The following is a 57,671-nucleotide window of genomic DNA, read 5'->3' on the forward strand; positions in this document are numbered from 1 at the left end:
GCCTTGTCCTTCATGAGTTTCCTCAACATCGCCGCAGCAAGGCTCTGGATTAGGTCTTTTGTCAACACGAGCTAGTCCCGGCCCGTATGCTCGTGAATGGCCGCAGCATTATTTACGATACCTCCATCACATCCTACGATTACTTCCATATCGAGACGGATGTGCATTCTGTCCTTATGTCTGACGGAATGCTGACCGAGAGCTATCTCAACACAGGCAACCGAGACGGCTTCACACAGGATGGCACTGTCGTCAGCCTGAGTAGCCCGGTCCGCACATGGGAAGCTGATGCTGCTGCACCGCTGACTGTCAGCCGCAACAAGGTTGAGCCTGTTCATCACGCTCTTGCCGAGCGCGCGATAAACCTTGGCTTTGATGACGTCCGTGACGCCAGAGCAGTGGTGACAGACCCGGACCTGCATTTGATCACACCAGCCGGTAAAGTGATCCGTCAGTCCCGTGAGAGCAATGGTCGCGCGATCTTCACGTTGCCATCAAACGTCCGCAGCGTGCGCCTTGTCTCAAGAGCAGCCAAACCATCCGACGCGATTGGCCCGTTTGTGGATGATCGTCGTGACCTGGGCGTGCTGGTTGGGAACATCACCCTGTATACTCCCGAGAGTACACGTACGATCACGTCTCATCTGGAAGAGACTGATCTCTCAGGTTGGGCTGACAAAGAGAACTCTGCCATTCGCTGGACACTTGGCGATGCCCAACTCGATCTTGGATCCAGTGCTGTAGAACACGGCATGTCTCTTCTTGCCGTAGAGATCGTTGCTGGCGGACCATACATCGGCCAACCGAACACCGAAGTCTCCGCTCTTCAGGCATAAAACTGAAAACGGCCACCCTACCCAGGGTGGCCGTGTGACGAAGACTCAAAAACAATCCGGCCGTGGAGCTTTCTGCTCTTGGCCGGATTTATATCATTCAGACAAAATGGAATGTGCGGCGGCGTCTGCTTCTGCAGCACAGTCAGCAGCATCTGGTGCAGGGGCCGTAGCCTTCATGGCGCGCAGTTCTTCCTGAGCGGCGGCAAGATCATCCTGCAATTCCGGAGCCGCAAGAAGCGCATCCATTTCAGACGATGCATTCAGGAAGCCAGCCTGCACGTCCGATTTCCAGTGCGCCCCACAGACAATCCGGCTCTCACCAAAAACACGCCCGCGCTGCAGAAGCATGGTGGCATGTTCAGGCATCAGATGAGCAAGCAGAAGAGCCATGCCATATCCTGCCGTCGTATGGCCTGATGGATATGAGGAATGCAGACCCAATCCCTCGGGAGAGGTGCAGATTGGCAGATTCGTGCCAACGAACGGCCGTGTCCGATGCCAGTAATGTTTGGCTTCTGACGTCCGATGAATGATGGGATTTTCCATGCGCTTCAGCACGATCGCCAGATGGGGCGCCTTGGCCAGATCCAGCGTATAGCCGACGGAGCAGGAGAAATCGCGCACAAGATGCGGCACTTCCAGATCTGCATCTTTCTGTGCAAGCGCCCAGCGTGGCGTATCTTTCAAGGCGCGTGTCTCACGGAAAATACGGTCATCATCCGCCTGCGCGGCACTCCCTGAGGCTGGAGGCTGCGGCAGAACCAGACGGGCATCCGGCACTGCGGATTCCGGCAATGGCTGCCGGGATGGTGTTTCACAGGCAGAAAGAAGAGTAGCGCACATCAGAAGTGCAACAGGCAGGCGGACAGACGACATCATGCGGCGCAGGGTCTCACGAAAGGGAATAAAGACGATCCACTTTCATAATGTTCTCTTCCTGTCGGGGGAAAGTGTTTCTTTATGACCGTTGCAAGTCGTGCCTAGAGACACATCTGAAAGATGGCAGAGTTGCCGTGCTGTGCAATGATGCTCCTCAACGCCTCACCCCAGGAGAAAAGACATGTCCTCCACAGCACCGCGCGTCTCAATCCGATATTGCACGCAATGCAACTGGCTTCTGCGGTCTGGGTGGATGGCGCAGGAACTGCTCTCCACGTTCGGGCAAGCTCTCGGGGAAGTTGCCCTGATCCCTGATACCGGTGGGCGCTTTGAAATTCATGTGGATGACGTGCTCGTCTGGGAACGCAAACGCGATGGGGGATTTCCTGGCCCGAAAGAGCTCAAACAGCGTGTCAGGGATATCATCGCACCTGAACAGGACCTTGGTCACACAGACCGCTGATACTCATCCCGGAGAAAGACTGTCAGGTCATTGGAAGGCCAGCTCTCCGGGATCTGCTTGAGCATGTCGCCTACAAATCCCCGGTGGTAAGTGGCGTGATTGACGACATGAAGAATGATCTGTTCACGGGTCATCACCCCAGGCTGGCCATCAACATATGTGAATGAAATCGGGCAGCTCAAATCATCCACGCTCCATTGCATGACGGCATTCAGATACCACTGATGCATGGATTGCGTGGCCTGCCAGAGCGCTTCGAGATCGGGCACCTCATCGGTCTGACGTGACCGATACCCATGATCCTGACCCTGAAGATGATGGCGGAAAATATCGTCGACGACATAGACATGGTTCAACGTGCCCAAAAGGGTACTGAACGTTGTCTGCCGCGGTTTCACAATCTCCGACTGCGGTAACTTGAGCAGAGCGTCGTATGTCAGCCTGTCAGCCCAGACGCGATATTCCAGGAACATGATAAGCGTCTGCAAATGAGGCGGAGAAGATAGTCTGGGAATAAGGCACCTCATTCCGATATCGTTCCATATGTGCCGTATTTAGCCAATCGAGGCAATTCAGTCAGCCTCTCGTATCTCATTATTAGAACGCTATAAGCATATTTATGCTATATCCGAGAACACCCTATCCATGAAATGATTTGCGAGATCCTTTTTCAGCCCGCGGGGACCCTTCCATGACCGCAGCCTGCGCCAGCCGCTCTCCTGCATCCGTTGACCTGCCACGGAACTGCACGTTCGAACCCGCAGACTGGCAGATTCTTGCCAAGTCCTGGTACCCGGTCGCCCTGTCCCGTGAACTCGGGAAGCGCCCGCTCGGGGCGGTGCTGCTGGATGCACCTCTCGTCATTTACCGCTCTGGAGATGATATCGTCGTTGCCGATGATCTGTGCCCTCATCGTGGTGTGCCATTGAGCATGGGGAATGGAAACGGCGAGACGATTGCCTGTGCCTATCATGGTTTCCGGTTTGGCCAGGATGGCCGTTGCGTGCGTGTCCCTGCGCATCCAGACAGCAAGATCCCGCCGAAGCTCCACCTGAAGACCTACCCCGTTGTAGAGCGGTTCGGCCTCATCTGGACATGCCTGCGCCCCGAAGGAGAAATCAATCTCCCACCGATGCCACACTGGGACGATCCAGCCTTCCAGCAGATCACTTGCCCGTCCATCGACATCAAGGGCTTCGCAGGACGTCAGGTCGAAGGCTTTATTGACGTGGCACATTTTGCCTTCGTCCACACCGAGACTTTTGCAGACCCTGAGAACCCGATCGTTCCCTCCTATTCACCCAAGCTGACGGAAACGGGTTTCGAGGCTGAATACCGCAGCAACGTTTCCAACTTTCCACATGGGCTTCTGGGCGTTGAAGAGTTTGCGGACTTCGAATGGCTCCGGCATTTCCGGGTTTTCCTGCCCTTCACGGCAACGCTGGAAATCCACTTCCCGAACGATGGCAGGCTCGTCATCATGAATGCAGCCTCGCCGGTTTCGGCCCGTGTGACACGCATGTTCGCGCCAATCTGCCGGAATTTCGATACGACCGGCTCCGTTGAGGATGTTTACGAATTCAATCGCCGTGTCTTTGAAGAAGACCGTCAGATTGTTGAGGCGCAGAAGCCGGAAAACCTGCCTCTTGACCCCAACCTTGAGGCGCATGTAATGGCAGATCGCAGTTCCATCGCCTATCGCCGGGGCCTGCGTGGGATGGGGCTGAGCCACTTTTTCACAGCCTGAACGCAAAAAAAGGAGGCCCGAAGGCCTCCTTTTCATGACGGTCTGAAGCGACACTCAGCTTGCTGCGGACAGATCCACAACACCAACTGTTCCATCTTCCGTTCCAAAGATGATAGCCCCGCCCTGCGGGGTAAAGGACACGGACGTCACCTTGCCACGGGCAGCTTTCTGGCCTGAGCAGAGAGGCAGCACACGCTGGTCCCCGCCCCCGATCTCAGCCAGAAGAACAGTCCCGTCTTCGTAGCCGGCCGCAATGATGTCTTCCTTCGGGTTGGGGCAAACAGCGCTGACAAACAGCCCCGGAAGACGGGCAAGCTCGGACGGTGCCTTGCCCATCGGGCCACCACCGAAGAACGGCCACAGCACAATGGCATCCGCCCCGGCCGTCGCCAGCCAACGGCCATTGCGCGTAAACGCCATGGACCGCACCTGCTTGGGATAGCCGCTCATGCGCATGTTGTGCCCATCTGCCAGACGCCAGCCATGCAGATCATTTTCCTGCATGGACGTCACGAGAGCTTCCCCACCCGGATGAATGGCAATGCCAATATGGCTGCCTTTCCATTCGAACGGGCGCACAGTATCGACCTTGGCCTGCACGAACCAGACAGACGCACCGTTGTAATGCGAGGCCGCAACGCGCTTGCCCTTGGCATCAAAAACAATGCCCGTCACAGATGACGGATGATCCAGCTTCTTGAGCGTTGTCGTGCCTTCAGCCGCCCGGACTTCAAGCTCCCGGCCAGCCGAAAAAGCGAAATGTGTGATGGATGACGCAATACAGTCCACCCACCGGCGTCCTTCGCTCAGAACCTCCGTCCGGCCATCAGCATATGTGCGGACAAGCTTTCCGTCCTCGCCGCCCGTCAGAAATGCATCCGGCAGGCTGTCCTGTGACAGGCACAACGCCCCCTCGTGAACCGAGAGAACCGTCCAGGCACCAAGCGTATTCATCTTGTCGCGCGGAATGAGAATGATCTCACCATCCGCCGTGGCAGCAGCCAAAGTCTTGCCATCACGTGACGACACAACGCCGATGATCGGGCTTTCGAAGCGACGTTCTGCGCCGCGATCTTCAATGATTTCCCGTGTCATTCCGCGATGCAGCTTTCAAAGCCGCGACGAAGCTGCGGACGGTTCAGATTACGGCCAATGAAAACCAGACGGGAATCCCGGCTTTCTCCCTCACGGTAGGGGCCGATGAAGTCACCATCTGCCATCATGTGCACGGCCTGAAACGCAAAACGCTGATCTTCACCCTTGAAGTGCAGAATGCCTTTGGACCGCAGGATATCACCACCCTGTTCCTGCAGGAGCGCGCCAATCCAGGCCTGGAAACGCCGCTGGTCAATCAGCTCCTTCACAGAGAGGGAAATGCTGACGATGCCCTCTTCATGGGAGTGATGATCGTTTTCCAGAAAATCCGGCATCGTGGACAGGGCGCGCTGAAGGTCAAAGCCACCACGGTCCAGAATGTCTGTCAGCTTCACGCCGCCATGCTGGGCTTCGTGAATTTCAGCCACGGCATTGATCTGGCGAATGCGGGCAACGATTTCCTTGCGGCGTTCTTCATCGGCAAGGTCGGTCTTGTTCAGAACGATCACATCCGCAAATGCGAGCTGACTGACGGCTTCCGGGCTTTCTTCCAGCGTCTGCATGATGTTGAAGGCATCAACAACTGTCACGACAGCATCAAGACGAGCCTTCTCGCGGATGTTCTCATCCACGAAAAACGTCTGGGCGACAGGCGCCGGATCGGCAAGACCTGTTGTCTCGACAATGATCCCGTCAAAACGGCCACGACGACGCAACAGGCCACCTAGAATGCGGATCAGATCGCCGCGCACAGTGCAGCAGATGCAGCCGTTGTTCATTTCGAACACTTCCTCGTCGGCATCCACCACGAGGTCATTGTCCACGCCAAGCTCACCAAACTCATTGACGACCACGGCATATTTGCGGCCGTGCTCAGCAGTCAGGATATGGTTAAGCAGGGTGGTTTTACCGGCGCCAAGAAAGCCGGTCAGAACAGTAACGGGAACGGTTCCGGCGCGTGCCGGATCACTGGTGCTGGACATGGGGGTGCCTCCGTAATCTGCTTACGATATAGGCCCGCGCGCCGTGTCTTGAAAGCCGTTGCGATAGGCCAACCCCAGACCGAGCATCAGAAATCCCCATCCACCCAACGGCAGATTCATGAAATCCGAAGAGGACGCGATGGGCCATTCCTGAATAAAGACCGCAGCAAAAAGACCGATTGCAATGGCTGAACCCTGCCGTCCCGGCCAGAGCGCCTTGAGCCAGCAGGCCACCATCAGCACAAACAGGATCAGGCCCGGAATGCCGGCATTCACCAGAGCCTGAAGATAATGATTGTGCGGATGCTGAACACAAAGATCGCGCCAGCCTTTTTCTGGCGTTGCCATGGAAAGCCACGACAGACCGCGGAACGTCGCCGGGTCATCACAGTGATGGCGATAGGCGTCATAGCCCTGCCCCAGCAAAGGATGTTCCTGCGCCATCACCACAGCATGCGTGTAAATCTCGCCGTAAGGAGACTGGCTGAAATGCGTCAACTGCTGCCGGGCAAGCACAACGAGATGCGAGAAGCTACCGGGCGACAGCGCACTTGCTGCAAAGATCAGAAGCGGCATCATTGCCGCCGCAACAAGCGCTGCCGGGCGCATCGGCCGATACAGAAGCGCGCAGATGCCAATTCCGAACAGCGACAGCGCGAACGGCATTCTCTGCCCCGCGAGGACCATGACGGCCACAGCAAGAACCGTTGCAGCACAGAGCCCCAGAGTGCGGGACCAACGACTTTTCCACCCCTCGATCAAAGTACAACCAAGCATCAGCATCGGCAGAATAAGGCGTGACAATGGGGCAGCGGCACGGGGATGCGTGTAAGGGCCTGTGAGAGTGCCATCATGGAAGCGCGGCACGCCGAACAGATTTCGCCCGAACGCCGCCTGAACCATAATCTGGAATGCAATGTAAAGCCCGCATCCACACGTGACCCAGAGCGCTCTTCTGCGCCAGACGTCATCGCGCAACAGCCAGCAGCCCAGCGCTGCGGCAGCCAGCGGAAAGCGGATGGCCGCCAGAGACTGGCCCAGTGCCCCATGCCCGGGCGAGACCCAGACTGTGCACAAAACCTGCCAGCCCCACCAACAGAAGGTCGCGATGACCCAGGGCTCTCTTGCCCAGTCCCATTGCCGCGTTCGTGCAGACTGCACCAACAGCAGAACGGCAAGAATATCGAGGTCTGCTTCCGCCAGCCCTCTGAGATGCGTGAGTGTCAGCGGCAGCAGAACAGCAAGCCACTGGCCGAGGCGGGTCAGGGAAAAAGAAGACAGGCGCATGGACATTGTGGATGGCGGGTTTCGACTTTCCATGCAACCACCTCCATCCGAATGCGCTTTTTTGAAACAGTCCCTTTCTTATGGAGACAGGCATGTCCTCAGACACCATTCTCATTCCCGGCATCGACACTCCGGTTTCCCGCGTGGCTCTCGGCACCTGGGCCATTGGCGGCTGGATGTGGGGCGGGCCGGACGATGAAAACGGCGTTCGCACCATCCATGCAGCTCTCGATGACGGCATCAATTTCATCGACACGGCACCCGTCTATGGCTTCGGGCACTCAGAAGAAGTTGTTGGCCGCGCACTGGCCGAAAAGCCCAACAAGGCTTTCGTCGCGACAAAGCTGGGCCTGAACTGGACGGATGATAAACCCGAAGACCGCAAGGTTTTCCGTGACTCCCGCCCTGCCCGCATCCGCAAGGAAGTGGAAGACTCCCTGCGCCGCCTGCGGGTCGAGACGATTGATCTCGAACAGATCCATTGGCCCGATGACAAGACGCCCATCGATGAAAGCGCACGCGAACTGCAGAAACTTCATCAGGAAGGCAAGATCCGGGCGCTCGGCGTTAGCAACTTCTCGCCGGAGCAGATGGATATTTTTCGCGAAGTTGCCCCACTCGCAACAATTCAGCCCCCGCTGAACCTGTTCGAACGCACCTGCGAAAAAGATATTCTCCCATACGCCAAGAAGAATAACGCCGTGGTGCTCGCTTACGGCGCGCTCTGCCGCGGACTGCTCTCCGGCAAGATGAACAAGGACACGAGCTTCCCAAAAGATGACCTGCGTTCAGGTGATCCGAAGTTCCAGAAGCCGAAATCCGAGAGCTATCTCGCTGCGGTCGAAGACTTCAAGGAGTTGGCCGCCAAGCGCGACAAGTCCGTTCTCGCCTTCGCTGTACGCTGGGTTCTGGATCAGGGGCCAGTCATCGCACTCTGGGGTGCACGCAAGCCTGAACAGGTCTCCGGCGTGAAGGATGTCTTCGGCTGGTCTCTGACCGACGAGGAAAAGAAGGCCGTAGACGAAATTCTGGCACGTCACGTCCCGGATGCGATCGACCCGACCTTCATGGGGCCGCCAAACCGCGACTGAAAGCAATGGCTGCCTGACGCAATGCGACAAGGCGCGCGCGGGCAGCCTCCAGACTGAACAGAGCAGCCCGCTCGCGGCCCTTACGGCCCAGCTCCGCTCTGAGTGCCGGGTTATCCATCAGTTGACCCAGCGCCGCCTCTAGCGCTCCGGAAGCATCCGGGGCCGCTAGCAGGGCCGCGTCCCCGACTACATCCGGTAGCGCGCCAAATGGCGAGACGATCACAGCCGCCCCGCACGCCATGGCTTCCAGCGCCGTCATGCCAAATGGCTCCGGCCAGCGGCTTGGCACAACAACAATGGCCGCTTCCGTCATGGCTTCCAGAACATCCGGATGGGACCGATAGCCCGTCATCAAAACATCAGCCTGTGCCGCCTGAGGGCGCAGCCGAGTCAAAAACGGTGTTTCCGGTGAATCCGGGCCAAATCTGTCAGCGCCCATAATGACAGCTGTCCAGTCCGGATACTGATGCCGAAGACTTGCCCAGGCCGAGACAAAAGCATCTACCCCCTTGTCTGCGACCACCCGTCCCGCGAACAGAACCTGTTTTTTCCGCGGGCGCTCAGCTGGCAATACGGACAGATCCACGCAGTTCGGCTGAATTTCGACGCGTGGCGGTATATCGCTGCCTTCTGCAAAACACGTCGCAACCCATCGGGACACAGCACACACCAGCACCTTCGCGGCGAGCCGGGACCTCTCTTTCGCAGTTTTGGCGCCCCTCATGGAGCGCGGATCATTGTGCAGAATCAGCCGGACGGGAGCGACACGAGACAGCGCCATGGCCAGATCGGGCCTGTTATGAACCTCGATCAGATCGGGCCGGAAGTGTCGGGCTGCGCGAACGCAGGACAGCGCATAGCTCAGGCGTTGAGGGAGTGGCCATATGCCACGCTTCAGGGGAACAAATTTGCCGCCCGGCAATGGCACGCCGGAGACAGCTCTGCCGATAACCCGATCATCACAGAGGGCCACGCGGCTGACGAGCAGGGAAATCGCGCCAGCGTGGCCCTCAGCATAAAGTTCACGCGGCGGCAGAACCGTCAGTACACGCAGAGACACTGCTCAGCCCTTTTCCAGATCCGGCCCGACAAACAAGGGGCCGAGCGAGGATGAGGCTTAACAGCCTGAGACAGAAGAGTGAAAGAGGCCTTCTCAGGAAGAGATCTGGCGCTTTTCCTGTTCTAGCTTCTGGCGGCGCACCACTTTACGATTCTCCCGTAGCAGACGGTATTTTTCCAGTGCCGTCATGTTGGCAGACCTGTTTTTCGTGGAAAGACGTGGCTGAGCGTCAGACGAGCGCACGGCTGTATTTCCGGGGTTCACGAGAGAGGCCATTATCTTTCCCTACAGCTAGAAAGAGAATCCAGACACGAAACGTAATACAATTCATACTACCGGTTTCTGAACACTCGCAAGGCAATATCCGCCCAACGCGCAATACGGCCCGGGGGTTTCCACTCTTGAGTTCGCGGAGTGTATCGCGCACATGCGCTATAAGACGTCTTTTCTGTTCCGCGCCCTGAATGCCGGAGCGTCTCCCAGGAGCATCCAATGAAGATCAATGGCATTGCCTATCGCAGCATCTGGCGCCCGTCTGACGACGCCAAAAGCATCCGCATTTTCGATCAGACCCGCTTTCCGTGGGAAGTGGAGGTGCTTGAACTCCGCGACGTCGGCGCTGTCGCGCATGCAATCCGCAGCATGCAGGTTCGGGGTGCTCCGCTGATTGGTGCCGTTGCGGCCTATGGTCTGGTTTTTGCCCTGCAGAACGACGCATCCGATGCGGCACTGGAAAAAGCGGCTGCCGATCTGATCGAGACACGCCCGACTGCCATCAACCTGCGCTGGGCCATTGAACGCATGGTGACGCGTCTGCGCGCGCTCACGCCAGCAGAGCGCGTTGAAGCCGGATATATGGAAGCAGATGCAATCTGTGATGAGGACGTGCAGGTCAATGAAGCCATCGGCCGCCATGGACTGGACCTGATCCGCGAAATCTGGGAGCGCAAGGGTAAGACAGGCCGCGTCAATCTTCTCACGCACTGCAATGCCGGCTGGATTGCCACGGTAGACTGGGGAACAGCACTGGCCCCCATTTACATGGCGCACGACGAAGGCATCCCGGTGCATGTCTGGGTGGATGAGACACGCCCCCGCAATCAGGGCAGCCTACTCACAGCCTGGGAACTCGGCAGCCATGGTGTCGCGCATACCGTCATCGCGGACAATGCTGGCGGCCATTACATGCAGGCTGGCGATGTGGACATGGTCATCGTTGGAACGGACCGCGTAACGGCGCAGGGCGATGTGGCCAACAAGATTGGCACCTACCTCAAGGCGCTCGCAGCCAAAGACAACAACATCCCGTTCTGGGTGGCACTCCCGTCTTCCACGATCGACTGGCGTGTTCGGGACGGCGTGAAGGAAATCCCGATTGAAGAGCGTAGCCAGACCGAAGTCCTGTTCATGACGGGTCTGACGGATAACGGCGCTCCGGGCCGCGTCCGTATTGCACCGGATAACAGCCCGGCCGCCAACCCGGCATTCGACGTCACACCTGCCCGTCTGGTCACAGGCCTGATTACGGAACGCGGCCGCTGTGATGCTTCGGAAGAAGGGCTGAAGGGGCTGTTCCCTGACGGGCAGTAAACCCGCCTCCTGACAGTCCTGTGAGGATAGGCCCCTGCCAGAAACAGGGGCCTGACTTGCCTTCAACATGAGGGTGTACGCTTCTGTCGATGCACCCGGGTTTGCACTCTGTCAGAGTTTCCTCATTAGGGTGCGCCTGATCAGTCCGCCCCGCTAAAACTCTACGCAAAATAACGGCATCGGTTGCGAGCAGTCACGCCATGCTCTGCCCCAACTCTTGACGCCCCATCGCACTTGCCGTTCAAGATGCAGGTTCATCGAGCCAGCATGAGGATGATTGTGTCAGACTCGCATATTTTCTGGCGAACAGCTGCTACGGCCGCCCTGTTCGCACTGACCGGCTGCGCCAGTCAGAACAGTGTCCGTCCGTATCCGGCCCAGACTCCCAACGCACAGTATGCGAACGGCACAACAGGTCCGGTGGGCTACAACAGCCACGTTCCGGACTTTGCGACCCGTAATTTCGAGCCGTTCAACCGTCAGGACGTTGCAGCCATTGCCCTGCGTGAATGGCGAATGTTCGGTGCCCCCGTGTCGGATGATGACCCGGAAGACCGACCGGAACCCACCGATCCTGCCCTGAAACCGGAACGCATTCCGGGATTGTGGCAGCGCATTGGTGAATATTGGTGGATCGGCCAGGACCCGTATGAAACGGAAGCTGGCTGGACGGGCAAAACCGATGCGAACGGCACACGCTTCGAAGCCGTACATGACGGGCGCTACGCCTGGTCGGCAGCATTCATTTCTTACGTCATGCGTGTCGCCGGCGCGAATGACCGCTTCCCGTATTCGCCTAACCACGCGACCTATATCAATGCGGCCGCCAGTGGGCAGTCCAGCGGTGTCAGCGCGCATGATCCGGGAAGCTACACTCCGAAGATCGGCGATCTGATCTGCGTAGGCCGTGGCCGTAGCAAGACCGTGACATTCTCGATGCTGCCTACGTCTTACGGTTTCCCGGCCCATTGCGGCATCGTCGCCGCCGTCAATCAGAATGACCAGCCTTTCGGTCATGAGCTGAGCATCGTTGGCGGCAATGTGGACGACGCCGTGTCCCTGACACATGTTCCCACGGATGCGAACGGCCGGATCGCTGATGGTTCAGGCCACAGCTACGACAGCCGCTATCCGTGGTGCGTCGTCCTTGAAGTCCGTTATGACGCCGATCAGGAACCTGACAGCGGCATGTGAACGAATGGCAGTCCCCCGGCGCGCCAGCCCGTGCCGGGGCCATGCTTGTCTTCGAAGCCATCGACAATATTGCTTACATCCGCATATCCGGCATGTTCAGCCAGAAGCGCTGCATTATGGGAGCGCATCCCCGACCGGCACAGAAACAGGACGCGACTGTTCTGATCAGGCACGGCATTCAGCAGTCCTTCCAGAAACATCTGTTCCAGACCCGGCTGCCACGTCAGACACACAACGGGCCTTGGCAGGGCAGAAGAATCGGGCAGGCCAATCTCCGCCCATTCCACAGGTGTCCGCACATCGACGAGGATGCTGTCGGCTTCATTTGCAAGCACGTCCCATGCCTGCTTTGCTGTCAGTACCTTCATGGCCTTCCTCATCCCTACAAAACGCGGTCTATAATTCCGTTAGCACAGGAGTGAACGTATGACTGACATCACCAGCCCACACCAGTCCGTTTCAGCAGGGTGGCAGAGCACCTCCTCCAGCATGACGGCCGCCATTGGCGGAACGCCGCTCATCCGTCTGAAGCGCGCCTCCGAAGAAACCGGCTGTGACATCTACGGCAAGGCGGAGTTCATGAACCCCGGCGGATCGGTCAAAGACCGTGCAGCACTTGCCATCATCGAAGATGCTTTCCGCACTGGCGCTCTCAAGCCCGGCGGAACCGTTGTCGAAGGAACGGCTGGGAATACTGGCATCGGACTGACGCTGGTGGCGCAGGCCATGGGCTGCAAGGCGATCATCGTCGTGCCGGAAACCCAGAGCCGCGAAAAGCTCGACTTTCTACGCATGATCGGCGCAGACCTGCGACTGGTCCCCGCCAAGCCCTTCCGTGACCCTGGCAACTACGTTCATGTGTCGCGTCGTCTGGCTGAGGAAACCGGTGCTTTCTGGGCTAACCAGTTCGACAATACCGCCAACCGCGAAGGCCATCGCACCACGACAGCCGTCGAAATCTGGAACCAGACGGGCGGAAAGATTGATGCCTTCACCTGCGCGTGCGGCACCGGCGGCACTCTGGCAGGCATCGGAATGGGCCTGCGGGAACAGGCTGCGGCAGCCGGCAAGACAGCCCCAAAGATCGTGCTGGCTGATCCGGAAGGTTCCGCACTCTATGGCTGGGTGAAATCCAACGATCTGACCATCAGCGGCGGTTCCATCACGGAAGGCATTGGCCAAGGACGTGTCACAGCCAACCTTGAGGGCTGCGCACCTGATGATGCAGAGCGAATTGCAGACCCGGAAGCGCTGGAGCAGATCTTTGCCCTGACCGCAGAAGAAGGCCTGTCCGTAGGTGGTTCGTCAGGCATCAATGTTGCAGCAGCTATCCGGACTGCAAGGAAGCTTGGTCCTGGACATACGATTGTTACAATCCTGTGCGATGGAGGGGCAAGGTATCAGTCCAAGCTGTTCAACCCTGAGTTCCTTCGTGCGAAAAACCTCCCGGTTCCCTCCTGGCTGGCGTAAGCACGAAAGTGGCGCGGCGGACCTGAACCGCGCCACAAGCCGATGGAAGGTAACATCATCATGGGTACAGAAACCCTTCCCCATCTTCTGGTCGTCGATGATGACCGTGAAATCCGGGAGCTTCTGAGCAAGTTCCTCGAACGGAACCACTTTCGCGTCACGGCTGCGCGCGATGGTCGTGAAGCCCGAAAAGCCTGGGCCAATGGTCATTACCAGCTTGTGGTTCTGGACCTGATGCTTCCGGGCGAAAGCGGCCTTGAAGTCGCACGCTGGCTGCGCACCCAGGATAATGTCCCCATCATCATGCTGACAGCCATGAGCGATGAAACCGACCGGATTATCGGGCTGGAATTCGGCGCAGATGATTACGTCGCCAAACCGTTCAATCCCCGCGAACTCCTCGCCCGCATTCGCGCTGTGCTGCGCCGGACGGTTGATGCATCCGAAAAGCGCCAGGCCACAGACACCCGCAAGATCATGTTTGCCGGCTGGTGCCTCGACCCGGTCCGCCGCCGTCTGCTCAACCCGGATGGAGCAGAAATCTCCCTGACGGGTGGCGAATATGACCTTTTGATCGCGCTGCTGGAACGCGCCAACCGCGTCCTGACCCGAGACATGCTGCTTGAGCTGCTTCGCGGCCGTCAGGCTGGACCGTTCGACCGCGCCATTGACGTCGCCATCAGCCGCCTGCGTCGCAAGCTGGAAGATGACGGCCGAAATGCACAGGTCATCAAAACCGTGCGTGGTGGTGGTTACGTCCTTGCAGCAGAAGTCGAACGCGTCTGACCGTGCGCTTTTTTCCCAGTTCCCTTGTCGCCCGCACCAGCCTGCTTCTGATTGTCGGGCTGGGCGTTATTGAACTTGCGGGACTGGGTATCCACGCGCTTGACCGCCTTGATCTGGCTGAACGCAGCCAGATGCATGACTATCAGATCCAGGTCTTTTCCATTTACCGCACGATTGCGGAAACAAAGGCGGAAGACCGGAAGAACGCCATAGACGACCTGCACATCCCGTCGAACACAACAGTTCTGCTGCTTCCGACGCCGGATCAGGAAATCCATAGCCATAAAATCCCGCTCCCCTTTTTCGCATCCGGGGGGCTCTCTCAGGGGCGATTTCATGCACCGCCGCCGGGCTTCGGTCCGGGCGGGGCTCCGTTTGGTCCAGGAGGGATGATTGAACCGGGCCTTCCGGGAGCAGCCCCGCCGGGTGAAGAACATCCATCTGGCGCTCCGGAACACGGCCCTTTCCCTGACGAACGGAACTTTGACCGCCCTCATGAAGGCGCCCCCGAAGGATGGTACGGCCCGGGACTGGGTGGCCGCGAAGGATATCGGGAAATCCCGCCTTTCATGCGCGGATCATTCCTGCCTTCATCCCTTTATCCACTTGAAGTCTGGGCCGGGCAGGAACTTCGTACACATTCCACGTCAATGCTGTTGCCGGATGGTCAGTGCTGGCTTGTCATCCGTTACGTCATGCCCTTGCCCAACCCTTTCGAAGCGCCGACATTCATCATTGCGTTCCTGATGATGTCCCTCTTCGGAGGGGCCTTGATCCTCTGGGCCACACGTCGTCTGATCGCCCCCGTCACAACACTGGCCACCGCTGCCGAAGCGCTTGGCCGGGACGTGAACAGCTCAACGGTTCTTCCGGAAAACGGCCCATCAGAGATCCGTCGCGCTGCTATTGCCTTTAACACGATGTCCATGCGGATTCGTCGTTTCGTCTCGGATCGAACGCTCATGCTCACGGCCATTGGGCACGATCTGCGCACACCCATCACACGACTGAAGCTGCGCGCCGAATTCATTGACGATGACGAACTCCGCAACAAAATTCTGGCGGACCTTGATGAAATGGAAGCCATGGTGGCCGCCACACTGGCTTTCGGTCGTGACAGCGCATCTAGTGAGCAGGTTGTCTTCCTTGATCTGCGCACCCTGCTGCAAACCATCATGGATGAAGCAGCCGAGAGCCATCCAGATCAGGCAGATACGCTTGTCTATGAGTTGCCGATGCAGCCAGTCCGCATTCAGGCACGGTCCGTGGCACTGAAGCGCGCACTGAACAATCTCATTCTCAATTCTTTGAAGTATGGTGGAAGTGCGCATGTCACGCTCATTCCACCGACAAAAAAGAAAGAAAAAGATCGCACTGCCCGCATCATCATTGAAGACAATGGCCCCGGCCTTCCCGAGAGCGAGCTTGAACGGGTTTTCGAACCTTTTGTGCGGATCGAAACCAGCCGCAATCGTGAAACAGGTGGCACCGGCCTGGGACTTTCCATCGCCCGGACAATTCTGCGGGCACAGGGCGGCGACGTGCGCCTTCAGAACCGTGGCGAAGGCGGCCTGCGGACGATCATCACACTGGCGGCTTAGCCCCCTCTCCTCATCACTTCTCTGCCATCCATAGCCTGAACCGCTCAAAGGCGGTTCCAATCTGTTCAGCATGTCTTTCTATGTCAGGGACGCCCCAACACAGGAGAGCCAAGGCATGAGTGACCAGAACTTTCGCAGCATTCTGACAGGATCATTTTCGACACCATGCGCAGACAATCCGACTGTCGCCATGATCGAAGCCGCATACATCCATGAAGGACTGAACGCGCGTTACATCAACTGTGACGTCAAGGCAGACAATCTCGCTGCCGCCGTCAAAGGTGCCAAGGCCATGGAATGGGTCGGGTTCAACTGCTCCCTGCCCCATAAGGTCGCAGTTCTGGAGCATCTCGATGCTTTGGATGAGTCAGCAAAACTGATCGGGGCAGTTAATTGCGTCGCCATCAAAGACGGGCGCCTGACGGGCCATAACACGGACGGCAAGGGGTTTCTGGCTTCTTTGAAGGAAATCACAGATCCAGCTGGAAAACGCGTTCTCCTTCTTGGTGCAGGTGGAGCTGCACGTGCGATTGCCGTTGAACTGGCACTGGCCGGCGTCGCCCATCTCACCATCGTCAATCGTGACGTCAAGAAAGCCGAGACCATTGCTACGCTCGTGCGTGACAACTCAAGCGCAGATGCCGAAGCCAAGCCCTGGGAAGGCGACGTTTCCGTTCCCGAAGGCACAGATATCGTCATCAATGCCACATCCATCGGCCTTGGTGATCCGGAGGCGATTCCTCCTGTGAACATCCAAAGCCTGACCAAAGGGCAGATTGTTGCGGACGTCATTCCCAACCCACCGCAAACACGCTTCCTTCAAGAAGCCCACGCGCAAGGCTGCACAACCCTTGATGGCTTGGGAATGCTGGTCAACCAAGGCCTGATTGGCGTTGAGATCTGGCTGGGCAAAACGCTCGATGGAGACGTGATGGCCCAGACACTGGAAGAAATTTTTGAATCATCCGGAGACTGAACTCCGAAGCCCCTCCGTCTGGAACACAGACGGAGGGTTTTACATTTTGCCTAGATAGGCTCTGCCCGGCGACGCAGCCAGACTGTCAGAACGAGGCAGACCGCCGCCAGCAACACACCCCACCAAAGTGACGGCATCGAAAACAGGGCTAAAAAGTCCAGATGTCCGGTTACGATCTTATCTGTTGGCGTATGCTGTACATCAAACCCATCAGACTGGGTGGCGATGATCTTCATCTGGGCATCGTGGAAACCGGTCCCGGGAAAATGCAAAAAGCGGTCCCATATGATGCCCGTAATATGGTTCGTACGCAGACCAATGGCTTCCACAATATAGAGACCCGCCAGTCCCCCTAAAACCCACACCGCAGGCACCGTTCTGACACTGGCTGAGACCAGGAACAAAACGGCATAAATCGGTAACCACCACAGAGTATTCAGCACGATATAGGCAATATCATCGATTATCAGATGACCTACACTGGCTTGTTCTGCCAGACCCACCGGAGAAATTCCGTATGCCTGTGCAGTCGCGACAATAAGAACGACCGTCGCTACCCAGCTTAAAAACAGCGATAAAAGAGGGCCGATCGCAAGCACAACACTCGCCTTGGCCGCTACGCTCAATCGGTCCGAGACAGGCAGAGACTTCCAGAAAAGCACCGACAGGTCCTTACGTTCATTATAGAACGTACCGAGCGCATAGATGCACCCCACCGTCAGGGCTGCGACATTGGCAATCCCAAACAGCATTTCCGCCGTGATCCTGAACATCAGGATTGGTGGAACACTTTCTGCCGTCCCTTTTATGACCTTGAGGTGGCTCGTGTGCAGCTGCAAGCAGAGAAGAACCAACGGCAGACAAACCATTACCAAGGGGCCGAGTATCAAAAACCGGTTTCCCCAAAGCTCTCGCCTGACAGACCAGACGTATTGCTTCAGCGGCCACGTCATTTTTCCATATTCGCTCATGCCCCTGCCCCTTTCCTGTTCCCACGGTTCTGTCCCATCAGCACCAGAAACAGATCGGCCAGTCGCGGCTGGCGTGTTTCGCCAAGGGTCGCCAGTTCACTGTGCGGCACACCATCGAAAAGCATGATCGGCTGCCCCATGATGAGCCTTTCACTGATCGGCCCCAGATGTCGGGCAGCGTCCGAGGTCTCCGCTCTGGGTTTCAGTTCCACGAAACGCTGCGCCAGATTTTCCATGCTGTCCTGCAACGTGATGCGACCATCCCCGATCAGGATCACATCCGTGAGGATATCCTCGATTTCCTCGACCTGATGGGTCGTCACCAGAATGGTGCGGTCATGGTCGAAATAATCATTAAGAAGCGTGATGTAGAATTCACGACGATACAGCAGGTCCAGCCCCAGCGTCGGCTCATCAAGCACCAGCAGCTTGGCATCAATCGCCATGACCAGCGCCAGATGAAGCTGCGCGACCATACCCTTGGACAAGTCCCGTACTCGGGAACGCTTCTGAATGTCAGTCCGGGAGAGAAAGTGCTCCGCCCGGCTCCGGTCAAACCGTGGGTGAACGCCTTCGACATAGTCCAGAACCTGCCAGACCTTCATCCAGCGCGGCAGCAAAGCCACATCGGCAATGAAGCAGACATCCTGCATCATCGCTTCGCGCTCACGCCAGGGATCACGCCCCAGAACCCTGAGGGAACCTTCATAGGGGACAAGGCCCAGAATGGCATTCAGAGCTGTCGTCTTGCCTGCACCATTTGGTCCGATCAGCCCGACAATCCGGCCTGATGGAATACTGAGGTCAATGCCCAGAACACCTTTGCCGCCGCGATGCACTTTTCGCAGACCCTGTGCTTCAATACAGATCATGCGACATCTCCCTCTTTGAGAAGATCATCCAGGCTGAGACCAAGACGACGGATTGTCCGTAGCGTTTCCGGCCATTGTTCCGTCAGGAATTTCTGACGTTCGCTCTCACCGAGACGCGCCAGCGCACCCTGCGCCACGAACAGTCCAAGACCACGGCGCTTCTCGACCAGCCCTTCATCAGAAAGCTGCTGATACGCCTTCATCACGGTCAAAGGATTCACCTGACATTCGGCTGCAACCTGTCGAACCGACGGGATCGCATCGCCCTCAGCGACAGCACCATCCAGCATCATGCCGACCACCCTGTCCCGGAGCTGCTGATAGATCGGCTGGCTCTCATTCCACGCACCATCCACAACACACCTCCTCAAATCTCTCTACCCGGGACTCCATTTCGTACGCCTCATTTTCGTTCTAGTGATTTAGATAACTATATCACCAAATCGGAAGCAAGGAGATTTCCGCACCAGCCTGCCAGCGACGTATCCAACCGCAGATCAGGTCCTTTCAGGTTTGGACAAAAATAAAGCGCCATCCCCCAAGAGATGACGCTCTAAAAAACCTCAGATCCAGCCATGCTGGCAGATCAGAACATCGCGCGATCTGGAATTGTATTTCCGTACGGTGAAATGTTCTCAATCGTCTGAGAAAATTTTTCATTATTTTTAGAAGAATCCGAGAATCCACCACCAGAACATGCAGACATCAATAGAAACAATGGAATAAATCCCAGAGCAAATACTGGTTTTACTGTCTTGTTTTTTTCGGACCATACTCCTTAAAAAAATTAGAATTAGATATTTTGGATCATGAAAACCTATTTATAAAAAATTTATAAAAGAACTTGGCGCTACAAAAGCGCATGTGCGTTGAAATTATTCTATTTGTTTTCATATCTTTAGAGGAAATATACACACTTTGATAAAGATCCAAAAGGCGCTCCATTTACGCATTTAGGTGCAATTTTGCGGCAAATACTCGCAGGTTGAGCGGGCAACCTTCGCAAGAAAGTATTTTGCACATTATTTCTAAAATATTGGTATTTTCGGAGCGAATGCAAAAAAAAAGCCTGCCTGAAAATCAAGCAGGCTTGTAAGTCTCAAACGCGGATTAATCTGGCGGCAAAGAAGCCGTCCATTCCGCCCCGATCCCACCAGAGACCGGGATGTGTTCGGAAGAATCCTTCCGGCGTCCGGGCAATCGCCATGTCCGCCAGTTCTTCATCCGTGAACGGCACATGCTTCCAGCCCCCGCGTTCAAGCGCGGCTGCGATGCGATCTGGACCCTCTTCATCCTGAAGAGAGCAGACGGCATACATCAGCATGCCACCCGGCTTCAGCATGTCACGCGCTGCGTCAATAAACGCGTCCTGACCTTCCGCCAATGCCGTGACATCACGCGGGCGTTTGATCCACAGCACATCCGGATGACGGCGGAACGTCCCTGTTGCTGAACACGGCGCATCCAGCAGAACCGCATCAACCGGTGCTTTCGGGCGCCATTTCAACCCATCTGCAACAATCGTCTCAGCAGTTGCGCGCATCCGGGTGATGTTCTCACGTAAGCGAACTGCGCGGGACTCTTCCTTTTCGATGGCCGTGACATCTGCGCCGGCAGCAGAAAGCTGAGCCGTCTTGCCTCCTGGGGCCGCACAAAGGTCAATCACCGTCTTCCCGGCGACATCCCCCATAAGCTTTACAGGCATGGCAGCAGCCACATCCTGTGCCCATAACTGCCCCTCTTCGAAGCCTTCCATTGTCGCGATCCGTGTCCCAGCCGGATAACGCACAGTTCCCGTTGGCAGGACATCGCCGCCTTCAGGCGCCGTTGCCCCAGGGCGCAGGCTCAGATCCAGCGGCGCCTCACGATGCAATCCCCGGGAAATGGACCGTGCGCGATGGCCCCACGCGCTCCACAACCACGCCGGAACATCCAGTCTGGCGTCATCGAGCCCTTCCAGAAGATCGCGCCCTTCACGCGCCACACGCCGAAGCACAGCATTCGCCAGCCCAGCGAAAGGCGCCAGACCGCGACGACGCAGCAGGTCAACAATCGTGCCTACCGCGGCATGCGGCGGCGTTTCCAGATGCAACAGCTGCGCCACACCCAGAAGCAACGCACACCGAACAGGCTCGGGTGGTTCACGGCGCAGCATCGGCTGAAGAATTTCAGTCATGCTCCCCATGTACCGCAGCGTTGTTGCCGCCAGACGATGCGCAGAAGCACGATCCCGCGGGTCCATCGGCCCGGCACGGTCCAGCGTCGTTTCGAGCATACGGCGATGTTCAACCACACCGCAGACAATGTCGAAGGCAAGATCACGTGTCGGATCCGGACTGGGGCGGCGCTCCTGTCCCGGCTTCGGACGGCGTCCTCCCTGGCGGGACGCGGACGGGTTCTTCGGACGGCCGGAGCCGCGAGGGGGCGTATTCTGTGTCATTATCGGGCGTTGATCTCTCGCATGCTGCCGAAATCGCATCTTGCGGCGCCGGACGCAATGGAGTCTTCTGCCGCAATGTCCGATCAGATTGCAGAAAATCTCTCCGCCATCCGTAGTCGCATCATTCAGGCATGCGAAACATCAGACCGCCCTGCCACGGATGTGGGCCTCGTTGCCGTTAGCAAATTTCATCCGCAGGATGCCGTGGAAGCGGCCTTGAAGGCCGGTCAGCGCGTCTTTGGTGAGAACCGCGTTCAGGAAGCGGCCTCCAAATTTCCAGCGCTTCGTGAGACCTGGCCAGACCTGCGCCTGCACATCATCGGTGGCCTCCAGACCAACAAGGCCGTAGATGTCTGTCGCATCGCAGATGTGATCGAGACTCTGGATCGTGCAGCCCTTTCTGATGCGCTGGAAAAGGCTGCAGAGAAGACAGGCCGCCTTCCGGAGTTGCTCATTCAGGTCAACACAGGAAACGAGCCACAGAAATCTGGCATCCCCCGCGATGAAGCGGACGCGTTCATCAAGGCCTCAATGCTGCGCTTTGGAGCGAAGGTGCGTGGGTTGATGTGTATCCCGCCAGAAGATGAAGATCCCGCTCCACATTTCCACTTCCTGACACAGCTTGCACAGCGCCACGGGCTCCCCGTGGTATCCATGGGCATGTCGGCCGATTTCGAGACAGCCATTGCCGAAGGCGCCACCCTTGTAAGGGTTGGAAGTGCCATTTTTGGCTCCCGCCCCATGACCGGATCCTAACGCGCACCTTGCATCCCTGTAAGAAATCTTGTCATGAGGGGGAATAGACCACGCTTCGACACATCCCTGTGAGGCGATGGTTTCCTGCGATGCCCGTAAATGGAACCACCGATGCCAGAACACGACGGCGATCACGCTTCCCCTCCTTACCCCGGCGCCGGGGTTCCGGTGGACAGCGGCGAAGTCCTTCAGACCATCGAACAGGCGCACAAAGACGGAAACACTTCTGAACTCGGTGACACAGAGGGCGCCGATGGCCACAAGAAGCCCGGCGGCTTTGGGGCGCTTCTGGCTGTTCTGGGTGTCGTGTATGGCGATATCGGAACGAGCCCGCTTTACGCCCTTCAGTCTTCCGTCGGCATTGTAGGATCTGCCAAGCATCCGGCAGCAGCCTGGGAAGTCATGGGACTGGCCAGCCTGACCTTCTGGGCACTCATGCTGATCGTGACGTTCAAGTACGTCATCCTCATCATGCGGGCAGACCATGACGGTGAAGGCGGCATCATTGCCCTGATGTCCCTCGCCCAGCGCGTCTGCAAATCCCAGAAATTCCGATGGCTATTCGGTCTCGTCGGCATTGCAGGCACCTGTCTTTTCTTCGGGGACAGCATCATTACGCCGGCCGTGTCGGTGCTTTCTGCCGTTGAAGGCATCGAAATCGCCGTTCCCTCTGCCAGCCATGTCATCATCCCGATCGCGATGGTGGTTCTCGTCGCACTCTTTGCGGCGCAGGCCCTCGGAACGGGCAAGATCGGCAAGGCGTTCGGGCCGATTATGGTGCTCTGGTTCACCGTTCTTGCCATTCTCGGTGTCCGCGGGATTCTGCTTTACCCGCACATCCTGCTGGCGCTGTCTCCCACCTTTGCCCTCGAATTCATTGTCCTGCACGGATACCTGTCGTTTATCGCGCTGGGATCTGTCGTGCTGTCCGTGACGGGTGCAGAAGCACTTTATGCTGACATGGGCCATTTTGGCCGGGCCCCGATCCGCAAGGCATGGCTGTTTTTCGTTCTGCCATCCCTCACCCTGAACTATTTCGGCCAGGCGGCTCTGCTGATCCATGATCCGGCAACACTGGCCAACCCGTTCTATCATCTCGGGCCACACTGGGCGCAGATCCCGCTTCTGATCCTTGCCACCTTCGCAACCGTCATTGCGTCTCAGGCAGGTATCTCGGGAAGCTTCTCGCTCTGCCGCCAGCTTATTCAGCTCGGCTACCTGCCCCGCACCCGCATTGTGCACACCAATGCCTCAGAAGAAGCACAGATTTACCTGCCGTCCCTGAACTGGATCCTCGGTTTCGGCGCACTGGTACTGGTTCTGTCTTTCCGGTCCTCCGCTGCACTGGCCGCCGCATACGGCATCGCCGTGACCGGTACGTTCCTGTGCACCTGCGTTCTGGCAATGGTCGTGTTCCGCCGCACCTTCAAGTGGAGTGCCGCTGCCGTCGGCGCCGTGTTCGGACTGTTCTTTGTCGTGGATGCGGTGTTCTTCTCCGCCAACGTCCTGAAGATCCCGGATGGCGGCTGGGTCCCACTCGCCATCGGTATTATCAGCACCATCGTCATGACCACCTGGAAGCGCGGACGTGGCCTGATTGCTGCCAAGCAGCAGGCGGACTCCATGCCCATGGCCTCGTTCCTGGCTCGCCTGCCGCAGTCCCGCACCATCCGCGTGCCAGGTCTTGCGGTCTTCCTGACAGCCAATCCGGACGTGGTCCCGAACTCGCTGCTGCATAATCTGAAGCACAACAAGGTGCTGCATGAGCACGTCATGTTCGTGACAGTGCAGAACCTTGATCAGCCAGAGGCTGAGCGTGGCCACCGCACGATCGTTCAGGAACTGGCCCCGAACATCAATCGCGTGATCGTCCGGTACGGCTTCATGGAAATGCCGAACCTGCCCCGTGCCCTGATGGAACTGAAAGCACTTGGTGTGGCGTTTGATGCCATTCAGGCCTCTTATTTTACGTCTCACGAGCTTGTGGTTCGCTCCCGCGTTCCCAAGATGCAGCTCTGGCGGATGTGGCTGTTCCTGCTTCTCCTGCGTAATGCTGCCTCGACCACGGAATTCTTCCGTATCCCGCCTGATCGCGTGGTGGAGTTTGGCGTCCGGATTGCAATTTGACCGAACCTCTTTCTCTCTACATTCACTGGCCATTCTGTCTGGCGAAGTGCCCTTACTGTGACTTCAACTCCCATGTCCGGGATGAAATTCCGCAGAAGCGCTTCGCCGCAGCCTTGCGTCGTGAACTGGCGCATGACGCGGCCCGTCTGGGCCGCCGTCCACTCCGCTCCATTTTCTTCGGTGGCGGCACACCGTCCCTGATGGCTCCGGAAACGGTCGCAGCTCTTATCGAAGATGCGCACCAGCTTTTTGATGCCGAGCCGGATCTGGAAATTACGCTCGAAGCAAATCCGACCAGCGTCGAAGCCGGAAAATTTGCGGCTTTCCGTCAAGCTGGCGTAAACCGCGTCTCGCTCGGCGTGCAAAGCCTTCGCGACGACGCCCTGAAGATGCTCGGTCGGGAACACTCTTCAGGACAGGCCATTCGTGCTCTCGAAATTGCGCGCACGCTGTTTCCGCGCATTTCGTTTGATCTGATCTACGCCCGCCCCGGCCAGAGCGATGCTGATTGGCAAAATGAACTGTCCACCGCGTTGGATCTGGTGGCGGATCATCTGTCGCTCTATCAGCTCACGATCGAACCCGGCACGAAGTTCGAAGCCCTGCACCGCCGAGGAGAACTGACACTCCCGGATGCCGAAGATGCTGCGCGCCTTTATGATCTCACAGGCGATACGGCCGCAAAGCATGGCCTCCTCCCCTATGAAGTTTCCAACTATGCGCGGCCCGGCGCGGAAAGCCGGCACAATCTGACCTACTGGCGCTACGCCGATTATATCGGCATCGGCCCCGGCGCACATGGTCGCCTGACTTTGGATGGAGAGCTTTACGCAACCCGTCGTCACCGTGCCCCCGAACCCTGGGCGGCCCGCGTTGAAAGAACGGGTTCTGGCAGTACGGACGAAACCCTTCTGTCTTCGGAAGAACGTGGCCGGGAAGCGCTTCTGATGGGACTGCGGTTGTCTGAAGGCATCAATGAAGCCAGATTTGCCGAACGCACGGGTAGACCGATGGAAGATTGCGTCGATCCGTTCATGCTTGAGGCTTGTCTGGAAGAAAACTACCTCACCCGTGACGGCGGAATTCTAAAGGCAACGGGCGAAGGAAGACTTCGTCTTGAAGCATTACTGGCAAGATTGGTCACATGAAGGCATGATCGGGCGTTAATTAACAGGACGAGACCATGCGCCGATCCATTCTCTCTGCCCTCCTTGCTGCCTGCGCTCTGACCGGCATTGCGTCCGCTGCCCCTGTGGCTCCGGGATATTACATTCAGGATAACGACTATCTCGGCCCGGGCGGCTCAGACATCCAGTCCGTCATCCCACTGCTCAACCGCGAAAACGTCAATCTTCTGGCTCTGACCGTGACGATCGGAGACGACTGGGAGAACGCTGAATCCGCACATCTCCGTCGTTTCCTGGAAATTGCAAAGCAGACCCAGATCCCCGTAGCGGATGGCGCTACCATGCCACTCGTCAACACCGTTGCGGCAACGAAGCTTCGTGAAAAGCAGTACGGCACCATTCCCTGGAAGGGCGCATGGGGTGGTCTGGGCTCCATTGACCACACTCCAGAGACACAGCCCGCACTCGGCAAGATGGCCGAAGGCACACCACACATGGCCGTCGATCCGCTCCCCGCGGCGATGGTGCTGATCAAGGCCGTCCATGATCACCCGCACCAGGTCACGATCATCGCGGCAGGTCCTTTGACCAACCTTGCTCTTGCCATCCGTCTGGACCCCACCTTTGCCGCTACGGCCAAGCAGCTTGTATTCATGGGTGGCCTGCTGGACTCCAGCATGATGTCCATCACAGGCAATGCGGACTTTGCCTCAGACTTCAACATGATCGGCGATCCGGAAGCAGCCCACATCACACTGACCGCGCCGTGGGCTGCCATCACATGCGTCGGCAATGTTTCCAACGACGTCATGATGACGCATGAGCTGATGAACCGCATCGCAGAGAAGAAAACGCCGGTCACTGAGTACCTTCAAAAGTTCTACGGCCCGCTTCCGCTATGGGATGAACTGACCTCTGCAATTGCTGTAGAGCCAGATCTGGTTACGAAGTCTGTCGATGCCTATATGGACATCAACACGGCACCCGGCATGGATTACGGACACGCGCATGTCTGGCCGGATGCGACTGCACCCAAGGGCATGGGCCTTCGCAAGGTAAAAATCGTCCAGTCGGTGGATACGAAGCGCTTTATCAACGAGTTCGTCGCCCAGGCTCAGAATGCCATGGGAACACATTGACACCAGACTTTCCGGAAGGGCACCCGACATGCTGAACATCATCAAGCTGGCCGTCGGTTGCCCGACCATCGAAGTGCTGCGTGAGCGCATGCAGCACCCGCGTGTGAACGGTCATGGCGCCGTCCCCACGCGAACAATGCCCAAGCGTGCAGCCGAAGTCCTGGACGGCGGCTCTCTTTATCGCGTGATGGACGGCATGATTCTATGCCGTCAGCCCATCATTGGGCTTGAGGCCTGCCGTCGCCCGGATGGGACGGAAGGAACGCTGATTGTAGTCTCAGACGACATCATCCCCGTTCAGCCCCGCACCATGCGTCCCTTTCAGGGATGGCGATATCTGGATCCGAAAGATGCGCCCCCTGATCTCGGCCAGTCGGCGGGCAGTGATGGGGTTGCTGATCTTCCCCCTCAACTCCGCAGAGAGCTGGCGGAACTCGCTTTAATCTGAAAACGCTCCCTCAAAAGGGCCGATATGGAACAATACAGTCATTCAAGCGTTCAGCCTGAACGCCGAGACTGCATTGCAGGCTCTCTCCTGCCCTGAAGGAGATTTTCCTTGCCTCCGTTCCATTCAATTTCTCGCAAAAGACTGCGTCACGCGTCCCTGTTGCTGGCCGGCAGTCTGTGCCTGGGTGCGGCTCCTGCGCTTCAGGCCGCTGATGCACCTGCGACCGCCAGTGCACCGTCAAAGGCGCAACTCCTGCCGGGCAAAATTGTCTATGCCCAACTCACAACGCCAGACCTCAAAAGCGCCAAGGCTTTCTACGGGTCGCTTCTGGGTTGGACCTTTCAGGACGTTCCCGTCTCAAAAGGACAGTATGCACAGGCGTTGGTTAACGGAGCGCCAGTCGCAGGGCTGGTCGAGCTTCCGCGCATGGCACATCATGGGGACCCGCTTTGGCTCCCGTTTATTTCCGTGTCAGACGTAAAAGCGGCCGCAGAAGCAACGAAAATCTGGGGCGGCCATATTCTCTTCAAACCTCAAATGGTTGAAGGACGGGGTCACGAGACTGTCCTGGCAGATCCGCAGGGTGGCCTGTTCGCCGCACTGCACTCCAGTGCAGGTGATGAACCGGATGTTGAGACGCCCCCCGCTCAGGGAACATGGATCTGGAGCGCCCTGCTGACGAACAATCCCTACGCAGCGGCTGGATTTTACCAGAAGCTGTTTGGATACACGGTCGAAGCAGTTCAGGACGCCAAGCGTGGCACGGCTTATTTGCTGGAATCCCAATCCTTCGCGCGCGCTACAATTAATCCGCTCCCCGCTCGCCTCCCGGAAGGGGCACACGCACGCTGGATGAACTTCGCGCAGGTGGACAGTGTGGATGCTGCGGCCCAGAAAGCCGTAACGCTTGGCGGGACAATTCTCGTACAGCCCCATCCAGACCGGCAGAACACCACCATTGCCATTATCGCCGACCCTGCAGGCGCGGCCTTCGGGCTGATGGAGTGGCATGACCCCAACGCATCGGGGGACGCAAAATGATCAGACGTTTATCTCGCACACTGGCCCTCATGGGCGCCTTTTTCCTCGTCCCGCTTTTGTCAGGCTGCGTTGGTTATGACGGCTACGACGGATATTATGGCGGGGGTGGCTACGGCGGCAGCTACTACAACACTGGCTGGGGCGGCGGTGGCTGGGGCGGCTGGGGACCGGGCTATGCTGTCGGACCGGCCGGAGGCGGCCGCTGGAGAGGTGGATACCGCGGTGGCGGCCGACCTGGGGGTGGCCCACCCCCAGGGAGACCCGGAGGAGGCGGTCGTCCGGGCGGAGGCTTCTCTGGTGGTGGCCGCCCCGGCGGCGGTGGCTTCCATGGCGGAGGCCCGGGCGGCGGAGGAGGCCCTGGAGGGGGCGGACATGGTGGCGGCGGTCACGGTGGCCCCGGTGGTGGTGGACGCCACTGACACCCTGCTCAGGGGCTGGAGAGAACCGGTCCCTGAGCTTCTTCACTGGCAGCGGGGCGATCAGAACGCTTCAGCGCCGCAATACTCGACATGATCTCACCACTCTCAAGCTGCCCCGCAATTTCCGCGAGGGGCTCTCGTGCTTCAAGAGCTTCGGCCTTTTCCTTCCAGAACTGGCCGGTCTGAGGATCAGGCGCACATAAACCGGCAGCCATATCAAACCGAAGCAGCGTGACTTCTCCGCTCAGGCTTCTGAGCGCGCGTAACAAGGCATGCATGCGCTCTGCCCCCGGCCCCACACCAGAAAGCCCACCAAGAAGCGGAAGCGAGCCACGGGCAAACTCCGCCCGTGTGGTGTCAATCCCTGCCTGACGCTGCGTCCGATCTGTAGAAACCGTATCATTGCCATTCAGCACGGCGGACAGATAACGGATGTTCCCCACAATCGCGGCGCGCAACAGACCGTCCATGTCCTGCGTCTGCCGTTGGGGGAAAAGTGCAAAAGCGCAGCCAAGGCCAATCAGGCTGCCAAGCGTATTATCCAGAATACGGAGCCAGGCGACACCATCAGACGGCATCGTCATTTCCGTGACGATAATGAAATGTGCGCTCAGGAACAGGACCAGAAGCGTATAGTTGACCGCGCGCATGGCAATCGCGCCAATCACGAACAACGCAAGCGCAACCATCATTTCGGACGGCCCCGGCAGGAACGGCGTTGCCAAAAGTGCCAGAACCCCCCCGCCGATTGTTCCCAGAACGCGCTCCAGAGCCCGCACCAGAGTTGTCTGGCCGGAGGGCTGGATAACAAGCAGTACGGCCACGAGAGCCCAGAAGCCATAGCTCAGACCAAGCCACTGCGTTGCCAGATAGGTCCCCAGAAGACCAACGACCATGCGGAGGGCATGACGCCAGATCACAGGCGTCAGCCGGGCAACGTGCTTGGGCGCATCCGCGTCAAAAGGGAGCCGGGCTTTCTCAGCCAGACCATCCGCGAGCGTGCCAAGCGTCCGTGCACTGGTCGCCACCAACTCTCCGATCGTGCCAGACCGCACACGAATACGATCAGCTAAACCGAGCGCCTCCCCGGAAAGGCGCTTCAGATCGGGATTCGGCGACAGAGCAGCCTCACTGGCATGCTGACAAAGCGCCGAAAATGCTGCGAGCGTTCCTCGTGCTTCGAAATCCAGTCCGCGCGTTTCAACAAGATGCTCAACAGCAAGCATCGCCGTGAAAAGACGTTCTGCGCCGGCAAGAGAGGCAATCAGGCGCCCACGCATACTGTAACTGGCATGGCCTGCATCAATCTGCAGGGCAACACCCCTCGCCCGCTCAATGGCCGTGCGGATCGTCTGGCGATGAACCGTCTCCTGAAGACGACCTGCGGCCAATTCTCCAGCCATAACGGCAAGAAGCTGATAGCAGCCGCCAACAGCCCGTCGTGCAGGCGCATAGGGATGCTGCGGCCACAGGATCAGGCACAGCACGATCGCCCATGTACCACCGCCACCAAAGGCGAGCGCAATCGTCAGAGCATCGTTGAATGAATGCGCCGGAAACCCGATCCCGGCGAGCATGACGCAGCCCAGCAATGCGCACAGGAGTGCCATACTGGGGACTAAGGCGCGCGCCAGCCCCGCGAACAGGCCCGTCACGATCAGCCAGGGAATGACACCCCAATATGGGAATGTCGCGATCAGGGACGTCACACCGCCCAGTACTGCACCCGCAACAGTAAAGATGCCGAGGATGCGCAACTGCTCCCGCGGTGTGCCACCGGGTTCAATCAGACAGCACCAGAATGCTGCAAAAGCAGCCCAGGCAAAAACAGCCTGATGAAAATAAAGAGCGGGAAGAAGGGCAACAACCGTTGCAAGGGCCGCCCGGACACCCTCAGCAGGAGCAAGTTGCTCCGGGCTGAGGGGAACGGAATGACGGGCCAGAAACTGTGACAGGAAAGTCAGATGACGGGTGCGGTTCAATGAAGCCTGTCGCGCCAGTGGATCACGCACCGTCATGTTATCGTCCTGTCAGAATACGCTCCACGAGCTGACCAACTGTAGGAACAAATCCATTCGCATAGAAAGGATCAGTTCCGAAGCGCCAGGCATTCGTGCCACCAAACATCAGGTTGTGGTCAACCACGTCATCCGCATGCTCATCATTCGGAGCATGCGCAATCGTCTGAAGCGTCTTCTGGATGCAGAAAGACCGCGGATCAGCCTTTTGACCGTTGGTGTAGGGCTCACGCTGCATCCAGTTGGAGAACTTGCATGCCGACAGGCAGCCCATGCAGTTCGTCTGGTCAGCCAGGATTTCACGGGCACTGTCAGGGGTGACAAAAACCAGCGTGTCATCAGGCGTGCGCAGCGCCTCGGTGAAGCCCGCGGCCTCCCAACCTGCGATATGCTGACGGTCGGTTGAGGACACAAACACTTCGCGCTTGCGTGCACCGACGCCGTAAGATGCATCCAGCTCTGCCGTGGCTTCCGGGCTGTACGCAACCTGACGCTCCGAGCGGCCTCGCAGATCATGCATGAAGCTGTTGTTGACAGCAGAGGAATAGAAGCCGGTCGGAGAGAAGCGGTTCAGATAAACATCCCCCTTCTTCAGCGTCAGAAGACGGCGCTTCCAGGCCTCCGGAATCGGGCTCTCCTTCGTCAGCAGAGGGCGCGTTCCGAACTGGAAGGCAATTGGCCCCAGATCCGGGTTACCAATCCAGTCCTGCCAATCTTCCAGAGCCCAGACGCCACCGGCCATGATGATAGGCGTTTCATCCAGACCATACTGACGCATGACCCGACGAAGCTCCAGCACGCGCGGGAACGGATCTTCCGGGTGTAATGGGTTTTCCGTGTTGGAGAGACCATTATGGCCGCCCGCGCGCCACGGATCTTCATACACCACGCCACCCAGCAGTTCCGGAGCCTTGCTGTACGCACGGCGCCAGAGCGCATTGAATGCACGCCCTGAAGATACGATCGGGTAATAGGGAATGCCGTACTTGATCGCGATATCAGACAGGCGATACGGCATGCCTGCACCACAGGTCAGGCCATTGATAACGCCCGGAGCGCCCTCAAGGATACCCTCGATGATTTCTTCGGCGCCGCCCATTTCCCAAAGGATATTGGCATGGAGGCGTCCTTTGCCACCTGAGATCTCACGGGCAATCTTCGCTTGGGCAATACCGCCATCGATGGCGTAGCGGATCAGTTCGCGCTGCCGTTCACGGCGGGTCCGTCCGTGGTAAATCTGGGGAACAGGACGCCCCTGCTCGTCGTAGCTGTCAGCGTTGACGGCGGAAATGGTTCCAATTCCGCCGGCAGCGGCCCAATGACCTGCCGAAGTACCGGTGGAGACAGAAACACCTTTGCCCCCCTCGACGAGAGGCAGAACATCCTGACCACCAAAACGAAGGGTGTCGATCAACTTCATGGGGACTCGATGTCTCCGATACTCACACAAAAAAGGCGGGGCCTTGCGAGCCCCGCCCGAGGACTCACTCGGCGTCGCGACGGGGCGGACGGCCGGCCTTGGCCCCCACGCTCTCCGTGATATCGGCACCAGTTTCCTGATCGACAACCCGCATGGACAGCTTCACCTTGCCGCGGTCATCAAAACCGATGACCTTGACCTTCACGGCGTCGCCCTGCTGGACAACGTCGGACGTCTTGGCAACGCGACCCTGCGTCAGCTCGGAGATGTGCACCAGGCCATCACGCGGCCCAAGGAAGTTCACGAACGCACCGAAGTCGGCCGTCTTCACAACCTTACCATCGTAGATACGGCCGATTTCCGGCTCAGCCACGATGCCTTCAATGCGGGCGATAGCCTTCTGGGCCTGCTCGTCATTGGAAGCAGCGATCGTGATCGTGCCGTCATCCCCGATGTCAACCTTGGCACCGGAATACTCGACGATCTCACGAATGACCTTGCCACCGGAACCGATCACATCGCGGATCTTTTCCTTCGGCACGGACATCGTCGTGATCTTCGGCGCATTGCCGGAGACATCCGTACGGCCTTCCGTCAGAGCCTTGGCCATTTCGCCGAGGATGTGGATACGACCGCCACGAGCCTGCTCCAGGGCAATCTCCATGATTTCCGGCGTGATGGACGTGATCTTGATGTCCATCTGAAGGGCCGTGATGCCCTGTTCCGTACCGGCAACCTTGAAGTCCATGTCACCCAGATGATCTTCATCACCCAGAATGTCGGACAGAACCGCAAAGCCACGATCTTCCTTGATCAGGCCCATTGCAATGCCAGCAACCGGACGCGGCAGCGGAACACCGGCATCCATCAGCGCCAGGGACGTACCGCAGACGGTTGCCATGGATGACGAGCCGTTGCTCTCCGTGATCTCGGAGACGACACGCATCGTGTACGGGAACTGCTCCTTGGACGGCAGCAGCGGATGCAGCGCGCGCCATGCCAGCTTGCCGTGACCAATCTCACGACGGCCCGGGGAACCCATACGACCACACTCGCCCACCGAGTACGGAGGGAAGTTGTAGTGCAGCAGGAAGTTCGAGCGGTACTCGCCTTCGAGCGCATCAATGATCTGCTCGTCCTGGCCCGTGCCAAGCGTTGCAACGACCAGAGCCTGCGTTTCACCACGGGTGAAAAGGGCAGAACCATGGGCACGCGGCAGGATACCGACTTCTGCAAGGATCGGGCGAACCGTCTTCAGGTCACGGCCGTCGATGCGGATACCGGTCTTGAGAATGGTGCCGCGAACGACCTGAGCTTCAAGCTCCTTGAGCATCGGCTTGGCCAGCTCAACGTCGAGACCTTCTTCAGCAAGGATCTCGTTGATGCGGTCCTTGGCTTCAGCAACCTTCTTGTAGCGTGCCTGCTTGACGCGCTCCTTGTAGGCATCGGCCATCAGCTTGTTGCCGACCTTCTCGACGCGCTTGCGAAGAGCAATCTCTTCCTTCGTCAGCGTCGGCAGATCCCACGGAGCCTTGGCTGCGTGTTCGGCCAGAGCGATGATGGCTTCAATCACAGGCTGGAAGGACGTGTGACCCAGGGTCACGGCTTCCAGCATGGTCTCTTCCGAAAGCTCGCTGGCTTCGGACTCAACCATCAGCACGCCTTCAGACGTACCGGCCACAACGAGATCCAGCGTGCTGTCCTTAACTTCGGACAGCGTCGGGTTCACGACGAGCTTGCCATCGATGCGACCAATACGGGCAGCAGCAACCGGACCGAAGAACGGAATACCAGACAGCGTCAAGGCAGCAGAGCAACCGATCAGGGAAACGATCGCCGGATCGTTTTCCATGTCATGGCTCAGAACCGTAGCTGTAACCTGAACTTCATTGCGGAAGTTGTCTGGGAACAGCGGACGGAGCGGACGATCGATCAGACGTGCATTCAGCACTTCTGCTTCAGACGGACGACCTTCGCGCTTGAAGAACCCACCTGGGATCTTGCCAGCGGCGTAAGCCTTTTCCTGATAGTTGACTGTCAGCGGGAAGAAGTCCTGTCCCGGCTTGACGCTCTTGGCACCAACAGCCGTACACAGAACGACCGTGTCACCATAGGTGATCATGACAGCGCCGTCAGCCTGACGGGCAATCTTGCCGGTCTCAAGAATAAGCGGGCGTCCGGCCCACTCGATTTCCTTACGGAAATAATCGAACATATCGTTCTCCTAGATTAGGAACGAGCCATCATCTGGACATCCGGCAGGTGACGGAGCAGCGTTTCGGACGGCATGGCGGTGGTGGCGGGAAGCCCCCGGCACGACACCATGTGGCCTGAAACGCCGGTCGCGCACCCCACCCCCGGAAAGACCGATGGCAGGGGTGTCCGGGGGCAAGCCCCCGGACGACGTATCAGCGACGCAGGCCGAGACGCTCGATCACGCTCTGGTAACGAGCCTGATCCTTGCGCTTCAGATAGTCCAGCATGCTACGACGCTGACCGACCATCATCAGAAGACCACGACGGGAGTGGAAGTCCTTCTTGTGGGTCTTCAGGTGCTCGGTCAGGTTAACAATGCGCTCGGTCAGGATCGCAACCTGAACTTCCGGCGAGCCCGTGTCGGTCTCGTTCTGGCGGTATTCAGCGATCAGAGCCGTGCGGCGTTCTGCAGTAATCGACATCGTGTTCTCCAAAAAACTCGTGGTTTTCCAGCATCCGTGCTGCCCTGAGCCGTCCATCGCGGATCTGACACAGGCCAATCACGTGCTCTCCGATCATCGCACGCCACAGATGGTCTCCCTCCTGTGACACGGCCGGCAGAGAATATGTGAGATCCGAGGGGTCAAGAGACTGGCCCCAGATCAATATTCTTCCCTCCGCTTCGGTAACGGCCAGCGCCGGGATGTCGACCAGCGCGGTCGCTACATCCAGCAGAGGAGCCGGAAGAGCATCGGCGTTGTCCACAGTTTGAGTCGATTTGTCCAGTGCTATCTCGTCAATCGTCATGGCATGGGACAGATCAAACGGCCCGCATTTCGTTCGACGCAGGACGGAAATATGCCCCACAGTTCCGCAGGCAAGAGCGATGTCTCGCGCCAGAGACCGCATATAAACGCCCTTGCCAGACTGTACTTCAAAAACCGCAGTATCTAGATCCGGGCGCTCTACCAGTGTTATCGAATCTATCTGGGCCGGGCGTGGCGGAAGCTCCGGCGGACGGCCCGCACGCGCAAGATCGTAAGCCCGTTTTCCACCAACTCTCAATGCAGAGAACACGGGGGGAATCTGCATTACATCGCCCGTCAAAGCAGGGAGACAGGCGCGTAGATCGTCATCTGTTGGACGATGAACCGACGTCGCAAGAACTTCTCCCTCGCGATCATCGGTTGTGCGGCTTTCCCCCAGAGAAAGGGTAAAGCGGTAACGCTTTGTCGCATCCATAATATAGGGGATTGTTCGCGTGGCCTTGCCAAATGCGATCGGCAGGACGCCCGAGGCCAAGGGGTCGAGCGTGCCGCCATGGCCCGCTTTTTTCGCGTCAAATTCCCAACGCAGTTTATTGACCATGTCCGTAGACGTTGGGCCAAGCGGCTTGTCGAGAATCAGCCATCCGTCAATCTCGCGTCCGCGTTTTCTTGCCACTGGTCCAGCATCCCTCACTCATGATCGGGCGCTGATAGACCAGTCTGACCTGTAAATGCAAAAACACCCCTGACCCGAAGGCCAGAGGTGTTGTGCAAAATCAGTCTTCCAGATCTCGGCTAACTTCCGGTGAACGAAAGAGCTGGTCCAGTTCCATCGCATTATCCAGCGCCGTATCTGGCTGGAAATGAATTTCCGGAACACTCCGCAGTCGAAGCACCTTGGCCAACCCGGAGCGAAGGAAGGGAGAAACCCGCTTTAAAGCGGGAAGAACTTCTTCCACATCACTTCGGCCCAGTCGGGTCACGAACACTGTTGCGTGACCAAAGTCCGGGGAAACCCGCACTTCCGTAACCGTGATGCGGACATCTAGCAGGTCAGGATCACGAAACTCCGTGCGGGCGAAGATGTCCGCCAGTGTCCGGCGAACCTCTTCTGCCACCCGAAGCTGGCGAGTGCTCGGCCCTTGGGCAACAACGCCGGCCGGGCCTTTCAGGTCATTTCTGGAACGTGAGCTCAAGCCGGGATCACTTCCATCTCGTAGCACTCGACGACATCGCCTTCGCGCAGATCATTGTAACCTGCGAAGGAAAGACCGCATTCATACCCACGAGCCACTTCCTTGACGTCATCCTTGAAGCGCTTGAGCTGGCTGAGTTCACCCTGATGGATGACCACGTTCTCACGCAGCAGACGCACGCCACAACCACGCTTGACGAGGCCTTCGGTGACATAGCAACCAGCGACCTTGCCGGTCTTCGTGATGTTGAAGACCTGACGGATCTCTGCATAGCCCAGGAACTTCTCGCGGTGCTTGGGCGCAACCTTGCCCTTCACGAGCTGCTCTACGTCGTCCGCCACCTGGTAGATGATGGAGTAGTAGCGGATATCCACACCTTCACGCTGCGCCAGTTCACGAGCCTGCGTCGTCGCACGAACGTTGAACGCCACGATGATGGCATCAGAAGCCTTGGCGAACTGGATATCGCTTTCCGTGATCTGACCGACGCTGGCGTTCAGGACGCGAATTGCAACTTCTTCATGAGCCAGCTTCTGGACGGTCGTGGAGATTGCTTCCGCAGAACCCTGAACGTCCGCCTTGATAAGAAGGGCAACTTCCTTCTGATCACCGGCCTGAATACGAGCCAGCATCTGGTCAAGTGTGCCACGGGCAGCAACCTGCGTCGCAGCCTGCTTTTCCTTGATGGTACGCTGACGGAATTCGCTGATCTCACGAGCGCGGACGTCGTTTTCAACAACAACGAACGGCTCACCTGCACCCGGAACGCCTGCGATGCCGAGAATTTCGACAGGCATGGATGGGCCAGCGTCCTTGAGCTGACGGCCACGATCATCGAGAACCGCACGAACACGTCCCCACTCTGCACCAGCGACAACAATATCGCCGCGACGCAGTGTGCCCTTCTGAACCAAAACAGAAGCCACTGGGCCACGTCCGCGATCAAGGCGGCTTTCGATCACCGTACCTTCGGCCATACGATCCGGGTTGGCTCTCAGATCAAGCATTTCAGCCTGAAGCAGAATAGCTTCTTCCAGCTTGTCCAGACCCGTACGCTTCAGTGCCGAGACTTCGACATCCTGCGTATCACCGCCCATATCTTCGACCACGATTTCATGGCTCAGAAGTTCCTGACGGACACGGGTTGGGTTGGCGCCAGGCTTGTCCATCTTGTTGATGGCGACAATGATCGGGGCGTTCGAAGCCTTGGCATGCTTAATGGCTTCGATCGTCTGCGGCATGACACCGTCATCAGCCGCAACCACTAGAACGACCACGTCCGTCACGGATGCACCACGAGCACGCATGGACGTAAACGCCTCATGGCCCGGTGTATCGATGAAGGTGATCTTCTTCCCGGAAGGTGCCGTGACCTGATACGCACCGATGTGCTGCGTGATACCGCCGGCTTCGGCGCCAGCCACATCAGCAGAGCGGAGTGCATCCAGAAGAGACGTCTTGCCGTGATCGACATGACCCATAACGGTCACGACCGGAGCACGCGGTGCAAGATCTTCTGGACGATCTTCAACACCCTTGATGCCGATTTCCACATCGCTTTCAGCAACGCGCTTCACACGATGGCCGAACTCTTCGACGATCAGCTCAGCAGTATCGCCGTCGATGCTCTGGGTTGCCGTCGCCATGACGCCCATTTTCATGAGCGACTTGATGACATCACCCTGGCGGGACGCCATACGGTTGGCCAGCTCGGCTACCGTGATGGTTTCCGGAACAATTACGTCACGCACAACGCGCACCTGATCAGAACGAAGACGTTCAAGCTCAGCCTGGCGACGCTCACGATCGCGCTGACGGCGAACTGAAGCCAGCGAACGGGTTTTGCCGTCATCGCCTTCAATCGCTGCGCGCACGTCGATGCGACCGCTACGACGGTCATTGCCGCCCGGGCTTTTACGTGGGGAAGGTTGCGTGGAACGACGCTGGGCCGGACCGCTAGGAGCACCACCGCCACTGCGACGAGCAGGAGCTCGACGCTCTTCTTCACCACCAGCGGCTGCGGCCGGAGAACGCAGATGAAGCGTCTCACCACCGCGTGGCTGTGCCGGCGCAGCAGGTGCAGGACGCGCAGTCTGAACCGGACGCTCCGGCATAATTGCACGCTCTGCGAGAGGACGCAGGCGCTGCACAGGGGCTGCAAGCTGCACGCCACCCGTTGAATGTGTGCGCGGATCAAGCGGAGCAGCACGCTGGGCTTCTTCAGCTTCGCGTTCAGCCTGACGCACAGCGCGCTGGGCTTCTTCTTCCGCGAAGATGCGTGCGTCTTCCGCTGTTTTGATCGCCTGGCGATCACGCTCGATGCGCGCTGCCTCTTCAGCTTCTCTTGCTTCTGCAGCAAGACGCTGTTCTTCCTCAGCACGACGGGCTGCTTCTGCAGCCGACATGATCTGGATCTTTTCGGCTTCGCGGCGTTCAGCCTCTTCAACCGCAGCTTTACGCTGTGCTTCCAGAACGCGCTGACGCGTTGCAAGCTCCGCAGCCGTCAGGGCGCGACCGCCAGCACCAGCACCACGACCACCACGTGCGCCGCCAGCAGCCGAGCCACCCGGACCGGACGCTGCGCGCTTGGGCTTGCGAACTTCAACCTGCACGACCTTTGAACGGCCGTGGCTGAAGCTTTGACGCACGGAGCCAGCGTCGACTGTACGACCGACCTCCTGACGTCCTGCTGGGCGTAGGGACAGGCGGCCAGTCTTGTTCTGTTCGCCGCCCTGTGATGGGGTCTGTGTTCCGTCCTGGTTGCGCTCGTTGCCGTCGCTCATAGTTCCGCCTGTTCCTTACTGACCCCTTTGGGGTCTGGGAGTGGACGTCCTGCCACTCCCGAAAATCTCTCATGTTCGGCGATCAGGCGCTGTGCCAGCGCACCCGGCGCCATCACCGCATAGACCGCCCGGTCCCGGCCGAACGCCGAAGCCAGGACGCGATCGGGAACTGTCACCGCCGGCAGAGATCGCCGGCCCGACACCAGTCTGGAGAACTCGTCCAGGCTTGCACCTTCGGAACGGATCACCACCCCTGCCCTACCGGAAATGAGCCACTCCCGGCATTTCTGAAACCCGCAGACAACCTGCCCCGCTCTTCGGGCCAGACTGACAGCGTCCAACATCCTCTGCCCCAGTGCTGCCTCGACGAGATCCGCCAGACAGTCCGGTACAGACACCTGGGCCTTTGCAGCACGTGCAAAAGCCTGTCGGGTGCGGGGGCTATCTAACACATCCCGGCTGGCACTCAACCACATTCCCCGACCAGGCAGCTTTGCAGCCAGATCTGGCACAACCCGATTATCCGGGCTGACCACGAAACGGATCATGCTTTCAGGCGGCCTCTGCTCTCGGGTCACGAGGCAGCGGCGCTCTGAACCGCGGCGCCCTAAAGCACCGCGAATGGGACCATTATCAGTATCAGAAATATCAGACGTCGGTCGACTCCCCGTCCTTCTTTTCGGCTTCAGCCGATTCGTCACCTTCAAACCAGTGGGCACGGGCTGCCATGATGACTTCATTCGCGGCATCTTCATCCATGGCGTCTGCGCCAAGAATATCCACGAGTTCATCACCTGCCAGATCCGCCAGATCGTCGAGTGTTTTCACACCCTTCTCACCAAGCGTTACCAGCATCTGGTTCGTGAAGACTCCGAGATCGACAACATCGTCCGTCACGCCAAGCTCTTTGCGCTTGTCGTCCAGCTCGTGTTCCTTGCCAGCCAGATACTCGTTTGCACGCAGCATCAGCTCTTCGGCAACACTCTCATCGAAGCCTTCGATGTCATGCAGTTCGCCCGGCTCCGTATAAGCCAGTTCTTCGATGGAGTGGAAGCCCTCTGTAACCAGAAGGCTGGCAATCACATCGTCCACATCCAGAGAGTCAACAAAGAGACCAGTCCGCTTGCGGAACTCTTCCTGACGACGCTCCGATTCCTCGGCCTCCGTCAGAATATCGATGTCCCAGCGGGTCAGCTGGCTGGCCAGACGCACGTTCTGTCCGCGGCGACCGATCGCGAGCGAAAGCTGCTCATCCGGCACCACGACTTCAACACGCCCTGCTTCTTCATCCATCACCACCTTGGTGACTTCAGCAGGTGCCAGCGCATTCACAACAAATGTTGCAGCCTGCGGGCTCCAGGGAATGATGTCGATCTTCTCGCCCTGCAACTCAGCCACAACGGCCTGAACGCGCGAGCCGCGCATACCAACGCACGCACCGACCGGATCAATTGCAGCATCACGGGAAATGACGGCCATCTTGGCGCGGGACCCTGGATCACGGGCAACAGCCTTGATCTCGATGATGCCGTCATAAATTTCCGGCACTTCCTGGGCGAACAGCTTGGCGAGAAATGCCGGGTGCGTGCGGGACAGGAAGATCTGCGGGCCGCGCGGCTCGTCACGTACATCATAGATATACGCGCGAATACGGTCCGAATTTCGGAAAGACTCGCGAGGGATCAGTTCATCACGACGCAGAAGGCCTTCGGCATTGCCGATTTCAACCATCATGTTGCCGTACTCGGTCCGCTTGACGGTACCGTTGACGATCTCGCCTACGCGATCCTTGAATTCATTGAACTGGCGCTTGCGTTCATATTCACGCACGCGCTGCACAATAACCTGCTTGGCCGTCTGCGCTGCAATACGCCCAAAGTCGATCGGCGGCAGTGGATCAACGAGATGTTCGCCAATCTGAATTTCCGGCTGGAACTTACGAGCAATGTGAATGGGGATCTGCGTGTCCTCATTCTCCACCTGCTCGACAGCTTCCGTCCAGCGGCTGAGACGAACTTCGCCCGTCTTGCGGTCGATGGTCGCGCGAATGTCCTTCTCGTGACCATACTTGGCGCGGCCAGCCTTCTGAATGGCCTGCTCCATCGCTTCCAGCACTTCTTCGCGGTCGATGTTCTTCTCGCGCGAGACTGCGTCTGCGACCAGCAGCAGTTCAGGGCGGATAACAGATGTGTCCATCAGATCGGACCTCCAGCCAGCATGAGACGGGTCATTGTTTCTTCTTCCCCGGCTTCTTCGGATTCAGTTTCGGAACGCGAGGCGTCTCGCCGTCACTCTTCGCTTCAGGTGTGATACCCGAAAGGGCAGCACTTGCCTCAATCAGGGCATCCGTCAGGATCAGACGGGCCTTGCGAACTTCTGCCAATGGCAGCTCCGCTTCAGTCCCGTCGTCCAGACGAATCACGCCCTTGCCATCCCGCGTGCCCATCACCGTTCCAGAGAAACGACGACGGCCATTGAGCGGAACATCAAGTTCAGCCTTGGCCAGATGTCCGGCGAATCGTTCCCAGTCCTTTGCACGGGTCAAAGGGCGGTCGATTCCAGCTGATGATACTTCGAGCATCCATGCGCCTGGAATCGGGTCATCCACGTCAAGGATGGCACCGACGGCGTGACTGATCTGCTCGCAGTCCTCCACGGAGATCAGGGAGCCGTTTGCACGGTCCGCCATGATCTGAATGGTCGGGGTGTCGCGCCCGAGAACGGAAAGACGGACGAGCTCGTAGCCCAGGTCCGCCAGCGTCGGCACGATCCGCTCCGCAATGCGGGCTTCAAGGCCCGTCAGATGAGGCAGTTCGAGACCGGAAGATGTGTTCTGTTGAGACAAGACAAAAAAGGCGGCCCGTCAGGGCCACCCCCCGAAAAGAAGCGGAAGATGAATGGAATGACCTCTATCTAGGCCCTCCACCCTCGCAATGCAAGTAGAACGACAGGGATACAGCCCCATAAGCATATCGAAAGATTTGTTTACATTTATCAGTGCGGAGAATGCTTGCCTTGAACGGGTAGTCAGGGTGAGATGAGGCCCTGATGACAGCCGAACCCGAGCCTAAACCCCATCTCCTTCCGCAGCAGGATGCTCCCCGGAGCCGACCTCTCTGGGCGGGAGGTAGTCTTCTGGCCGTGGTCACCATTGGGGCCGGGGCATTTTTCTACACTCATGCCACAACGCCCAAGGCGGCAGTTCCCGCTCCTCCGCCAGACAATGCTGCCGTTGGCACAGCACCGGCGCTTCAGGCGGCGGTCCAGCTTTCCATGCTCTCCGCACAGAATGCCCCTAAAGCGCTTGCTGCCACCAGCTTCAATGCCCAACAGCGAAGCCAGATTTTAGCGGCTGTGCAGCGTGGCGATATGCGCCTTGTGGAAATGCCGGTTCTGGATGCGGCAGGCGTGACAGGACAGACTGTTGATGTCACAGTATCCGGATTGACCCAGCGCGTTGTTCTGACAGGAAAATTCCAGCGGCTCATTCTGCCGATTGCCGAAGCCGCACAGGTTACGATTGATCCTGTCACAATGCCGCACGCACCCGCTCTTACCATTGGTGCCATGACCGCCCTCGGCCCCGAAGCCCTGCCAAGCCTGACTGCGCTGAGTCAGCGTATCGTGCTTGGCGTGATTGTTCAGTAAAGGCCACCCCGGTGTTCAAGTCCCTCGTTCCCATGCTCAACCGGGCCATGCCAGTTATGATGGCGGCCTTCCTGATTCTGGCGGTCATTCAGGTGGCCGTCATGCTACACCTGTCTCTGGATGGTTTCTGGAGAGCTCTGAACTGGGCACGCCCTGCCTATCTCCCCCTTGCGGGGATCGGCGCCCTCCTGACCGTCATGGGTCTGGGATACGAAACTTCTGCAGAAAAACTGGCGCGTCGTGGACTGCGCCGGAGGAAAGGTCTGATCATGGATGTTCTCAGCCGGCTGACCAATCGTGGTGCGCTTGAAGAACTCATGGCCCGCGAACAGCGCGAAACCGTCATTGATGCGGAGGAGCTTGCCGCATCTCTTCGGGCCCGCGTCATCGGGCAGGACCGTGTCTGCGAAGACATTGCCCAGCAGCTTCGCCGCCGCCTCGCTCTTCAGGTTCGCGGCAAGCCCGTCGGCATTTTTCTGCTGGCAGGGCCTCCAGAGACTGGCAAAACCTATCTGGCCAAGCAGATCGCTCGCCAGATGGAGCGCCCCCTGCTCCATTTCGATATGACGCAGATGTCCAGCCCCCATGCAGCCACACAGCTCTTCGGCTCCCCGAAGGGCTATGTCGGCTCAGATACTTTCGGCAAGCTGACCGGCGGGCTCAAGGATCAGCCAGATGCCGTCGTGCTGCTGGATGAAATTGAAAAAGCCCACCCGGACGTGTTCAAGAAGTTTCTCACTGCATGGAACGATGGTCACGTTACGGAAGCGTCTACAGGCGAGCAGGTCTCAACCACCCGCGCCATCTTCATGCTGACGTCCAACATCGCAACGGACGCACTGACAGAGATTGCGGACCGCTTGGAAAATGAACCTGACAAAATGCGTGCGGAGTCGGTGGAAGCCCTCAAGCGGGCAGGCTTCGCTCCAGAGGTTCTGAACCGCCTCGACAGGATCTTCGTATTCCGCGCTCTCCGCGGTCTGGATCTGGCCCGTGTGGCCGCTCTGGAAATTGAAGCTATGATCGAAAGCTATGGCCTGCACGTTGAAACGGGCGGTATTGATCCGGCCCTGCTCTTTCAGGTCATGGTCAAGCAGAAGAACCTGGGCACCGGCGCCAGCGCTCGTGATCTGGTGCGGTCCATTGAAGATATGGTGAGCGAAAGCCTGATTATCGCCCGTCAACAGGGCGCCAAGACGGTTCGCCTGACGGCAGGAGATGAGGGCGTTGTCGCGGAAATTTCCAAGGATACCGAAGCGCAACTCGGCCGCCTGAGTCACTGATCCATGACAGCATTTGGACGACTCTGGCGCCGCGCACCTCTCTGGCGCACAAGCCTTATCATGATGGTCGGCGGGATCGGGATGGCGTCGTTTTTCCCGACCCCGGCTTTGAAGAAAGCCATGCCCTGGCTCCCGGGACATGCTCCTGGCGCAAGCCCATCGCCTGCAGCGGGCGCTGGCCCTCAAAACGCCGCCGGCGGCAATGCCCCCAATGGTGGCGTAGATCAGGTCGGTGTTCCCGATCCAGGCATCACCCTCCGCCACAGCCTGAAGATTGCCGGGCGCACTGTTCCTCTCCCGACCGGAGACTGGCACACCATCCTGACAGCGCGTAGCGGCCCTCACGGAGAAATTTCCCAGCAGGTTCTGGCGCGTACGGATAGTGGTGTTGTCTCGGCAGTCATTGTTGTCCGCGCCAGCCAGCAGACTCTTCCACAGGAAGTGACGGATGGGCTGGAAACGCCGTGCCATGATGATCGCAACTATGCATCACGTATCAGCGGAAAGCCGGGAGCATCGGAAGAGTGCACCTATATGGGGAACGCAGTTCTGGCGAACAATACAGTTAGCCCGGACCCATTCATCACAGCTGCCTTCAACCGCATGGCAACACTCGGCTTTCCAATTCCGCCCCTCATGATCAATGTTGGGTGGTATCACGCAGCCCTTCAGGGCACGCAGGGCGTTCAGGTCGAAACTGTTGAGACGCTTATTGCCCCGATTGAGCACGGGTCCCGCCAACTCCTGGCGCCCATTAACATCTGGGGCAAAGGCACAGTTCATTCCAATCCGGACTCCTCGCGCTTCATCACGGATCTGGATCGGTGGATGCTGAAATGGGCGGACGTTCTGCGGCAAGGGTTTGACGGGACGCTTGACCCGAATACCCTCACACCATCCATCACGAGTGATCCGTCAGCGCCCAAAGCGTCCTGACAAAAAAAGGCTGCCTCCCAACAGAGAGGCAGCCTTTTTTAATTCATTGAACGAGGCGTCTTTCATGCCTCCCAGTCAGTGGTGACCGATATTGCCACCCATACCGCGGCCCATGCGCCGTTCTGCCATACGGGCCAATCTCACGAACGGTAGCCCAAGCAGAAGATAAGCCGCACCGACCATCAGCCCCGTTCCGAAATAATCGTAATAGGTGGACGATAGACGGACATAGGTCTGACTGAGTTCCGTCAAGGTAATGACGGACACCAACGAACTGTCTTTGAGCAACGAAATAAAGTCATTGGTCATGACCGGCACAACCGTGCGGAAGGCCTGCGGGACCACGACCAGACGAAGCGCCTGCCAGTGCGTCATGTTCAGGGCAATAGCGGCCTCCATCTGGCCCCGGGGGACAGACAACAAACCCGCACGATAATTCTCGGCTTCATAGGCCGCGTAATTGAGCCCCAGTGACAACACGCCTGCCATGAAGGGAGACAGCCGGATGCCAAAGGCTGGCAGCCCATAGAAAATGAAAAGAACCTGAATCAGCAGCGGTGTACCGCGGACAATTTCAACATATAACCCCGCCACAAGCCGAGGGACCGTCCCGCCATAATGCCGCGCCAACGCAAGAAGCAGGCCCAGGGCGACCGCAATCACCATAGCGAGCGCTGAAACAGCCAGCGTCATCAAGGCTGCCTGGCCGATCAGAGGCAGGAACCCGACATACCGGTGAACCAGAACTTTCCAGTTCCCACCGGTCGTGCTGGCCATGGCGGCCCGATACCGGTCCCATTCCACCGGGGCAATATCCGGATGGGTATGGTCCCCAGTGTAGTTCTCCATCAACGGAGTCCACAGGTTCCAGCGTGCCAGAATCTGGTGAAGCGTCCCGTCCTTGATAAGATCTCCGAGGGCGGCATCCACCTGATCACGCAACGCGCGGCTACCAGGCGCAAACGCGATGCCATATTCCATGCTGCCGATCGGTTCGCCCACCAGCTTCATGTCATCGGAAATGCTGCCGTAATACAGGGCAATGGGCGCATCCAGCAGGATCGCGTCCAGTCTTCCGTTCCGCAGATCTGAAAAGGCATTTGTCTCTTCTTCATAAGACCGGATCGTAGAGCCACCCTGCCGACGCAGCATTCGCTCGGCTGTGGTGTCCTTGATCGTGCCGATCTTATGGCCCTTGAGAGCCTCCAGCGTGTCGAGACCCGTTTCTTCCTTGCGAAGAATGATCCGCTCGCTTGTTACATAGTAAGGACGGGAGAACAGGACCGCCGCCTTGTGCTCCGGCGTCATTTCAATGCCGTCTGCAACCATGCTGTAAAGGTCACGCGACAGGCCCGGAATCAGCCCATCCCAGTCATTCTGAATGAAACGCGCCTTGCGGTGCATTTTCTCCGCGATGGCATTGACCAGATCGTATTCGAAGCCCGTCATTCGGGATTCATGCTCGGGATCATGGAACACGTAAGGCACATTGGCCTCACCATCCGAGGCCCAGGGCAAATCGGTGTTATCCCGAGCCCCCGGCACGACCAGAGCGTCTGGCGCGGATGCGACAGTCTCGTCAGCCGCTACGGCATGAACGGAGGGTGCCAGCATGAAAGCCAGCGCCAGTAGACACGCAAAAAACTTGTTCATCACAGGAGCGTCCGCAGGAAGCGCCGTGTGCGCCCCTCTTTCGGGTTGGCGAACATCAGGTCTGGGTCACCGCTTTCAACGATTTCACCAGCCTCCACGTACAGCACGCGATCCGAGGCGGCACGGGCAAAGCGCATGTCATGCGTTACGACAAGCTGCGTCATCCCTTCATCATCCAGATCCCGCATTACCGACAGAACTTCTTCTGAAAGTTCCGGGTCGAGTGCGGATGTCGGCTCGTCGTACAACATGACAGATGGCTTCATGGCGAGCGCACGGGCAATTGCCGCGCGCTGCTTCTGGCCGCCCGAAAGACTGTCCGGGTAGCGGTCTTTAACACCCGCCAGGCCCACTTTTTCCAAAAGCGTACAGGCAGTCGCCTGCGCCTCATCCCGTGAGACACCTTTCACGCGCATCGGCGCCATCATGACGTTATCAATGACGGTTCTATGAGGGAAAAGGTTGAAAGCCTGAAAGACCATGCCGACATGCGCCCGCAAACGATGGGCCTGTGCCTCATTGGCGCGCGTCCAGCTTTTGCCCGTACAGGCGAGTGTCACATCTTCAATACGGACAGTTCCGGCGTCAGGATGCTCCAGAAAATTGAGACACCGCAGGAACGTGGACTTGCCACACCCTGACGGTCCGATAATCGAGATCAGCTCGCCACGTTCAACATCAAGTGACAGACCACGAAGAATTTCGTTGCCATCAAAAGACTTGGCGATCCCGCTCGCCTGTAACACCAGATCAGTCAGTTCCAGACATCCCTTAACAAGACGTGTGATCATTATACCGTTCAGCCCTCTTAACGGACCTCGCACTGGCTATCGAGACCTTTCCTGCATGCGGGAATGAGAATTCACCAGATTGCAGCTTTTCAGACGCCCCCTTGCAGTTCCCGCGCTCAGAGGGTCTAAGCTGATGAGACCGTGAACCGGACAGAACGCTTCCCATGACGACCCAGCCGCCCGACCCGACAACACCTTCCGTGCTTCTGGATGTCAGGGATATTACGGTTTTCCGTGGAGACCGGCTGGTTCTGGATGATGTGAGCCTTTCGCTTGCTCATGGCGATGCCATGATACTCACCGGCCCGAATGGTGCGGGAAAATCCACTCTTCTCAGAACAATCGCAGGCCTTCGCAAGCCTGATGGCGGCACAATTGAGCGCTATGGAGCACTGGCCTGGCTGGGCCATCAGGATGCTCTCAAGCCCGGCCTGACGCTGGCGCAAAATCTTGCTCTTGCCGATCGTCTGGGCAGCGGAAGCATGGAAGACGTGTTGGAAGCCCTTGATCTGGCATTCCTGACTGACCTTCCAGCACGCCTCCTGTCCTCGGGGCAGAAACGCCGGGCAGCTTTTGCACGTGTCATGCTGTCAGGAGCACCCCTTTGGCTTCTGGACGAACCAACCGTTGGTCTGGACGTAGCGAGCATCGAACGGCTTGGAGCAATCATGGCCAAACACCGTGACAATGGGGGCGCCATGATTGTTACGACGCATGTGCCGCTCCCCCTGGATAACACGCGCTCGCACGAACTTCCTTCCCTTGCTCACGCTGAACCGCTCTGGCTGTCATGACCGCTTTCTTTGCCTTGATCGACCGCGACCTGCGACTTGCCTATCGGTTTGGGGCGGATACGCTCGCATCCCTGCTCTTCTTTATATTGTGTGGCAGCCTTTTCCCTCTGGCTCTTGGTCCCTCACCAGATCTGTTGCGTCATATGGGGCCGGGCATCATCTGGGTCTGTGCACTGCTCGCATCGCTGCTCCCGCTGGACAGACTTTTCGGCTCTGAACTGGAAGATGGCTCCCTGGATCTGCTGATGCTTACGGGCCTTCCAGCGTATGCCGTTGCCTTCGCCAAAATGATTGCTCACTGGCTGACAACTGGCCTGCCTCTTCTTGTTGCAGCTATCCCGCTTGGCATCATGCTGGGCGTAAAAGGGAGCGAACTCCCGCTTCTCTTGTTTGGGCTGATGCTTGGAACGATGTGCCTATCCCTGATGGGTGGCATGGCCGCCTCAATCGTGTTGGGGGCGCGTCGTGGTGGCGTTCTTTTGCCACTCCTTGTTTTGCCTCTCGCAACGCCGGTACTGATTTTTGGTGCGGCTTCGTCCTATGCCGGGCAGCTTGGTGCATCATCCAGCGCCGGATTCGACCTTCTGGGAGCATGCCTGTTTGCAATGCTGCCACTTTGCCCACTCGCAGCAGGCTATGGCCTCAAATCTGCGGTCGGCTAAAAAATCTCTCGATAAATCCATAAATTTTTTCGATTTGAACGTTTCTTGCCCGGCTTGAATAAGCCGAGCAATGAGGCGTTGGTTTTTTACAAATTATTCATCTTCGTCATTTCCATTGAATGTTAGCTTTAATTGAACGAGTTATGCCATCAATAGCTTTCGTTTGTCTGCAGAAGAGGCGATGGGAGCAATTCCACTTCACTCTGCGAACAATACGGCGCACCCCTGCATTCTGGATTTTCATCACATCATGGCAACATCTACACCCGCTTGAACAAACGGCGATCTCTACACGTGGGTCGGCCCAACAACCGGCGGCAACTGGAGTGACGTGTTGAACTGGAGCTACGATGGCGCACCAGCAACACACGTTCCTGATACGCAGACGAATCAAGGCACAGTCACCATCCCATCAGGTGTAACCGTTACCGTCTCAAGCGCGACATCAACGCTTTCCGGCGTCAACATCAAGGTTGCAGGCACTCTCGACATCGCCTCCGGCACCAGCGCTCTGGCTGTTCAAAATCTGGAAGTCACTTCAGGTGGCACAGCAAACATCCAGCGTCCGCTAACGGCTAACAATAGCCTTCAGGTTGATAACGGAGGCACCGCAACATTCTCGAATGTCTCGCAGGACTGGTCTAGCTATCCGGGCCTCAAGCCATCGATTGCGACTGGCGGCACGCTTAATTTCGACAACGACAATATTACGCTGGGCAGCGGCAGCGGAATTGCTGGCAACCTCAATATTTCCAATGGTTCGACCGTCAAGACAGCCAGTAACAGCACCACCATTACAGGCCCCATCACGGTCAATGGCGCAGGTACGTCCTTCACGGACAGCTCCGCTCTCCAGTCTACCCTGACGTTGAATGATGGGGCCAAAGCAACCATTACCACTAACTCACCCTGCTGACGGCAACAAGGTCGTTTTCGGAACGGGCAACAACACGCTGATCCTTCCGAGCGACAAGTACGCAGCCAACAAGCTGGTTCTGGCCAACCTGAAGGAAGGCGATAGCCTCGGCGTGAATGGTCAGACCGTAACGTCTGCCACCATGACCAGCGACAATGTAACTCTGACCACGTCTAGCGGCACAATCAGCCCCAAAAGCGTTACCTACGACAGCAGCTACAAAAACGCTCCGACCGATAGCAACCCGGTCACGGTTAACACTAGCAATGGAAACGGCGTCATCTGCTTCCCCGCAGGTTCAATGATCCGCACGCAGGACGGTGAAGTCGCGGTCGAGACCCTGCGCCTTGGCGACAGCGTGGTTGTGTATGTTGATGGCCGTGAAGACGTTCGCACTGTCACATGGGCCGGACGTCGTCACATGACGGTACGTCCAGGTCCGTTTGCAGACGAAGCAGGCTACCCGGTTCGTATTCTGAAGGGCGCCATCGCACCCGGCATGCCACACACGGACCTTCTGGTGACGGCAGAACATTGCCTGTTCCTTGATGGAAAGTTTGTCCCGGCCCGGATGCTGATCAATGGTCGCTCCATTCACTACGACACGAGCATCACGTCTTACGATTACTTCCACATCGAGACGGCAGATCACTCGGTCATTATGGCCAACGGCCTGTTGACGGAGAGCTTCCTCGACACGGGCAATCGCGGCGATTTCCGTCAGGACGGAAATGTTTTCAGCATCGGCGGCAGCGTCAAGAGCTGGAACGAAGACGCAGCGGCCCCGCTCACGACTGACCGGACAACAGTCGAGCCCCTGTTCCGCGCAATCGAAGCACGGGCAGACATGGCAGGTCTGGTGTCTCAGGCTGACAGGGCAGTCCTGACGCAGGATGCTGACCTGCATCTCATGACGGAAGACGGCACCATCATCCGTAAAACGCGTGAGACCAACGGCTATGCCATGTTCATGCTGCCGGAGAAGGTTCGCTCTGTGCGCCTGATGTCCCGCACGAGCCGCCCATCCGATGTGATTGGCCCATTTGTTGATGACCGCCGTGAACTCGGTGTGCTCGTTGGCCAGATTGCCCTCTACGAGGCTGGCAGCACCACTGTGCTTCCCGCACATCTCGCCAAGGAAGAGCTGTCTGGCTGGAGTGTTCCTGAAGGAACGACCATGCGCTGGACCACAGGTCATGCCGCAATCTCGCTCCCGAGCCGGTCTTCTCACAGCATTGCCATGCTGGCTGTTCAGGTCCTGTCCAACAGCTCCTACCTGGTAGCGGCTGAAGACAAGGTCATTGCTCTGACCGCCTGATCCAGGTTTTCACGGCAAAACACGAAGCGCCAGCCCATCTAGGGCTGGCGTTTTTTGTTTTCCCACCCTCAAAACGCACCTGCCGTCTCGACGGCGATATGAAACCGCAGCATCATCGAAGGATATTTTCATATGAGAAGTCCTTCACATCATGCGGTTTTCCCTCCGACGTTCCCTTCTCTCATGCGCGGCTCTTCTGGGGTGCACCTACGGGCTAACCGCTCAGGCTGAGCCCGGTTACTTCAGAGAGCCGTCAGTCACGGGGCAGACCGTTCTTTTTAGCGCGGAACAGTCAGTCTGGAGTGTGCCCCTGACGGGAGGCATAGCCCAGCGCCTGACCAGCGCACCCCATGGCGCCAATGCCGTTGACCCGCAGCCTGTCCTCTCCCCCGATGGCAAAGAAATCGCATTTCTGGCGAATTTTGATGGGCCGACAGAGCTCTACATCATGCCAAGTTCCGGCGGCACGCCCCGACGCATGACGTTTGAAAACGCGCCCAAACTTCATATCGCAGGGTGGGATGCTCATGCTGGCATCCTGTACTCCATGCCGGACGCAACTGGCCCTTACTACAGCTACAATGTCGCAGCTTTGGATCCAAAGACGGGTGCAAAGCACGTCTATCCGCTTGCCAACGTGAATGACGCTTCCATTAGCCCGGATGGTAAATGGCTGTATGCCGTGCGGTTCGGGCTCGCGGTAACAGGCGATCATATGCGGGCCTATCGTGGAGGAGCACTCTCGCAACTCTGGCGGTTTGATCTTCAGTCTGGAACCGAGGCCGAACGTATTGGCACACGCACAGCGAATTTGATTCGCCCTATGCCGTGGCGGGATCGTCTGATCGTTATTTCCGACGAAAACGGACGTTACAACCTCTGGAGCACCGCAGCAGACGGAACAGATGCCCGACAGCTAACCCATTTTACGGATTACAGCGTTCTGGAAGCATCACTCTCAGGCGACCATGTTGTGTTCCGCAAAGGGGCAGACCTCTTTTCCCTGGATCTGACCTCAGGCGAGAGCCACCAGATCCCTGTCAATTTGGTCTCGGACAATGCACCTCGTGCACCGTACTGGCTGGATCGACCAACCCGCTTCACCACGTCGGAGACCATTTCTCCCAAAGGCGATGCTGCTATCTTCACGATGCGCGGCCACACGGTCGTGGCAGCAGCTTCCCCGAGGCGTCTGATCGTCCTGCCCACCCCAGACAATGTCCGCCTGCGCCTCGCCCGCGTGACGCCGGATGGCAAATCCGTCATTGCGTTCAGTGATGCTGGCGGAGAATCTGCGCTGTGGCGTTTTGCGGCAGATGGCAGCGGCAAGGGAGAAGCACTCAGCCAGCCATCGTCAACCGAACCTGTCGCTCTCGAAATCTCACCAGACGGAAAATACGCCGCGCATACGGATCTGCTGGGGCGCCTGTGGTTGCTCAACCTTTCGAGCAAAGCTGAGAAGCTCGTTGATGATGCCACTCAGGACGGCACGAACGTTTTCGATTCCCTTTCATGGGCCGCAGACGGAAAGGCCCTCGCCTTCGTACGCACACGCGGCTCCAATCTACGACGTCAGATTGCCCTGTATTCTCCGGGAACAGGACGGACGGAGTGGGTGACGAGCGATCGTTACGAATCCTATAGCCCAACCTTCTCCCCAGATGGGAAATGGCTGTGGTTCCTGTCTGATCGCACATTCTCGCTGGCTAACGGTTCTCCCTGGGGAGACCGCAATCTGGGACCGGCGTTTCCACATCGTACAGGCATCTATGCCCTCGCACTCCAGGCCGGAGAACGCTTTCCTTTCCAGGCGCCAACCGAGCTGGATCATGATGACACCAAGGAAAAGAGCGACAAGAAAGATGAGAAGAAAGACGCTCCCAAGAAGCCTCTTCCCGCGTTTGAATGGAACGGATTGGCAGATCGTCTCTATCAGGTTCCCGTCCCTGCTGCAGATTATCATGGGCTGGCAGCCGCCAGCGATTATCTGTTCACCGTGGATGGTACGGACGATGACGCCAACCCTCTGAAGTCCATCCATATCGACAATAACGAGCACAAGATCGAAACCTTCTCCCCCAAGGTTGAAGATTTCAGCCTCTCGGCAGACGGCAAAACGATCATGACGGTGGCCCCTCGCGCGAAGCAGGCACCGGAAGTTCTTCTGCTACCGGTCGGGGCCAAGAAGCCTGATGATGTCGCAGGAAAAGCGGTCAGCTTTGACGGACTACGGCTGCGCATCGACCCCGCTCAGGAATGGTCAGACGAATTTGTCGATGCCTGGCGCCTTCACCGTGATCATTATTATGACCGCGATCTGCATGGCGTAGACTGGAAAGCCGTCCGAGCCCACTTTGCGCCATTTGTGGATCGACTTGGAGACCGTGGAGATCTGGATGATCTGCTTGGCCAGATGGTTGCTGAAATTGGCGCCATGCACTCCCAGCTCCGGCCGGCACAAAGCCTCGAAGACCCAGCTGCGAACCTGATTGCCGGGCTAGGTGCACAGATTACCCGCGAAGCAAAAGGCTTCCGGATCACACATATCTATAGAGGAGACCGCGATCTACCGGATCAGCAGTCTCCATTGGCTGCTCCGGGCGTTGATGCGCAGGACGGAGATCTGATTGTTGCCGTGAACGGACAATCCGCAGCCGACGAGCCCGACCTCTCTACGCTTCTGGCCAATCAGGCTGGAAAACAGGTTCTCCTGACCCTTCTGCGCAATGGCAAAGAACACAAAACAGTCGTGACAGCCGTAAGCTGGCGCAAGCAGAAGTCCTTGCGCGCACGGGACTGGGAAGTCAGCCGTGCTGATCTTGTGGATCGTGCCAGCCATGGACGCATTGGTTATCTGCATCTGCAAGCCATGGTCGGCGATGACATGGAGGCATTCGCCCGCGAGTTCTATGCCAATATCGACAAGGATGGACTCATTGTTGACGTCCGCGGCAATAATGGCGGCAACATTGACAGCTGGGTTCTGACGCAGCTCATGCGCCGATCCTGGATGTTCTGGAGCCGCTATGGCAACGCTCCGGCCATCGACATGCAACAGGCGTTCCAGGGCCATCTTATCGTGATTTCAGATGAAATGACCTACTCGGACGGTGAGACCTTCTCTCAAGGCATCAAGTCTCTCCACATCGCGCCGCTCCTTGGGGAACGCACAGCAGGTGCCGGTGTCTGGCTTTCGGACGGTGACCGTCTGATTGACAACGGCAATGCCCGGACAGCCGAGAATCCCTATTTCGATATGAACGGCCACTGGCTGGTGGAGAACAAGGGTGTCTCGCCGGATATCGAGATCGAGAACATGCCGGTCGCCACCTTCAAGGGGCAGGATCAACAACTTGATGCGGCGGTTTCATATCTGAAGACGCAGATGGCGGATCATCCGCGCCCTGCGCTCAAAGCTGAACCTTTCCCGATTCAGCAGCCTGCTTCACCGCAATAAGGCAAAATAGTCCAAAGCCTCTGCACATATCTGCAGAGGCCTTTTTATTCAGAGCATCATATCCATGACCTGATCCCGCCGGGAAAAACGGTGCATCAGCGCCGCCACGCAATGCCCAGCAATGAGAACCCCCAAAATCCAGGCAGAAAACTGGTGCATGACACCCAGGATCGGCGCGAACAGCGCGGTTTTCTGAATGAGCGTCGGCAGGTGCACCGTCCACAGCATCTGGACTGGCGCACCGTGGGCAGAGGCCATCAGCCATCCCGTGAGAGGCGTGGTCAGCATCAGAAGATAAAGACATCCCTGAAGCACGCGCGCCGCAATGCGCTGCTCTTCCGGAACAGTGTCAGGTAATGCTGGCGGCCGATGCGTTGCGCGCCAGGCCATTCTGAGAACAACCAGGATCACAACTGTCGATGCGATCTCCTTATGAATGGAGAGCAGTTCTCCCTTCAAAGGAGAAGCCCCACGCGGCAACAGGCGCCCCGCATAGAATCCAATCATCCAGACCGGGATAATGATAGCCGCCATGCCCCAGTGAAACAGGCGGGCCAGAAGAGAGTAACGTTGGGGCACGGGGCATCCATTTTCAGAAAAGGAAGAGCTTTGTGCTTCCTTTATCCTGTTTTCCGAAGCAATGAATTTTCATTCAGTGACAGAGAAGGATAGGAAGACCGGATATTCCTCCACAGGACCAGACCGTGATCCATTCCCTCTATCGTCGCATCACCGACCTTGCCGCCTCACCCAAAGCCGTATGGTGGCTTATCATTATCGCCATGGCAGAAGCGTCGGTCTTTCCTATCCCCGTTGACCTGATGCTCGTTCCCATGATCCTGACGCGACAGGACAGGGCCTGGTTTCTAGCAACAGTCTGCACTGTCTTCAGCGTGATAGGTGGCGTGATCGGATGGCTGCTCGGCGCTTTCCTGATGAAGCATATCGGTATGCCCATCGCCCATTTCTATCATGCAGACGGGCGCATTCTGGCATTGGAAGACCTGTTCCGCCGATATGGCATATGGATCATTCTGGGCAAGGGGCTCACACCTCTCCCCTACAAATTCGTCACATTGGCGGCAGGTGCGGCACACTTCCCGCTGCTGCCGTTCATCGCTGCCAGCATCACAACGCGCGGCGCACGCTTCTTCCTGGAAGCCGCACTCCTCAAGGCCTTTGGCGAACCTGTGCGCGAGTTCATCGAAAAGCGCCTGACGGTGATCCTGCTGATTCTTCTTGTCGTGATCGTTGCGGGCGTCGCGCTTGTTGAGCTCTTCTAGAGGAATAGTCACATCAGATGATGCGTTTATGGCATAAAAAATAACATAAATACTATTTGAATATAACAGAATCATGTTATCGTCCGCGAGATCGTACTCACACGGTTATCGGTGACGGCTTTCCAGCAGGCCTGCCTGCTCCGTTCTCCTCACGTCAGAATGTCCTGCGCGGATGACATGAGGAGAAAGGAACTGTCGGCCTCCGAACGACAACCCGAACGCATATTCCCGCTGTCAAAGGAGCTCGCCATGTTTAGAAAACAGCCTATCTTTAGCGCTAAACGTTTTAACATCCTGCCTCCGGCATCGCGCTCGGCAGGTGTGTTCAGTGGTATCGAAGCACAGTTTCTTGGACTGGCCTCCCCCGGAATCGTCACGCTGCTTGGCCCTCTGGAAGGCACCGATCTGTCATCGTTGCCGTGTGAAGACACTCCATCCTCCCTTTCCTTCAGGAAGGCATGACATTCATGAGTGCCACAGAGCTTTCTCCACCCCATCGATCAGCCGTCACCAAATCCCGCATCCTCTGGGGCATGCCGGTGATGTTGCTGTGGGGTTATATCGCCGTTGCCCTGTACATGACGGGCGACGGCATCGAAGTTGCGTTTCTTGCAAAATACGTCACGCAGATTGGCTTTACGCCCAAACAGGCAGGAATGCTCTTCACCATTTACGGTGCAACAGCCGCCATTTCGAGCTGGCTGTCTGGCGTGCTAGCCGAAGTTTATGGCGCGCGCCGCATTATGGCGATCGGCACCATCTGGTGGGCACTGTGCCACGTCGCGTTCCTCGGACTTGGCCTCGGACAGCACTCCTTCCCGATGATGATGCTGTTCTATGGTCTGCGCGGCTTCGCATACCCGCTGTTTTTCTATGCGTTCTTCTTCTGGATCGTCCAGAAAACCCCCGATCATCGACTGGCCTCTGCCATCGGCTGGGTCTGGTCAATGTTCACGCTGGGTTACGGCATCATCGCGTCCTTCCTGCCAAGCTGGACCATCCCCGCTTTCGGCTTCATGCCGACCCTGTGGATGTCTTTGGCCTGGGTTCTGGCTGGCGGCGCACTGGCATGCCTGACCATCCGCGAAGATCCGTCTGAGGCCAAGCCACTGGCAGCCAAGGTGTCCGTCAAGGAACAGCTGATCGAGATCAGTCGCAGCCTGACGCTGATTGTTGAGAACCGCGATATTGCATTGGCACTCATCACGCGCGTCATCTGCAATCTGTCTCTCTTCGGCTTTCCGGTCATCATGCCGCTGTTCTACACGTCTCCGGAAGTTGGCTTCACCATGCCGCAATGGCTGCGGATCTATGGTGCGTTCTTCCTGGTTCAGCCTGTGACCAACGTGGTCTGGGGCCTTATTGGCGACCGGATCGGCTGGCTGCGTCAGATGCGCTGGTTCGGCTTTGTCGGCTGCGCAATGGCAAGCCTTGCCTTCTATTTCATCCCGCACCTGATGCCCGGCAACATGTTCACCGCAATTATCGGTGCCTTGTTCCTAGCTTTAACGCTCAACGCATTTGTGCCCATGGGAGCAATTTTCCCCGCCATTGCGCCCGATCATAAAGGTGCTGCGGTTTCCGTGCAGAACCTTGGCGGTGGCCTGAGCAACTTCTTGGGCCCGGCACTGGCAACACTGTTTGTTACTGGCTACGGCACGCAGGGCGTCGTTTACATCTACGCGGCACTGTATCTGCTTGCCGCAGTCATCACCTGCTTCATCCGCTTGCAACAGCCAAAGGGAGCTTCCGCCATGGAAGTTTACTCTTCCGCCAAGGCGTCCGCGGTTCATGAAGAAATGGAAGATCTGGGCATCCAGACCCAGAAAAGCTAAGCCCCAAAAACAAAAAAGCCCGGCACTCAGGCCGGGCGATTTTCTGAAGAGACCTCGCATCAAAATGCTGATGCGAGGTTTTTTTTATTCTTAGTTCAGCGCCATCTGCTCATGAGCCAGAGCCTGTTCCGCGCCAAATGATGGCCACTCAGAATGCGTCAGCGCTTTCAGAGACGGCGATGAGAGCCCCATTTTATGCGCATACAGCCACGTGTAGGTCAGGGCGCGATGCACATAGTCACGCGTTTCCGTGTTGGGCAGCGTTTCCATAAAGAACAGCGGATCATGCAGATCGGCCGTCTGTGCACTTTCCCAAC

The 57,671-nt window shown here is 57.9% G+C and carries 52 protein-coding genes and 2 pseudogenes (1 of these 54 running past the window's edge); 27 read left to right on the top strand and 27 right to left on the bottom strand.

All coding sequences use genetic code 11. The annotated features are described in order from the left end of the window. Positions 1–80 precede the first annotated feature (80 nt). Positions 81–836, top strand: a pseudogene (locus HK24_RS07675) (Hint domain-containing protein); the annotation flags it as partial. A gap of 93 nt (positions 837–929) precedes the next feature. Here the strand turns inward: HK24_RS07675 and HK24_RS07680 are convergent. Next, positions 930–1,715 (bottom strand): phosphatase PAP2 family protein, encoded by a 786-nt coding sequence (locus HK24_RS07680; protein WP_086633994.1) that lies wholly within the window; start codon positions 1,713–1,715, stop codon positions 930–932. A gap of 181 nt (positions 1,716–1,896) precedes the next feature. Here HK24_RS07680 and HK24_RS07685 point away from each other — a divergent pair, with 181 nt between their 5' ends. Next, on the top strand, positions 1,897–2,178 hold the full coding sequence (locus tag HK24_RS07685; protein ID WP_046899997.1) for a SelT/SelW/SelH family protein: 282 nt from the start codon (positions 1,897–1,899) through the stop codon (positions 2,176–2,178). Here the strand turns inward: HK24_RS07685 and HK24_RS07690 are convergent. Continuing rightward, a complete protein-coding gene (locus HK24_RS07690) occupies positions 2,163–2,705 on the bottom strand; it encodes a DinB family protein (RefSeq protein ID WP_086633995.1) in 543 nt (180 codons plus the stop codon). The two genes, HK24_RS07685 and HK24_RS07690, sit on opposite strands and share 16 nt — an antisense overlap. Before the next feature lie 164 nt (positions 2,706–2,869). Here HK24_RS07690 and HK24_RS07695 point away from each other — a divergent pair, with 164 nt between their 5' ends. Then, positions 2,870–3,925 carry an aromatic ring-hydroxylating dioxygenase subunit alpha gene (locus HK24_RS07695; RefSeq protein WP_086633996.1) on the top strand — a complete coding sequence of 352 codons (1,056 nt, stop codon included), beginning with the start codon at positions 2,870–2,872 and terminating at the stop codon, positions 3,923–3,925. Between the two features lie 54 nt (positions 3,926–3,979). On the opposite strand, the gene HK24_RS07700 is transcribed toward HK24_RS07695, so the two are convergent. Genes HK24_RS07700 through HK24_RS07710 form a run of 3 tightly spaced genes read right to left on the bottom strand, consistent with a single transcriptional unit; the run spans position 3,980 to position 7,323 of the window. After that, entirely contained in the window at positions 3,980–5,020 is a 1,041-nt protein-coding gene (locus HK24_RS07700; RefSeq protein WP_086633997.1) for a WD40 repeat domain-containing protein, read from the bottom strand. After that, on the bottom strand, positions 5,017–6,003 hold the full coding sequence (locus HK24_RS07705) for a GTP-binding protein (RefSeq protein ID WP_086633998.1): 987 nt from the start codon (positions 6,001–6,003) through the stop codon (positions 5,017–5,019). Before HK24_RS07705 ends, HK24_RS07700 begins: the two co-directional genes overlap by 4 nt. Before the next feature lie 21 nt (positions 6,004–6,024). Further along, the gene (locus tag HK24_RS07710; protein WP_233126175.1) at positions 6,025–7,323 is read right to left on the bottom strand and encodes an O-antigen ligase; all 1,299 of its coding nucleotides are present in this window, start codon (positions 7,321–7,323) and stop codon (positions 6,025–6,027) included. Positions 7,324–7,382: 59 nt separating this feature from the next. Between HK24_RS07710 and HK24_RS07715 the strand changes: the two genes are divergently transcribed. Further along, positions 7,383–8,381 (top strand): aldo/keto reductase, encoded by a 999-nt coding sequence (locus HK24_RS07715; protein ID WP_086634031.1) that lies wholly within the window; start codon positions 7,383–7,385, stop codon positions 8,379–8,381. On the opposite strand, the gene HK24_RS07720 is transcribed toward HK24_RS07715, so the two are convergent. Both HK24_RS07720 and HK24_RS07725 read right to left on the bottom strand, forming a co-directional pair. After that, entirely contained in the window at positions 8,356–9,435 is a 1,080-nt protein-coding gene (locus HK24_RS07720) for a glycosyltransferase family 4 protein (RefSeq protein WP_086634030.1), read from the bottom strand. The genes HK24_RS07715 and HK24_RS07720 overlap by 26 nt on opposite strands. A gap of 99 nt (positions 9,436–9,534) precedes the next feature. Then, entirely contained in the window at positions 9,535–9,684 is a 150-nt protein-coding gene (locus HK24_RS07725) for a hypothetical protein (protein ID WP_232309094.1), read from the bottom strand. A gap of 249 nt (positions 9,685–9,933) precedes the next feature. On the opposite strand from HK24_RS07725, the gene mtnA reads away from it, so the two are divergent. Next, the gene (gene mtnA, locus HK24_RS07730; RefSeq protein ID WP_086633999.1) at positions 9,934–11,031 is read left to right on the top strand and encodes an S-methyl-5-thioribose-1-phosphate isomerase; all 1,098 of its coding nucleotides are present in this window, start codon (positions 9,934–9,936) and stop codon (positions 11,029–11,031) included. Between the two features lie 273 nt (positions 11,032–11,304). Next, positions 11,305–12,225: a DUF2272 domain-containing protein gene (locus tag HK24_RS07735; protein ID WP_086634000.1), complete on the top strand. Its 921-nt coding sequence runs from the start codon at positions 11,305–11,307 to the stop codon at positions 12,223–12,225. On the opposite strand, the gene HK24_RS07740 is transcribed toward HK24_RS07735, so the two are convergent. Beyond that, on the bottom strand, positions 12,201–12,593 hold the full coding sequence (locus tag HK24_RS07740; RefSeq protein WP_174694771.1) for a rhodanese-like domain-containing protein: 393 nt from the start codon (positions 12,591–12,593) through the stop codon (positions 12,201–12,203). The two genes, HK24_RS07735 and HK24_RS07740, sit on opposite strands and share 25 nt — an antisense overlap. A 58-nt stretch (positions 12,594–12,651) precedes the next feature. Between HK24_RS07740 and HK24_RS07745 the strand changes: the two genes are divergently transcribed. From HK24_RS07745 to aroE, 4 genes are all read left to right on the top strand, one after another. Continuing rightward, entirely contained in the window at positions 12,652–13,695 is a 1,044-nt protein-coding gene (locus tag HK24_RS07745) for a cysteine synthase A (protein WP_086634001.1), read from the top strand. Positions 13,696–13,755: 60 nt separating this feature from the next. Continuing rightward, a complete protein-coding gene (locus tag HK24_RS07750) occupies positions 13,756–14,481 on the top strand; it encodes a response regulator (protein WP_046900890.1) in 726 nt (241 codons plus the stop codon). A 2-nt stretch (positions 14,482–14,483) separates the two neighbouring features. Next, entirely contained in the window at positions 14,484–16,082 is a 1,599-nt protein-coding gene (locus HK24_RS07755; protein WP_086634002.1) for an ATP-binding protein, read from the top strand. A gap of 115 nt (positions 16,083–16,197) precedes the next feature. Beyond that, entirely contained in the window at positions 16,198–17,058 is an 861-nt protein-coding gene (aroE, locus tag HK24_RS07760) for a shikimate dehydrogenase (RefSeq protein WP_086634003.1), read from the top strand. Positions 17,059–17,108: 50 nt separating this feature from the next. Here the strand turns inward: aroE and HK24_RS07765 are convergent, their stop codons facing one another. The 4 genes from HK24_RS07765 to HK24_RS07780 form a co-directional block, all read right to left on the bottom strand. Next, a complete protein-coding gene (locus HK24_RS07765; RefSeq protein ID WP_086634004.1) occupies positions 17,109–18,029 on the bottom strand; it encodes an ABC transporter permease in 921 nt (306 codons plus the stop codon). After that, positions 18,026–18,901 carry an ABC transporter ATP-binding protein gene (locus HK24_RS07770; protein WP_086634005.1) on the bottom strand — a complete coding sequence of 292 codons (876 nt, stop codon included), beginning with the start codon at positions 18,899–18,901 and terminating at the stop codon, positions 18,026–18,028. The genes HK24_RS07765 and HK24_RS07770 overlap by 4 nt, the downstream gene beginning before the upstream one ends. Further along, positions 18,898–19,257, bottom strand: a complete 360-nt coding sequence (locus tag HK24_RS07775; RefSeq protein ID WP_080951414.1) for a GntR family transcriptional regulator — start codon at positions 19,255–19,257, stop codon at positions 18,898–18,900. Before HK24_RS07775 ends, HK24_RS07770 begins: the two co-directional genes overlap by 4 nt. A gap of 743 nt (positions 19,258–20,000) precedes the next feature. Further along, positions 20,001–21,341, bottom strand: coding sequence for an RsmB/NOP family class I SAM-dependent RNA methyltransferase (locus tag HK24_RS07780; RefSeq protein WP_086634006.1), 1,341 nt, complete (start codon positions 21,339–21,341; stop codon positions 20,001–20,003). 21 nt (positions 21,342–21,362) lie between these two features. Between HK24_RS07780 and HK24_RS07785 the strand changes: the two genes are divergently transcribed. The 7 genes from HK24_RS07785 (at position 21,363) to HK24_RS07815 (ending at position 28,398) form a co-directional block, all read left to right on the top strand. Continuing rightward, the gene (locus tag HK24_RS07785) at positions 21,363–22,097 is read left to right on the top strand and encodes a YggS family pyridoxal phosphate-dependent enzyme (RefSeq protein ID WP_086634007.1); all 735 of its coding nucleotides are present in this window, start codon (positions 21,363–21,365) and stop codon (positions 22,095–22,097) included. A 99-nt stretch (positions 22,098–22,196) separates the two neighbouring features. Further along, entirely contained in the window at positions 22,197–24,224 is a 2,028-nt protein-coding gene (locus HK24_RS07790) for a potassium transporter Kup (protein ID WP_086634008.1), read from the top strand. Continuing rightward, on the top strand, positions 24,221–25,372 hold the full coding sequence (hemW, locus tag HK24_RS07795) for a radical SAM family heme chaperone HemW (RefSeq protein ID WP_086634009.1): 1,152 nt from the start codon (positions 24,221–24,223) through the stop codon (positions 25,370–25,372). Before HK24_RS07790 ends, hemW begins: the two co-directional genes overlap by 4 nt. Before the next feature lie 35 nt (positions 25,373–25,407). After that, a complete protein-coding gene (locus HK24_RS07800) occupies positions 25,408–26,490 on the top strand; it encodes a nucleoside hydrolase (RefSeq protein ID WP_086634010.1) in 1,083 nt (360 codons plus the stop codon). Positions 26,491–26,518: 28 nt separating this feature from the next. Further along, positions 26,519–26,938: a DUF1489 family protein gene (locus HK24_RS07805; RefSeq protein ID WP_046900021.1), complete on the top strand. Its 420-nt coding sequence runs from the start codon at positions 26,519–26,521 to the stop codon at positions 26,936–26,938. Between the two features lie 108 nt (positions 26,939–27,046). Beyond that, entirely contained in the window at positions 27,047–27,979 is a 933-nt protein-coding gene (locus HK24_RS07810) for a VOC family protein (RefSeq protein ID WP_233126176.1), read from the top strand. Next, on the top strand, positions 27,976–28,398 hold the full coding sequence (locus tag HK24_RS07815; protein ID WP_086634011.1) for a hypothetical protein: 423 nt from the start codon (positions 27,976–27,978) through the stop codon (positions 28,396–28,398). Before HK24_RS07810 ends, HK24_RS07815 begins: the two co-directional genes overlap by 4 nt. A gap of 8 nt (positions 28,399–28,406) precedes the next feature. Here the strand turns inward: HK24_RS07815 and HK24_RS07820 are convergent, their stop codons facing one another. From HK24_RS07820 to rimP, 11 genes and pseudogenes are all read right to left on the bottom strand, one after another. After that, the gene (locus HK24_RS07820) at positions 28,407–30,416 is read right to left on the bottom strand and encodes an FUSC family protein (RefSeq protein WP_086634012.1); all 2,010 of its coding nucleotides are present in this window, start codon (positions 30,414–30,416) and stop codon (positions 28,407–28,409) included. A gap of 1 nt (position 30,417) precedes the next feature. Further along, positions 30,418–31,836, bottom strand: coding sequence for a nitronate monooxygenase family protein (locus HK24_RS07825; RefSeq protein ID WP_086634013.1), 1,419 nt, complete (start codon positions 31,834–31,836; stop codon positions 30,418–30,420). Between the two features lie 64 nt (positions 31,837–31,900). Then, a complete protein-coding gene (pnp, locus tag HK24_RS07830) occupies positions 31,901–34,051 on the bottom strand; it encodes a polyribonucleotide nucleotidyltransferase (protein ID WP_064273757.1) in 2,151 nt (716 codons plus the stop codon). A 193-nt stretch (positions 34,052–34,244) separates the two neighbouring features. Continuing rightward, entirely contained in the window at positions 34,245–34,514 is a 270-nt protein-coding gene (gene rpsO / locus HK24_RS07835; RefSeq protein ID WP_007283842.1) for a 30S ribosomal protein S15, read from the bottom strand. Continuing rightward, a complete protein-coding gene (truB, locus tag HK24_RS07840; protein WP_086634014.1) occupies positions 34,474–35,475 on the bottom strand; it encodes a tRNA pseudouridine(55) synthase TruB in 1,002 nt (333 codons plus the stop codon). Before truB ends, rpsO begins: the two co-directional genes overlap by 41 nt. 100 nt (positions 35,476–35,575) lie before the next feature. After that, complete coding sequence (rbfA, locus tag HK24_RS07845) at positions 35,576–35,995, bottom strand: 30S ribosome-binding factor RbfA (RefSeq protein WP_046900027.1); 420 nt, start codon at positions 35,993–35,995, stop codon at positions 35,576–35,578. Further along, the gene (infB, locus tag HK24_RS07850; protein ID WP_369826521.1) at positions 35,992–37,869 is read right to left on the bottom strand and encodes a translation initiation factor IF-2; all 1,878 of its coding nucleotides are present in this window, start codon (positions 37,867–37,869) and stop codon (positions 35,992–35,994) included. The genes rbfA and infB overlap by 4 nt, the downstream gene beginning before the upstream one ends. 92 nt (positions 37,870–37,961) lie before the next feature. Further along, positions 37,962–38,778, bottom strand: a pseudogene (locus HK24_RS14040) (translation initiation factor IF-2 associated domain-containing protein); the annotation flags it as partial. Continuing rightward, on the bottom strand, positions 38,775–39,497 hold the full coding sequence (locus HK24_RS07855) for an RNA-binding protein (RefSeq protein ID WP_369690487.1): 723 nt from the start codon (positions 39,495–39,497) through the stop codon (positions 38,775–38,777). The gene HK24_RS07855 and the pseudogene HK24_RS14040, both read right to left, overlap by 4 nt. Beyond that, a complete protein-coding gene (nusA, locus tag HK24_RS07860) occupies positions 39,427–40,974 on the bottom strand; it encodes a transcription termination factor NusA (protein ID WP_046900030.1) in 1,548 nt (515 codons plus the stop codon). The genes HK24_RS07855 and nusA overlap by 71 nt, the downstream gene beginning before the upstream one ends. A 31-nt stretch (positions 40,975–41,005) precedes the next feature. Then, entirely contained in the window at positions 41,006–41,623 is a 618-nt protein-coding gene (rimP, locus tag HK24_RS07865) for a ribosome maturation factor RimP (protein WP_086634016.1), read from the bottom strand. A gap of 203 nt (positions 41,624–41,826) precedes the next feature. Here rimP and HK24_RS07870 point away from each other — a divergent pair, with 203 nt between their 5' ends. From HK24_RS07870 to HK24_RS07880, 3 genes are read left to right on the top strand one after another with little or no spacing between them, the layout of a single operon-like run. Then, positions 41,827–42,426 carry a hypothetical protein gene (locus HK24_RS07870; RefSeq protein WP_086634017.1) on the top strand — a complete coding sequence of 200 codons (600 nt, stop codon included), beginning with the start codon at positions 41,827–41,829 and terminating at the stop codon, positions 42,424–42,426. Between the two features lie 32 nt (positions 42,427–42,458). Continuing rightward, positions 42,459–43,709 (top strand): AAA family ATPase, encoded by a 1,251-nt coding sequence (locus HK24_RS07875; protein ID WP_086634034.1) that lies wholly within the window; start codon positions 42,459–42,461, stop codon positions 43,707–43,709. Between the two features lie 3 nt (positions 43,710–43,712). After that, positions 43,713–44,645: a hypothetical protein gene (locus HK24_RS07880; protein ID WP_086634018.1), complete on the top strand. Its 933-nt coding sequence runs from the start codon at positions 43,713–43,715 to the stop codon at positions 44,643–44,645. A 75-nt stretch (positions 44,646–44,720) separates the two neighbouring features. On the opposite strand, the gene HK24_RS07885 is transcribed toward HK24_RS07880, so the two are convergent. Both HK24_RS07885 and HK24_RS07890 read right to left on the bottom strand, forming a co-directional pair. Next, on the bottom strand, positions 44,721–46,298 hold the full coding sequence (locus tag HK24_RS07885; protein WP_046900034.1) for an ABC transporter substrate-binding protein/permease: 1,578 nt from the start codon (positions 46,296–46,298) through the stop codon (positions 44,721–44,723). Next, the gene (locus HK24_RS07890; protein WP_249194820.1) at positions 46,298–47,089 is read right to left on the bottom strand and encodes an amino acid ABC transporter ATP-binding protein; all 792 of its coding nucleotides are present in this window, start codon (positions 47,087–47,089) and stop codon (positions 46,298–46,300) included. Before HK24_RS07890 ends, HK24_RS07885 begins: the two co-directional genes overlap by 1 nt. Positions 47,090–47,253: 164 nt before the next feature. On the opposite strand from HK24_RS07890, the gene ccmA reads away from it, so the two are divergent. The 5 genes from ccmA to HK24_RS07915 all read left to right on the top strand — a co-directional run bounded on the left by ccmA (position 47,254) and on the right by HK24_RS07915 (position 54,236). Then, positions 47,254–47,883: a heme ABC exporter ATP-binding protein CcmA gene (gene ccmA, locus HK24_RS07895; RefSeq protein ID WP_064273745.1), complete on the top strand. Its 630-nt coding sequence runs from the start codon at positions 47,254–47,256 to the stop codon at positions 47,881–47,883. Then, positions 47,880–48,545: a heme exporter protein CcmB gene (ccmB, locus tag HK24_RS07900; protein ID WP_086634019.1), complete on the top strand. Its 666-nt coding sequence runs from the start codon at positions 47,880–47,882 to the stop codon at positions 48,543–48,545. Before ccmA ends, ccmB begins: the two co-directional genes overlap by 4 nt. A gap of 331 nt (positions 48,546–48,876) precedes the next feature. Next, positions 48,877–49,461 (top strand): hypothetical protein, encoded by a 585-nt coding sequence (locus HK24_RS07905; protein ID WP_143412306.1) that lies wholly within the window; start codon positions 48,877–48,879, stop codon positions 49,459–49,461. After that, positions 49,418–50,779 carry a Hint domain-containing protein gene (locus HK24_RS07910; RefSeq protein WP_086634021.1) on the top strand — a complete coding sequence of 454 codons (1,362 nt, stop codon included), beginning with the start codon at positions 49,418–49,420 and terminating at the stop codon, positions 50,777–50,779. The genes HK24_RS07905 and HK24_RS07910 overlap by 44 nt, the downstream gene beginning before the upstream one ends. A 151-nt stretch (positions 50,780–50,930) precedes the next feature. Continuing rightward, positions 50,931–54,236 carry a S41 family peptidase gene (locus HK24_RS07915; RefSeq protein ID WP_086634022.1) on the top strand — a complete coding sequence of 1,102 codons (3,306 nt, stop codon included), beginning with the start codon at positions 50,931–50,933 and terminating at the stop codon, positions 54,234–54,236. 48 nt (positions 54,237–54,284) lie between these two features. Here HK24_RS07915 and HK24_RS07920 read toward each other — a convergent pair whose 3' ends face one another. After that, positions 54,285–54,815, bottom strand: coding sequence for a cytochrome b (locus tag HK24_RS07920; protein ID WP_086634023.1), 531 nt, complete (start codon positions 54,813–54,815; stop codon positions 54,285–54,287). Positions 54,816–54,940: 125 nt separating this feature from the next. On the opposite strand from HK24_RS07920, the gene HK24_RS07925 reads away from it, so the two are divergent. Both HK24_RS07925 and HK24_RS07935 read left to right on the top strand, forming a co-directional pair. Beyond that, positions 54,941–55,519 carry a YqaA family protein gene (locus HK24_RS07925; protein WP_198942089.1) on the top strand — a complete coding sequence of 193 codons (579 nt, stop codon included), beginning with the start codon at positions 54,941–54,943 and terminating at the stop codon, positions 55,517–55,519. Positions 55,520–55,986: 467 nt separating this feature from the next. After that, positions 55,987–57,354, top strand: a complete 1,368-nt coding sequence (locus HK24_RS07935) for an MFS transporter (RefSeq protein ID WP_064274160.1) — start codon at positions 55,987–55,989, stop codon at positions 57,352–57,354. Between the two features lie 90 nt (positions 57,355–57,444). Here the strand turns inward: HK24_RS07935 and HK24_RS07940 are convergent, their stop codons facing one another. Continuing rightward, a protein-coding gene (locus HK24_RS07940; RefSeq protein WP_233126178.1) for a transglycosylase SLT domain-containing protein crosses the window boundary here: on the bottom strand, positions 57,445–57,671 show its final stretch. It continues 1,744 nt past the right edge of the window; only the last 227 of its 1,971 coding nucleotides appear in the window; the start codon falls outside the window, past its right edge — the gene reads right to left on this strand; its stop codon occupies positions 57,445–57,447.

It is taken from the genome of Gluconobacter sp. DsW_058 (assembly GCF_002153615.1).
Taxonomy (GTDB): Bacteria; Pseudomonadota; Alphaproteobacteria; order Acetobacterales; family Acetobacteraceae; genus Gluconobacter; species Gluconobacter cerinus.

What these genes read in the sequence shown, in the direction of transcription:
- HK24_RS07820 (WP_086634012.1), bottom strand. Translation starts at nt 30,416, where the DNA reads ATGACGGTGCGTGATCCACTGGCGCGACAGGCTTCATTGAACCGCACC.
- HK24_RS07875 (WP_086634034.1), top strand. Translation starts at nt 42,459, where the DNA reads ATGCTCAACCGGGCCATGCCAGTTATGATGGCGGCCTTCCTGATTCTG.
- HK24_RS07750 (WP_046900890.1), top strand. Translation starts at nt 13,756, where the DNA reads ATGGGTACAGAAACCCTTCCCCATCTTCTGGTCGTCGATGATGACCGT.
- HK24_RS07740 (WP_174694771.1), bottom strand. Translation starts at nt 12,593, where the DNA reads ATGAAGGTACTGACAGCAAAGCAGGCATGGGACGTGCTTGCAAATGAA.
- HK24_RS07685 (WP_046899997.1), top strand. Translation starts at nt 1,897, where the DNA reads ATGTCCTCCACAGCACCGCGCGTCTCAATCCGATATTGCACGCAATGC.
- HK24_RS07935 (WP_064274160.1), top strand. Translation starts at nt 55,987, where the DNA reads ATGAGTGCCACAGAGCTTTCTCCACCCCATCGATCAGCCGTCACCAAA.
- ccmA (WP_064273745.1), top strand. Translation starts at nt 47,254, where the DNA reads ATGACGACCCAGCCGCCCGACCCGACAACACCTTCCGTGCTTCTGGAT.
- HK24_RS07805 (WP_046900021.1), top strand. Translation starts at nt 26,519, where the DNA reads ATGCTGAACATCATCAAGCTGGCCGTCGGTTGCCCGACCATCGAAGTG.
- HK24_RS07790 (WP_086634008.1), top strand. Translation starts at nt 22,197, where the DNA reads ATGGAACCACCGATGCCAGAACACGACGGCGATCACGCTTCCCCTCCT.
- rpsO (WP_007283842.1), bottom strand. Translation starts at nt 34,514, where the DNA reads ATGTCGATTACTGCAGAACGCCGCACGGCTCTGATCGCTGAATACCGC.
- pnp (WP_064273757.1), bottom strand. Translation starts at nt 34,051, where the DNA reads ATGTTCGATTATTTCCGTAAGGAAATCGAGTGGGCCGGACGCCCGCTT.
- HK24_RS07770 (WP_086634005.1), bottom strand. Translation starts at nt 18,901, where the DNA reads ATGATCTGTATTGAAGCACAGGGTCTGCGAAAAGTGCATCGCGGCGGC.
- ccmB (WP_086634019.1), top strand. Translation starts at nt 47,880, where the DNA reads ATGACCGCTTTCTTTGCCTTGATCGACCGCGACCTGCGACTTGCCTAT.
- HK24_RS07735 (WP_086634000.1), top strand. Translation starts at nt 11,305, where the DNA reads ATGATTGTGTCAGACTCGCATATTTTCTGGCGAACAGCTGCTACGGCC.
- nusA (WP_046900030.1), bottom strand. Translation starts at nt 40,974, where the DNA reads ATGGACACATCTGTTATCCGCCCTGAACTGCTGCTGGTCGCAGACGCA.
- HK24_RS07815 (WP_086634011.1), top strand. Translation starts at nt 27,976, where the DNA reads ATGATCAGACGTTTATCTCGCACACTGGCCCTCATGGGCGCCTTTTTC.
- HK24_RS07710 (WP_233126175.1), bottom strand. Translation starts at nt 7,323, where the DNA reads ATGGAAAGTCGAAACCCGCCATCCACAATGTCCATGCGCCTGTCTTCT.
- HK24_RS07705 (WP_086633998.1), bottom strand. Translation starts at nt 6,003, where the DNA reads ATGTCCAGCACCAGTGATCCGGCACGCGCCGGAACCGTTCCCGTTACT.
- HK24_RS07690 (WP_086633995.1), bottom strand. Translation starts at nt 2,705, where the DNA reads ATGAGGTGCCTTATTCCCAGACTATCTTCTCCGCCTCATTTGCAGACG.
- HK24_RS07870 (WP_086634017.1), top strand. Translation starts at nt 41,827, where the DNA reads ATGACAGCCGAACCCGAGCCTAAACCCCATCTCCTTCCGCAGCAGGAT.
- HK24_RS07700 (WP_086633997.1), bottom strand. Translation starts at nt 5,020, where the DNA reads ATGACACGGGAAATCATTGAAGATCGCGGCGCAGAACGTCGCTTCGAA.
- HK24_RS07715 (WP_086634031.1), top strand. Translation starts at nt 7,383, where the DNA reads ATGTCCTCAGACACCATTCTCATTCCCGGCATCGACACTCCGGTTTCC.
- HK24_RS07745 (WP_086634001.1), top strand. Translation starts at nt 12,652, where the DNA reads ATGACTGACATCACCAGCCCACACCAGTCCGTTTCAGCAGGGTGGCAG.
- HK24_RS07780 (WP_086634006.1), bottom strand. Translation starts at nt 21,341, where the DNA reads ATGACACAGAATACGCCCCCTCGCGGCTCCGGCCGTCCGAAGAACCCG.
- HK24_RS07915 (WP_086634022.1), top strand. Translation starts at nt 50,931, where the DNA reads ATGCGGTTTTCCCTCCGACGTTCCCTTCTCTCATGCGCGGCTCTTCTG.
- HK24_RS07765 (WP_086634004.1), bottom strand. Translation starts at nt 18,029, where the DNA reads ATGAGCGAATATGGAAAAATGACGTGGCCGCTGAAGCAATACGTCTGG.
- HK24_RS07880 (WP_086634018.1), top strand. Translation starts at nt 43,713, where the DNA reads ATGACAGCATTTGGACGACTCTGGCGCCGCGCACCTCTCTGGCGCACA.
- HK24_RS07800 (WP_086634010.1), top strand. Translation starts at nt 25,408, where the DNA reads ATGCGCCGATCCATTCTCTCTGCCCTCCTTGCTGCCTGCGCTCTGACC.
- HK24_RS07695 (WP_086633996.1), top strand. Translation starts at nt 2,870, where the DNA reads ATGACCGCAGCCTGCGCCAGCCGCTCTCCTGCATCCGTTGACCTGCCA.
- HK24_RS07910 (WP_086634021.1), top strand. Translation starts at nt 49,418, where the DNA reads ATGATGGGGCCAAAGCAACCATTACCACTAACTCACCCTGCTGACGGC.
- HK24_RS07885 (WP_046900034.1), bottom strand. Translation starts at nt 46,298, where the DNA reads ATGAACAAGTTTTTTGCGTGTCTACTGGCGCTGGCTTTCATGCTGGCA.
- mtnA (WP_086633999.1), top strand. Translation starts at nt 9,934, where the DNA reads ATGAAGATCAATGGCATTGCCTATCGCAGCATCTGGCGCCCGTCTGAC.
- HK24_RS07825 (WP_086634013.1), bottom strand. Translation starts at nt 31,836, where the DNA reads ATGAAGTTGATCGACACCCTTCGTTTTGGTGGTCAGGATGTTCTGCCT.
- HK24_RS07785 (WP_086634007.1), top strand. Translation starts at nt 21,363, where the DNA reads ATGCTGCCGAAATCGCATCTTGCGGCGCCGGACGCAATGGAGTCTTCT.
- HK24_RS07680 (WP_086633994.1), bottom strand. Translation starts at nt 1,715, where the DNA reads ATGATGTCGTCTGTCCGCCTGCCTGTTGCACTTCTGATGTGCGCTACT.
- HK24_RS07890 (WP_249194820.1), bottom strand. Translation starts at nt 47,089, where the DNA reads ATGATCACACGTCTTGTTAAGGGATGTCTGGAACTGACTGATCTGGTG.
- aroE (WP_086634003.1), top strand. Translation starts at nt 16,198, where the DNA reads ATGAGTGACCAGAACTTTCGCAGCATTCTGACAGGATCATTTTCGACA.